This is a genomic window from Streptomyces sp. NPDC045431 (genome assembly GCF_040646655.1).
Classification (GTDB): Bacteria; Actinomycetota; Actinomycetes; order Streptomycetales; family Streptomycetaceae; genus Streptomyces.
In genome coordinates this window covers 55488-111808 of the sequence record NZ_JBEZAQ010000012.1, presented here as the reverse complement: position 1 = coordinate 111808, position 56321 = coordinate 55488, and the positions used below count along the sequence as shown (strand labels likewise).

Annotated in this window: 52 protein-coding genes and 1 pseudogene (2 of these 53 cut by a window edge); 26 read left to right on the top strand and 27 right to left on the bottom strand. The window is 73.8% G+C overall.

The window, feature by feature from the left end; all coding sequences use genetic code 11:
• On the bottom strand, positions 1–43 hold the beginning of the coding sequence (locus tag AB0A69_RS23285) for a hypothetical protein (RefSeq protein WP_361425129.1). The gene continues 1490 nt to the left of window position 1, outside the view; the window shows 43 of its 1533 coding nt (coding positions 1–43); the start codon lies at positions 41–43; the stop codon falls past the left edge of the window.
• A gap of 236 nt (positions 44–279) precedes the next feature.
• Between AB0A69_RS23285 and AB0A69_RS23280 the strand changes: the two genes are divergently transcribed.
• Positions 280–1158 (top strand): class I SAM-dependent methyltransferase, encoded by an 879-nt coding sequence (locus AB0A69_RS23280; protein ID WP_361425126.1) that lies wholly within the window; start codon positions 280–282, stop codon positions 1156–1158.
• On the opposite strand, the gene AB0A69_RS23275 is transcribed toward AB0A69_RS23280, so the two are convergent.
• From AB0A69_RS23275 to AB0A69_RS23245, 7 genes are all read right to left on the bottom strand, one after another.
• Entirely contained in the window at positions 1159–2307 is a 1149-nt protein-coding gene (locus AB0A69_RS23275; RefSeq protein WP_361425123.1) for an aldose epimerase family protein, read from the bottom strand.
• Between the two features lie 29 nt (positions 2308–2336).
• A complete protein-coding gene (gene mmsB / locus AB0A69_RS23270) occupies positions 2337–3566 on the bottom strand; it encodes a multiple monosaccharide ABC transporter permease (protein ID WP_361425120.1) in 1230 nt (409 codons plus the stop codon).
• Between the two features lie 9 nt (positions 3567–3575).
• Positions 3576–5111, bottom strand: coding sequence for a multiple monosaccharide ABC transporter ATP-binding protein (mmsA, locus tag AB0A69_RS23265; protein ID WP_361425347.1), 1536 nt, complete (start codon positions 5109–5111; stop codon positions 3576–3578).
• 20 nt (positions 5112–5131) lie between these two features.
• Positions 5132–6241 carry a multiple monosaccharide ABC transporter substrate-binding protein gene (gene chvE, locus AB0A69_RS23260; RefSeq protein ID WP_361425117.1) on the bottom strand — a complete coding sequence of 370 codons (1110 nt, stop codon included), beginning with the start codon at positions 6239–6241 and terminating at the stop codon, positions 5132–5134.
• A 3-nt stretch (positions 6242–6244) separates the two neighbouring features.
• Positions 6245–7255 carry a hypothetical protein gene (locus tag AB0A69_RS23255; RefSeq protein ID WP_361425114.1) on the bottom strand — a complete coding sequence of 337 codons (1011 nt, stop codon included), beginning with the start codon at positions 7253–7255 and terminating at the stop codon, positions 6245–6247.
• 99 nt (positions 7256–7354) lie between these two features.
• Positions 7355–8380 carry an alcohol dehydrogenase catalytic domain-containing protein gene (locus AB0A69_RS23250; protein ID WP_361425111.1) on the bottom strand — a complete coding sequence of 342 codons (1026 nt, stop codon included), beginning with the start codon at positions 8378–8380 and terminating at the stop codon, positions 7355–7357.
• Positions 8377–9531: a mandelate racemase/muconate lactonizing enzyme family protein gene (locus AB0A69_RS23245; RefSeq protein WP_361425108.1), complete on the bottom strand. Its 1155-nt coding sequence runs from the start codon at positions 9529–9531 to the stop codon at positions 8377–8379. Before AB0A69_RS23245 ends, AB0A69_RS23250 begins: the two co-directional genes overlap by 4 nt.
• A 241-nt stretch (positions 9532–9772) precedes the next feature.
• Between AB0A69_RS23245 and AB0A69_RS23240 the strand changes: the two genes are divergently transcribed.
• The 5 genes from AB0A69_RS23240 (at position 9773) to AB0A69_RS23220 (ending at position 16358) form a co-directional block, all read left to right on the top strand.
• Positions 9773–10546, top strand: a complete 774-nt coding sequence (locus AB0A69_RS23240; RefSeq protein WP_361425105.1) for an IclR family transcriptional regulator — start codon at positions 9773–9775, stop codon at positions 10544–10546.
• Positions 10543–11397, top strand: coding sequence for an SMP-30/gluconolactonase/LRE family protein (locus tag AB0A69_RS23235; protein ID WP_361425102.1), 855 nt, complete (start codon positions 10543–10545; stop codon positions 11395–11397). Before AB0A69_RS23240 ends, AB0A69_RS23235 begins: the two co-directional genes overlap by 4 nt.
• Before the next feature lie 6 nt (positions 11398–11403).
• Positions 11404–12033 carry a SigE family RNA polymerase sigma factor gene (locus tag AB0A69_RS23230; RefSeq protein WP_361425099.1) on the top strand — a complete coding sequence of 210 codons (630 nt, stop codon included), beginning with the start codon at positions 11404–11406 and terminating at the stop codon, positions 12031–12033.
• Between the two features lie 99 nt (positions 12034–12132).
• Positions 12133–12933: a pectate lyase gene (locus AB0A69_RS23225; protein ID WP_361425096.1), complete on the top strand. Its 801-nt coding sequence runs from the start codon at positions 12133–12135 to the stop codon at positions 12931–12933.
• A 98-nt stretch (positions 12934–13031) separates the two neighbouring features.
• The gene (locus AB0A69_RS23220) at positions 13032–16358 is read left to right on the top strand and encodes a BTAD domain-containing putative transcriptional regulator (RefSeq protein ID WP_361425093.1); all 3327 of its coding nucleotides are present in this window, start codon (positions 13032–13034) and stop codon (positions 16356–16358) included.
• A gap of 6 nt (positions 16359–16364) precedes the next feature.
• On the opposite strand, the gene AB0A69_RS23215 is transcribed toward AB0A69_RS23220, so the two are convergent.
• Positions 16365–18671 carry a glycoside hydrolase family 9 protein gene (locus tag AB0A69_RS23215; protein WP_361425090.1) on the bottom strand — a complete coding sequence of 769 codons (2307 nt, stop codon included), beginning with the start codon at positions 18669–18671 and terminating at the stop codon, positions 16365–16367.
• Positions 18672–18870: 199 nt separating this feature from the next.
• On the opposite strand from AB0A69_RS23215, the gene AB0A69_RS23210 reads away from it, so the two are divergent.
• Together AB0A69_RS23210 and AB0A69_RS23205 are read left to right on the top strand one after the other, a co-directional pair.
• Positions 18871–19074, top strand: coding sequence for a hypothetical protein (locus AB0A69_RS23210; protein WP_355368254.1), 204 nt, complete (start codon positions 18871–18873; stop codon positions 19072–19074).
• 168 nt (positions 19075–19242) lie between these two features.
• The gene (locus AB0A69_RS23205; protein WP_361425086.1) at positions 19243–19431 is read left to right on the top strand and encodes a tyrosine-protein phosphatase; all 189 of its coding nucleotides are present in this window, start codon (positions 19243–19245) and stop codon (positions 19429–19431) included.
• A 122-nt stretch (positions 19432–19553) separates the two neighbouring features.
• Here the strand turns inward: AB0A69_RS23205 and AB0A69_RS23200 are convergent, their stop codons facing one another.
• Together AB0A69_RS23200 and AB0A69_RS23195 are read right to left on the bottom strand one after the other, a co-directional pair.
• Positions 19554–20555, bottom strand: a complete 1002-nt coding sequence (locus AB0A69_RS23200; protein WP_361425083.1) for an iron-containing redox enzyme family protein — start codon at positions 20553–20555, stop codon at positions 19554–19556.
• Entirely contained in the window at positions 20552–22138 is a 1587-nt protein-coding gene (locus AB0A69_RS23195) for an FAD-dependent oxidoreductase (protein WP_361425080.1), read from the bottom strand. The genes AB0A69_RS23200 and AB0A69_RS23195 overlap by 4 nt, the downstream gene beginning before the upstream one ends.
• A 129-nt stretch (positions 22139–22267) precedes the next feature.
• Between AB0A69_RS23195 and AB0A69_RS23190 the strand changes: the two genes are divergently transcribed.
• The 4 genes from AB0A69_RS23190 to AB0A69_RS23175 are packed head-to-tail and all read left to right on the top strand — an operon-like array spanning position 22268 to position 23851.
• Positions 22268–22900, top strand: coding sequence for a HemK2/MTQ2 family protein methyltransferase (locus tag AB0A69_RS23190; RefSeq protein ID WP_361425077.1), 633 nt, complete (start codon positions 22268–22270; stop codon positions 22898–22900).
• Positions 22884–23114, top strand: coding sequence for a CDGSH iron-sulfur domain-containing protein (locus AB0A69_RS23185; protein ID WP_361425074.1), 231 nt, complete (start codon positions 22884–22886; stop codon positions 23112–23114). Before AB0A69_RS23190 ends, AB0A69_RS23185 begins: the two co-directional genes overlap by 17 nt.
• Positions 23115–23146: 32 nt before the next feature.
• Positions 23147–23380 carry a DUF6480 family protein gene (locus AB0A69_RS23180; RefSeq protein ID WP_361425072.1) on the top strand — a complete coding sequence of 78 codons (234 nt, stop codon included), beginning with the start codon at positions 23147–23149 and terminating at the stop codon, positions 23378–23380.
• Positions 23381–23434: 54 nt separating this feature from the next.
• A complete protein-coding gene (locus tag AB0A69_RS23175) occupies positions 23435–23851 on the top strand; it encodes a CBS domain-containing protein (RefSeq protein WP_361425069.1) in 417 nt (138 codons plus the stop codon).
• 98 nt (positions 23852–23949) lie between these two features.
• On the opposite strand, the gene AB0A69_RS23170 is transcribed toward AB0A69_RS23175, so the two are convergent.
• Positions 23950–24150, bottom strand: coding sequence for a hypothetical protein (locus AB0A69_RS23170; RefSeq protein ID WP_361425066.1), 201 nt, complete (start codon positions 24148–24150; stop codon positions 23950–23952).
• Positions 24151–24319: 169 nt separating this feature from the next.
• On the opposite strand from AB0A69_RS23170, the gene AB0A69_RS23165 reads away from it, so the two are divergent.
• Positions 24320–26344 (top strand): serine/threonine-protein kinase, encoded by a 2025-nt coding sequence (locus AB0A69_RS23165; protein ID WP_361425063.1) that lies wholly within the window; start codon positions 24320–24322, stop codon positions 26342–26344.
• Positions 26341–27458: pseudogene (locus tag AB0A69_RS23160) on the top strand (NAD(P)/FAD-dependent oxidoreductase). The gene AB0A69_RS23165 and the pseudogene AB0A69_RS23160 overlap by 4 nt, the downstream one beginning before the upstream one ends.
• Positions 27459–27526: 68 nt before the next feature.
• On the opposite strand, the gene AB0A69_RS23155 reads toward AB0A69_RS23160, so the two are convergent.
• The 4 genes from AB0A69_RS23155 to AB0A69_RS23140 all read right to left on the bottom strand — a co-directional run bounded on the left by AB0A69_RS23155 (position 27527) and on the right by AB0A69_RS23140 (position 30909).
• A complete protein-coding gene (locus tag AB0A69_RS23155) occupies positions 27527–27703 on the bottom strand; it encodes a hypothetical protein (RefSeq protein WP_355357708.1) in 177 nt (58 codons plus the stop codon).
• Between the two features lie 182 nt (positions 27704–27885).
• Positions 27886–28077: an antitoxin gene (locus tag AB0A69_RS23150; RefSeq protein ID WP_361425061.1), complete on the bottom strand. Its 192-nt coding sequence runs from the start codon at positions 28075–28077 to the stop codon at positions 27886–27888.
• Between the two features lie 90 nt (positions 28078–28167).
• Positions 28168–29019, bottom strand: coding sequence for an arylamine N-acetyltransferase (locus tag AB0A69_RS23145; RefSeq protein ID WP_361425058.1), 852 nt, complete (start codon positions 29017–29019; stop codon positions 28168–28170).
• 57 nt (positions 29020–29076) lie between these two features.
• Positions 29077–30909, bottom strand: a complete 1833-nt coding sequence (locus tag AB0A69_RS23140; RefSeq protein WP_361425055.1) for a serine hydrolase — start codon at positions 30907–30909, stop codon at positions 29077–29079.
• Positions 30910–31063: 154 nt separating this feature from the next.
• Here AB0A69_RS23140 and AB0A69_RS23135 point away from each other — a divergent pair, with 154 nt between their 5' ends.
• Entirely contained in the window at positions 31064–32167 is a 1104-nt protein-coding gene (locus AB0A69_RS23135) for an ionic transporter y4hA (RefSeq protein WP_361425053.1), read from the top strand.
• Positions 32168–32235: 68 nt separating this feature from the next.
• Here the strand turns inward: AB0A69_RS23135 and AB0A69_RS23130 are convergent, their stop codons facing one another.
• From AB0A69_RS23130 to paaK, 3 genes are all read right to left on the bottom strand, one after another.
• Positions 32236–34626, bottom strand: a complete 2391-nt coding sequence (locus AB0A69_RS23130) for a penicillin acylase family protein (RefSeq protein WP_361425050.1) — start codon at positions 34624–34626, stop codon at positions 32236–32238.
• Between the two features lie 124 nt (positions 34627–34750).
• Positions 34751–35842: a glutamate--cysteine ligase gene (locus tag AB0A69_RS23125; RefSeq protein WP_361425047.1), complete on the bottom strand. Its 1092-nt coding sequence runs from the start codon at positions 35840–35842 to the stop codon at positions 34751–34753.
• Between the two features lie 120 nt (positions 35843–35962).
• Entirely contained in the window at positions 35963–37252 is a 1290-nt protein-coding gene (gene paaK / locus AB0A69_RS23120; RefSeq protein WP_361425044.1) for a phenylacetate--CoA ligase PaaK, read from the bottom strand.
• Positions 37253–37439: 187 nt separating this feature from the next.
• Here paaK and AB0A69_RS23115 point away from each other — a divergent pair, with 187 nt between their 5' ends.
• The 5 genes from AB0A69_RS23115 to AB0A69_RS23095 all read left to right on the top strand — a co-directional run bounded on the left by AB0A69_RS23115 (position 37440) and on the right by AB0A69_RS23095 (position 40152).
• The gene (locus AB0A69_RS23115; protein ID WP_361425041.1) at positions 37440–38324 is read left to right on the top strand and encodes an alpha/beta hydrolase; all 885 of its coding nucleotides are present in this window, start codon (positions 37440–37442) and stop codon (positions 38322–38324) included.
• Positions 38325–38394: 70 nt separating this feature from the next.
• A complete protein-coding gene (locus tag AB0A69_RS23110) occupies positions 38395–38637 on the top strand; it encodes a DUF397 domain-containing protein (protein WP_361425038.1) in 243 nt (80 codons plus the stop codon).
• A 46-nt stretch (positions 38638–38683) separates the two neighbouring features.
• On the top strand, positions 38684–39130 hold the full coding sequence (locus tag AB0A69_RS23105; protein ID WP_361425035.1) for an ACT domain-containing protein: 447 nt from the start codon (positions 38684–38686) through the stop codon (positions 39128–39130).
• 121 nt (positions 39131–39251) lie between these two features.
• Positions 39252–39752, top strand: coding sequence for a hypothetical protein (locus tag AB0A69_RS23100; protein ID WP_355357744.1), 501 nt, complete (start codon positions 39252–39254; stop codon positions 39750–39752).
• 4 nt (positions 39753–39756) lie between these two features.
• Positions 39757–40152: an RNA-binding S4 domain-containing protein gene (locus tag AB0A69_RS23095; protein ID WP_361425032.1), complete on the top strand. Its 396-nt coding sequence runs from the start codon at positions 39757–39759 to the stop codon at positions 40150–40152.
• A 15-nt stretch (positions 40153–40167) separates the two neighbouring features.
• On the opposite strand, the gene AB0A69_RS23090 is transcribed toward AB0A69_RS23095, so the two are convergent.
• Entirely contained in the window at positions 40168–42408 is a 2241-nt protein-coding gene (locus AB0A69_RS23090) for a terpene synthase family protein (protein WP_361425029.1), read from the bottom strand.
• 134 nt (positions 42409–42542) lie between these two features.
• Entirely contained in the window at positions 42543–44264 is a 1722-nt protein-coding gene (locus AB0A69_RS23085) for a PP2C family protein-serine/threonine phosphatase (protein ID WP_361425026.1), read from the bottom strand.
• 269 nt (positions 44265–44533) lie between these two features.
• On the opposite strand from AB0A69_RS23085, the gene AB0A69_RS23080 reads away from it, so the two are divergent.
• Complete coding sequence (locus AB0A69_RS23080; protein WP_361425023.1) at positions 44534–44884, top strand: ANTAR domain-containing protein; 351 nt, start codon at positions 44534–44536, stop codon at positions 44882–44884.
• Between the two features lie 139 nt (positions 44885–45023).
• Here AB0A69_RS23080 and AB0A69_RS23075 read toward each other — a convergent pair whose 3' ends face one another.
• On the bottom strand, positions 45024–46142 hold the full coding sequence (locus AB0A69_RS23075) for an aminoglycoside phosphotransferase family protein (protein WP_361425020.1): 1119 nt from the start codon (positions 46140–46142) through the stop codon (positions 45024–45026).
• Positions 46143–46376: 234 nt separating this feature from the next.
• Between AB0A69_RS23075 and AB0A69_RS23070 the strand changes: the two genes are divergently transcribed.
• Entirely contained in the window at positions 46377–47867 is a 1491-nt protein-coding gene (locus AB0A69_RS23070) for a hypothetical protein (protein ID WP_361425018.1), read from the top strand.
• 144 nt (positions 47868–48011) lie between these two features.
• Here AB0A69_RS23070 and AB0A69_RS23065 read toward each other — a convergent pair whose 3' ends face one another.
• The gene (locus AB0A69_RS23065) at positions 48012–49517 is read right to left on the bottom strand and encodes a SpoIIE family protein phosphatase (protein WP_361425015.1); all 1506 of its coding nucleotides are present in this window, start codon (positions 49515–49517) and stop codon (positions 48012–48014) included.
• Between the two features lie 477 nt (positions 49518–49994).
• Between AB0A69_RS23065 and AB0A69_RS23060 the strand changes: the two genes are divergently transcribed.
• Together AB0A69_RS23060 and AB0A69_RS23055 are read left to right on the top strand one after the other, a co-directional pair.
• Complete coding sequence (locus AB0A69_RS23060; RefSeq protein WP_361425012.1) at positions 49995–51020, top strand: NAD-dependent epimerase/dehydratase family protein; 1026 nt, start codon at positions 49995–49997, stop codon at positions 51018–51020.
• 137 nt (positions 51021–51157) lie between these two features.
• A complete protein-coding gene (locus AB0A69_RS23055; protein ID WP_361425009.1) occupies positions 51158–52036 on the top strand; it encodes a hypothetical protein in 879 nt (292 codons plus the stop codon).
• A gap of 24 nt (positions 52037–52060) precedes the next feature.
• On the opposite strand, the gene AB0A69_RS23050 is transcribed toward AB0A69_RS23055, so the two are convergent.
• Positions 52061–52861, bottom strand: coding sequence for a VOC family protein (locus tag AB0A69_RS23050; RefSeq protein WP_361425006.1), 801 nt, complete (start codon positions 52859–52861; stop codon positions 52061–52063).
• Between the two features lie 211 nt (positions 52862–53072).
• On the opposite strand from AB0A69_RS23050, the gene AB0A69_RS23045 reads away from it, so the two are divergent.
• Positions 53073–53558 (top strand): hypothetical protein, encoded by a 486-nt coding sequence (locus tag AB0A69_RS23045; RefSeq protein ID WP_361425003.1) that lies wholly within the window; start codon positions 53073–53075, stop codon positions 53556–53558.
• A gap of 38 nt (positions 53559–53596) precedes the next feature.
• Here the strand turns inward: AB0A69_RS23045 and AB0A69_RS23040 are convergent, their stop codons facing one another.
• The gene (locus AB0A69_RS23040; protein WP_361425000.1) at positions 53597–54487 is read right to left on the bottom strand and encodes a YhjD/YihY/BrkB family envelope integrity protein; all 891 of its coding nucleotides are present in this window, start codon (positions 54485–54487) and stop codon (positions 53597–53599) included.
• Positions 54488–54631: 144 nt separating this feature from the next.
• Here AB0A69_RS23040 and AB0A69_RS23035 point away from each other — a divergent pair, with 144 nt between their 5' ends.
• Positions 54632–55633 carry a DUF3048 domain-containing protein gene (locus AB0A69_RS23035; RefSeq protein WP_361424997.1) on the top strand — a complete coding sequence of 334 codons (1002 nt, stop codon included), beginning with the start codon at positions 54632–54634 and terminating at the stop codon, positions 55631–55633.
• 19 nt (positions 55634–55652) lie between these two features.
• Here the strand turns inward: AB0A69_RS23035 and AB0A69_RS23030 are convergent, their stop codons facing one another.
• Together AB0A69_RS23030 and AB0A69_RS23025 are read right to left on the bottom strand one after the other, a co-directional pair.
• Positions 55653–56096 carry a DUF4383 domain-containing protein gene (locus AB0A69_RS23030; RefSeq protein ID WP_361424994.1) on the bottom strand — a complete coding sequence of 148 codons (444 nt, stop codon included), beginning with the start codon at positions 56094–56096 and terminating at the stop codon, positions 55653–55655.
• A 122-nt stretch (positions 56097–56218) separates the two neighbouring features.
• Positions 56219–56321, bottom strand: the final stretch of a protein-coding gene (locus AB0A69_RS23025) for a YihY/virulence factor BrkB family protein (protein ID WP_361424991.1). Its footprint extends 968 nt past the window's final position; only the last 103 of its 1071 coding nucleotides appear in the window; the start codon falls outside the window, past its right edge; the stop codon is at positions 56219–56221.

Here is a 56321-nt window from a genome sequence, read left to right as displayed (position 1 = left end):
GCGGCACAGGGCCGCGCACGCCGACGACGACTGATTCCTGCATGGCCCGGCCTCGCTCGGGGGTGTGCGGGGGACGCGGGGGACCGTCTCCCCGGCCTGTCCCCTCCACGCTCGGGCGGGGGCGGCCGCGCCACCACGCCGGAACGGCAGTCGGCCCAATGGACCCTCACGAACGGGTGAGACGGTGGTTTCCGGCGGCGACCGGCCGCCTCCGGCGCGCCTGCGCGCGGATGCTGAGCGGTGAAAGCCACGGTAGGCACGGATGGCACGGAGGCCGCCATGCAGCACACACCCGCGTCCACACCCACATCCGGCACCGCATCCGGCACGACACCCGGACCCGTACCCGCGCCCACGCCCGCGTCCCGGCCCCCATCGCGCCTCACGGCGAACCGGGCCCGCCTCGGCCACAAGGTGCGCTACGCCCTGCGCAACCCCGCGCGCGTGGTGCCGTACCTGCGCCGCGCCGGGCGGGACACCCTGCTGCGGCTGCGGCACGGCGGCGACCACATCGCCTACTACCGGGCGGTGATGGCGTCCGACACCGCCCGCAGCCCGGAGGCGGCGGTCGGCGGTGTCGCGTCACGCGAGCGGTGGCTGGCCCTCGGGCAGATGCAGTTCGACTACCTGATGTCCCACGGGCTGCGGCCGGACGACCGGCTGCTGGAGATCGGCTGCGGCAACCTGCGCGCCGGATGGCGGTTCATCCAGCATCTGAACCCCGGCCACTACTACGGCGTCGACATCTCGCCCGACATCCTCATCGAGGCGAAGAAGACCCTCGTCCAGTACGGGCTGCAGGACAAGCTGCCCTACCTCACCCCGGTGAACGACCTCCGCCTCGACTTCCTCCCCGACGGCGCCTTCACGGTGGTGCACGCGCACAGCGTCTTCTCCCACTCCCCGCTGCACGTCATCGACGAGTGCCTCGCCCACGTCGGCCGGATCCTCGCCCCCGGCGGCTTCTTCGACTTCACCTACGACCGCACCGAGACCACCGAGCACCAGGTCCTCGGCGAGGACTTCTACTACCGCACCGAGACCCTGACGCGGCTGGCCGCGAAGCACGGCCTCGCCGCCCGCTTCATGGACGACTGGGAGGCCCTGCCCCACGGCCAGTCGAAGCTCCGCGTCACGCACGCCACCGCACCGGCGTGATCAGCGCGCCGAGAAGCCGTGCACCGTCGTTGAGCGGTACGTCTCGCCCGGCCGCAGCACCGTCGAGGGGAACTCCGGCCGGTTCGGCGAGTCGGGGAAGTGCTGGGTCTCCAGGCACAGCCCGTCGCTCTGCCGGTAGACGCGCCCGGACGGGCCGGCGAGGGACCCGTCCAGGAAGTTCCCGGAGTAGAACTGCACTCCCGGCTCGGTCGTCGCGATCCGCATCGCCCGCCCCGAGACCGGGTCGCGCAGCGTCGCGACGGCCTCCGGCCGGGCGGTCACGCCCTTGTCGAGGACCCAGTTGTGGTCGTACCCCCTGGCCGTCACCAGCTGCTCGTGCGCCGTGCGGATGTCCTCGCCGACGGGCTTGGCGCGCCGGAAGTCGAACGGCGTGCCGGCCACCTGCGCGCGCTCGCCGGTCGGGATGAGCGTCGCGTCGGTCGGGAGGTAGCGGGAGGCGGCCAGCCGCAGCTCGTGCCCGAGGACGGAGCCGCTGCCCTCGCCCGCGAGGTTGAAGTAGGTGTGGTTGGTCAGGTTCACGACGGTCGGCCGGTCGGTGGTCGCCGCGTAGTCGATCCGCCAGTCGCCCCGGGCCGTGAGCGTGTACGTGACGGTGGCGCGCAGCGTGCCCGGGTAGCCCATCTCGCCGTCCGCGCTCACGTACCGCAGCACCAGCCCGGTCCCGCCGGGGCCGGTGAAGGGGTCGACGTCCCACACCCGCCGGTCGAAGCCACGTTCCCCGCCGTGCAGGCTGTTGGGGCCGTCGTTGACGGACAGCCGGTACGTCGTGCCGTCGAGGGTGAAGCGGCCGCCCGCGATGCGGTTGCCGTACCGGCCGATCAGCGCGCCGAAGAAGGTGGTCGAGGAGAGGTAGTCGTCGAGGCCGTCGAAACCGAGGGAGACATTGGCGTACCGGCCGTGCCGGTCGGGTATCTCCAGCGACTGGACGATGCCGCCGTAGGACAGCACCCTCAGCCGCGTGCCGCCGTTCTCCACCGTCCAGCGGTACACCTTCGTCCCGTCGGGGAGGGTGCCGAACAGTTCCTTCACGGGTGTGCCGCCTTCCGAGGCGTACGCGGGGGACCCCGCCGCCGCCATGAGTCCCGCGGCGGCCGCGGCCGCCAGTACCGTACGTCTGCTCGTGTCCATCCGTGGCCTCCAGGCTCCGGGGAGTGGGGTTACTTGCCGGCCCTGCGCTTGTTCCAGACGTCGAAGCCGACCGCCGCCAGCAGCACCAGGCCCTTGATGACCTGCTGGTAGTCCGTGCCGATGCCGACCAGCGACATGCCGTTGTTGAGCACGCCGAGCACCAGGCCGCCGATCACGGCGCCCATCACCGTGCCGACGCCGCCGCTCATCGAGGCGCCGCCGATGAAGGAGGCGGCGATGGCCTCCAGTTCGAAGTTGAGGCCCGCCTGCGGGGTGCCGGCGTTGAGCCGCGCCGCGTACACGCAGCCCGCGAGCGCCGCCAGGACGCCCATGTTGACGAAGACGAGGAAGGTGACGCGCTTGTCCTTGACGCCGGACAGCGTGGCCGCCGCCTTGTTGCCGCCGAGCGCGTACACATGGCGCCCGATGACGGCGTTGCGCATCACGTAGCCGAGACCGATCAGCAGGGCGCACATGATGAGCATCACCACCGGCACGCCGTGGAAGCTCGCCAGCGTCAGCGTGAACGCCACGACCGCCGCCGTGATGGCCGTGCACTTCGCCGCCCACAGGCCGAACGGCATCACGTCCAGCTCGTAGGCGAGCTGCCGCCGGCGGCCCCGCCACTCGCGCAGCAGCAGCAGGACCACCGCGGCCAGGCCGAGCAGCAGCGTCGGGTTGTGGTACTGCGTGTACGGGCCCATCTCCGGGATGAAGCCCTTGGCGAGGTTCTGGAAACCCTCCGGGAACGGGGCGATCGACTGGCCCTCCAGCACGATCTGGGTGAGGCCCCGGAAGAGCAGCATCCCGGCCAGCGTCACGATGAACGACGGGATGCCGAGGTAGGCGATGAAGAAGCCCTGCCACGCACCCGCCACCGCCCCGATGAGCAGCGACAGCACCAGCGCGAGCACCCACGGCAGGTCGTGCCTGACCATCATCACCGCCGCCATGGCGCCGACGAAGGCCACCAGCGAGCCGACGGACAGGTCGATGTGCCCGGCGATGATGACGATCATCATGCCCATGGCGAGGATGAGGATGTAGCCGTTCTGCTGGATCAGGTTGGAGACGTTGTTCGGCAGCAGCAGCGTGCCGTCGGTCCATATCTGGAACAGCACGATGATGAAGGCCAGCGCGATCAGCATGCCGTACTGGCGCATGTTGCCCCGCAGGCCGCGCAGGAGCAGCGCGCCCGCCGACGGCTGCGACGCGGTGTCCTGTGGCCGTCGACGCGGGGGAGTGGTCGTGGTCGTCATGGCGGTGCCTCAGCTTCTGTTCATGGTCATCTGGCGCATCAGGACTTCCTGGGTGGCGTCGGCACGGGCGACCTCACCGGTCAGCCGGCCCGAAGCCATCGTGTAGATCCGGTCGCACATCCCCAGCAGCTCCGGCAGTTCGGAGGAGATGAACAGCACCGCCTTGCCCTGCGCCGCCAGCCGGTCGATGACGGTGTAGATCTCGTACTTGGCGCCGACGTCGATGCCCCGCGTCGGCTCGTCGAGGATCAGCACCTCGGGGTCGGCGTGGATCCACTTGCTCAGCACGACCTTCTGCTGGTTGCCGCCCGACAGCCGCCCCACCTCCTCGAACACCGTCGGCGCCTTGATGTTCATCGTGGTGCGGTACCCCTCGGCGACCCGGCGCTCGTGGTGCTCGTCGACCACGCCCCGGCGCCGCATCCCGGGCAGGGACGCCAGCGAGATGTTGCGGTGGACGGTGTCGATGAGGTTCAGCCCGTACCGCTTGCGGTCCTCCGTGACGTACGCGATGCCCGCCGCGATCGCCGCCGGCACGGTGCCGGTGACCACCTCGCGCCCGTTCACCTCGACCGTCCCGGCGACATAGCCGCCGTACGACCGGCCGAAGACGGACATCGCGAGCTCGGTGCGGCCCGCGCCCATCAGGCCCGCGATGCCGACGATCTCGCCGCGCCGCACGGTCAGCGACACGTCGTCCACGACCAGGCGCTGGGGGTCGGCCGGATGCCGGACCGTCCACCCCCGGACGCTCAGCGCGACCCGGCCCGCGTCCTCGCCCTCGTACCGCGTGCGCTCCGGGAAGCGCTGGTCCAGGTCGCGGCCGACCATGCCCCGGATGATCCGGTCCTCCGACAGCTCCGGTGCGGCGTCCGGCGTCCGGCGGACCGTCAGCGTCTCGATGGTGCGGCCGTCGCGCAGGATCGTCACCGCGTCCGTGACGCGCCGGATCTCGTTCAGCTTGTGCGAGATGACGATGCTCGCGACGCCCTGCGCGCGCAGCTCCAGGATGAGGTCGAGGAGCTTCGCGCTGTCCTCGTCGTTGAGCGCGGCCGTCGGCTCGTCGAGGATGAGCAGCTTCACCTCCTTCGCCAGCGCCTTGGCGATCTCCACCAGCTGCTGCTTGCCCACGCCGAGGTCGGCGACCGGGGTCTGCGGCGCCTCGCGCAGCCCGACCCGCTTCATCAGCCGGCTCGCCTCGCGCAGCGTCGCGGTCCAGTCGACGAGTCCGCGCCTGGCCCGCTCGTTGCCGAGGAAGATGTTCTCGGCGATCGACAGGTACGGCACGAGGGCCAGCTCCTGGTGGATGATCACGATGCCGCGCCGCTCGCTGGCCCGGATGTCCTTGAACGCCACCGGCTCGCCCTCGAAGCGGATCTCACCCTCGTACGAGCCGTGCGGGTGGACGCCGCTGAGGACCTTCATCAGCGTCGACTTCCCGGCGCCGTTCTCGCCGCAGACGGCGTGGACCTCCCCGGCGCGCACGGTGAGGTTCACGTCCGAGAGCGCGGTGACGCCCGGGAAGGTCTTGGTGATCCCCCGCATCTCCAGGACCGGTCGCCCGCTCACCGCAGCTGCCCGGCGGTGAAGTAGCCCTCGCGGACGAGGAGATCGGTGTTCGACCTGTCGATGCTCACCGGGTCGAGGAGGTACGCCGGCACGGCCTTCTTGCCGTTGTGGTAGTCGCGGGTGTTGTTGACCTCCGGCGTGCGGCCGTTCAGCACCGCGTCACCCATCTTCACCGCCTGCGCCGCCAGTTTGCGCGTGTCCTTGAAGACGGTCTGCGTCTGCTCGCCCCGGAGGATCGACTTCACCGACGCCAGCTCCGCGTCCTGTCCGGTGACGATCGGCAGCGGCCGCCCCTTCGATCCGTAACCCGCGCTCTTCAGCGCCGAGATGACGCCGATCGAGATCCCGTCGTACGGCGAGAGGACCGCGTCCACCCGCTCCTCGCCGTAGTTCTTGCTGATCAGGTCGTCCATCCGCTTCTGCGCGGTGCCGCCGTCCCAGCGCAGCGTGGTCGCCTGGTTCATCCGGGTCTGCTTGCTGCGCACCACCAGCCGGCCGGAGTCCAGATACGGCTTCAGCACCTTCATGGCGCCGTTCCAGAAGTAGGTGGTGTTGTTGTCGTCCGGCGACCCGGCGAACAGCTCGATGTTGTACGAGGCGCCCTTGGCGGCGGGCTCGCCCAACTTCAGCCGGTCGACGATGTAGCGGGCCTCCAGCTCGCCGACCCGCTCGTTGTCGAACGACGCGTAGTAGTCGACGTGTTCGCTGCCCATGATGAGGCGGTCGTACGAGATCACGGGGATGCCCGCGTCCTCGGCGCGCTGGAGCACCTCGGTGAGCGCGGAGCCGTCGATCGCGGCGACCACCAGCAGCCTGCGCCCCTTGGTGATCATGTTCTCGATCTGGGCGATCTGGTTCTCGACCTTGTCGTCGCCGTACTGGAGGTCGGTCTCGTAACCGGCCTTCTCGAACTGCTCCGCCATGTTCTCGCCGTCGGCGATCCACCGCTCCGACGCCTTGGTCGGCATGGCCAGGCCGATGACGCCGCCCTTGCCCCCGGCGGGCTTGTAGCGGCTGCCGCCGCGGGCCTCCTGGCCGCAGGCGGTGACGGAGACGGCGAGCAGCGCGGCGAGCGCCGCCGCGGCGGTGATACGGGGTACGCGCATGGATCAGTCGCCTTCCGGGACCGGGGCGGGGGCGGGGGCGGGGGCGGGGAAGCGGCGGAGCTCACCCGGCAGCCGCGCGCCGAGCGGGGACATCCCGCCGTCGGCGCCGTGCCGGGCCAGCAGGTCCAGCACGAGCCGGCCCCGCCGCACCCGCTCGCGGGCGGTGGCCAGCGCGGTGTCGCGCAGCTGGGCGCCGTAGGGGTAGATGCCGGGGGAGCGGCTCAGGCCGAACTTCAGGTACAGCGGGGCGCCGCGCCGGATCAGCTCGGCCACCTCGTACATGCGGATGTAGCCGCCGAGGTCGTCGGGCGCCTCGACGTACATGTCCATCGGGGCGCGGCTGACCCGGCGGATCTCGGTGAGGTGATCCAGGGTCAGGTCGGACGGCACGTTGAGGGAGTCCGCGCCCAGGTGCTCGTAGACGGCGTACGAGGCCGGGTTGACGGGGCCGGTCAGCGCGGACAGCTTGAAGGTCGTGTCGGCGGGCAGCTCCCCGGCCTCGCGCAGCCGGTGCAGCGTCCACAGCACGCCCTCGTCGGCGACGAGCAGGCACCGCACGCCCAGCGACGCGGCGCGCAGGGCGTCCTCCACGCACCCGGCGAGCGCATCGTGGCCGCGGGCGCGCAGCCCGGCGCCGCCGGAGTCGGTACGGGTGCCCGCGCCGATGTCCCAGGTGCCCCGCGGGCCGGTGAACAGGCACAGCTCGATGTCGCGTTCGGCGCAGGACTCCACCATGTCGGTGATCTCGGCGTCGGTGAGCATCCACACGCCGCTGCCCTGGCTGACGCGGTGCACCGGCACGTGCAGCCGGGAGCTCTCCTTGAGGACGGCGGCCAGGGCCTCCGGGCCCTCGACCGACGGGATCTCGGTGCGCCACAGCCCCCCGTCGGGGAAGGCGTGCGGCGAGGCGTCGGCCGGTTCCACGGCCGGGGCCGGATGGCCGATCGAGGCGAGGGCGTCGGCGCCGGGGCGCCGGGGGAGGGACGGGGCGGTCACGGGACTCCTCGGTTCCATGCGTTCGGGATTCCGAACGCCATTCGGTACGTGGGGTGTACGGCGGTACGGGGGCCGTCAGGCGCACCCCGTACCGCCGTACGGCACAGCGGGACCGGGCTACGGGCGCAGCAGCACCTTCCCGGTCTTGGCGTCGCCGCCGCCGACCAGCGCGACGGCGTCCGCGAACCGCTCCAGCGGGAACTCGTGCGTGATCAGCGGCGCGGGGTCGAGCAGCCCGAGCCCGAAGGCCCGCACCGCCTCGCACCACGCCGACGACGGGGCGCCGAAGACGCTGCGGATCTCCAGCTGGCTCAGCGACAGGTGCACCGGGTCGATGCCGACCGCGCCGGGCGTGAACATCCCGGTCAGCACCACGCGCCCGCCCCGGCGCGCCAGCAGGCACGACGCGGCGGCCGTCGACGGCGCGCCCGCCGTCTCCACCACCAGGTCGAACCGCCCGCGCAGCGCCTCGGCCTCCTCCGGGGAGAGCGCCTCGCCCGCCCCGAACCGCAGCGCCTGCTCGCCGCGCGCCGCCCGCGGGTCGATCACCGTCAGCTCGGCCGGCGACGAGGCGGCCAGCAGCTGCACCGCGAGCAGCCCGAGGGTGCCCGCACCCACCACCGCGACGCGCTCACCGGGGTGCGGCCGCCCGGTCCGGACCGCCGCCGCGATCACCGCGGACGGCTCCAGCAGGGCCGCCGCGCGCAGGTCGGCGTCGTCGTGCAGCGGGTGCAGCAGTCGCGCCGGTACGACGACGTGGTCGGCGAACGCACCCGGCTCGGTGAAGCCGGTCTCGGCGTAGCCACCGGTGCACAGGCTGGTCTCGCCGCACCGGCACCGCTCACACCGGCCGCAGGCGCGGAACCCCTCGGCGACCGCCTTGCGGCCGGTCAGCCCCGGGTCCACGCCCGCGCCGACGGCCTCCACGGTGCCGGACCACTCGTGGCCCGGGATCACCGGGTAGCGCACGTACGCGGCGTCGCGGTGGCCGTCGTACACCTCGCGGTCGCTCATGCAGATCCCGGCGGCGGCGACCCGGACGAGGACCTCGCCGGGTCCGGGCTCCGGGACGTCGCGCTCGACCAGCCGGTGCGTGCCCGGCCGGTCGACGACCAGCGCGCGGCTGCGCGGCGGCCCGCTCACTTCGGGGCCCTCTTCTCCCAGCCCTCGGCCCACAGGTCGAACCGCGCCTTCTGCTGCGGGAACTCCGCCGCCGCGTCCACGTCCAGCTCCACGCCCAGGCCCGGCGCGTGCGACACCTCGAAGCAGCCGGTGGCCGGGTCCACCTGCGGGGCGCCCTTCACCACCTTCTTGATCTCCGCGTCCGCGAAGTCGTTGAAGTGCTCCAGGATCTTGAAGTTCGGGGTGCAGGCCGCCAGCTGGAGGGAGGCCGCGGTGAGCACCGAGCCACCGACGTTGTGCGGGGCGACGAGCATGTAGTGCGTCTCGGCGGTCGCCGCCAGCTTCCGCGTCTCCAGGATGCCGCCGATGTGCCCGAGGTCCGGCTGGATGATGTCGGCCGCCTGCGACTCGAACAGCTCGCGGAACTCGATCCGGTCGTGGATCCGCTCGCCCGTCGCCACCGGCAGGTCCACCTTCTCGGCGACCTTCTTCAGCGCCTTGAGGTTCTCCGGCGGCACCGGCTCCTCCAGCCAGGCCGGCGCGAACGGCGCCATCTCCTTCGCCAGCCGCACCGCCGTCGCCGGGCTGAACCGCCCGTGCATCTCCAGCATCAGCTCCGCGTCCGGGCCGATCGCGTCCCGCACCGCCTCGATCAGCGACACCGCGTACCGCGTCTGCTCCGCGTCCAGCTCCAAGTGCCCGGTGCCGAACGGGTCGATCTTCAGCGCCCGGTAGCCGCGCGCCACGACCTCCTGCGCCGCCTTGTGGTACGCCTCCGGGGTGCGCTCGGTGGTGTACCAGCCGTTCGCGTACGCCTTGACGCGGTCCGTCACCTTGCCGCCGAGCAGCTGCCAGACCGGCACGCCCAGCGCCTTGCCCTTGATGTCCCAGCACGCCATCTCGACGACCGCGATGCCCGACATGACGATCTCGCCGGCGCGGCCGTAGTCGCCGTACTTCATCCGCCGCACGAGGTCCTCCACCGCGAACGGGTCGGAGCCGGCGATGTGGTTGGCCTCGGCCTCCCTCAGGTAGCCGAGCAGCGCGTCGGTGTGGCCGAGCATGCGGGTCTCGCCGACGCCGGTGAGTCCTTCGTCGGTGTGCACGAGCACATAGGTGAGGTTGCGCCAGGGGGTCCCGACGACATGCGTACTGATGCCGGTGATGCGCACGGCAGTGGCCGCCCTTCTGCCCTTCCGGGTCGTTCGGTGCGTTCGGTGCGTTGGCTCCGCGTCATGCGACGCGTTCGAGATTTCGTCACACGTTCGAAATCTTGGCGTGACCGTATGCAGTCCCTCCGGAGGTGTCAATGGGTGACGCACGGCCGTTGCCCCTCGAAGTGGCCTGTGGTTAGCCTGTGTTCGTCATACCGGCCACATGCCGGAGTTTCGAACGAAGAGAGGGGTGGCCGGAATGGGCCGTCTCGTCCCCGCGGTGACCAGAGCGCTCGACATCCTGGAGCTGTTCCTGGAGGGCGACGGCACCCTCTCCGCCCCCGAGGTCACCCGCAGGCTCCAGCTGCCCCGCACCACCGTGCACGAGCTGCTCACCACCCTCGCCGCCCGCGCCTACCTGGTGCCCGTCGCCGACCAGCCGGGCCGCTACCGCCTCGGCGTGCGCACCTACCAGCTCGGCAGCAGGTACGCCGAACAGCTCGACCTCGCCGCCGAGGGCCAGCGCGTCGCCCGCGAGGTCGCCGAGACCTGCGACGAGACCGTGCACGTCGCCATCCTCGAGGACCTCGACGTCATCTACATCGCCAAGGTGGACTCCACGCACGCCGTGCGCATGGTCTCCGCCGCCGGGCGCAGGCTCCCGGCCCACTGCACCTCCGTCGGCAAGATGCTCCTCGCCGCCCTCCCCGAGGACGAGCTCGACCGCCGCATCGCCGGCCGTGAGCTGGTGGCCATGACCCCCAACAGCCTCACCGACCCCGACGAGCTGCGCGCCGCGCTCGCCGCGATCCGCGCGCGCGGCATCGCCACCGAGCACCGGGAGTCCAACCCCGACGTCGCCTGCGTCGCCGCGCCCGTACGCGACAGCGCCGGCCGGGTCGTCGCCGCGCTGTCCGTCTCCGTCCCGATGATCCGCTGGAGCGACCAGCGCGAGGCCGAGCTCGCCGAACTCGCCGCCAAGGGCGCCGACGACCTCTCCGTCAGCCTCGGCCACCGCGGCGGCACCCGGTGACCCGCGCGCCCGGGCTCGAGGTCGCCGTACGGGAGCGGGCCGAGCTCGGCGAGGGCCCCACCTGGGACCCGGCGGCCGGACGGCTCGTCTGGGTCGACATCCTCGGCTCCCGTGTCCACACCTACGCCCCCGGCAGCGGCCGCCGCACCATCCTGACCACCGGTCAGCACGTCGGCGCCGCCAAGCCGCGCACCGGCGGCGGACTCGTGGTCAACCTGCGGGACGGCATCGGCCTGTACGACGCGGGCGGCGCGTTCCGCTGGCTCCTCCACGCCCCCGTCGCCGGGCGCCGCGGCAACGACGCCGCCGTGGCACCCGACGGCGCCCTGTGGGCGGGCACCATGCGCTACGACGAGGCGCCCGGCGGCGGCAGCCTGACCCGGATCGCGCCCGACGGGACCGCGGCCGTCGTCTTCCCGGACGTGTCGGTCGGCAACGGCACCGGGTGGAGCCCGGACGGCACGCGCATGTACTACATCGACACCCCCACGCGCCGGATCGACGTCTGCCGCGTCGACGGCGAGGGCGTCGTGGACCGCCGTCCCCTGGCCACGGTCGAGCCCGGCGCCGGCTTCCCGGACGGCCTGACCGTCGACGCCGACGGCTGCGTCTGGGTCGCCCTCTGGGACGGCGGCGCGCTGCGCCGCTACACCCCCGACGGCCGCCTCGACCGCACCGTCGAACTGCCCGTGCGCCGCCCCACCGCCTGCGCCTTCGGCGGCCCCGGCCTGCGCGACCTCTACATCACCACCGCCCGCACCGGCCTGTCCCGCCCGCACCCCCTGGCCGGATCGCTCCTCGTCCTGCCGGACGCGGGCGCGGGCCTGCCCGGCACCGCCTTCGGGGGGTGAGGCGGCATGGGTCCCTCACCGGAGGCGCACACCGGGCGACGCACGCCGGCGGAGCGCCCCGCGGCCGACGGCGGACCTCCGGCCGCGCGGCCCCGCGGCGGGGACGACGGCCTGGCCGCGGCCGAGTTCCACGCGTTCTTCGAGCGCCACTACGCCGAACTCGCCCGCCTCGCCCACCTGCTGACCGGTGAGGCCGACGCCGCCGACGACCTCGCCGCCGACGCGCTGCTCGCCCTCTGGCACCGCTGGGACCGCGTCCGGGCCGCCGAGCACCCGGGCGCGTACGCCAGGGGGGTCGTCGCCAACCTCGCCCGCAGCCGCATCCGCAGCGCCGTACGCGAACGCCGCCGCGTCGCGCTGTTCTGGTCGCAGCGCGGCGACCACACCGACGGGCCGGACGTTCCGGCGGTCGTCGACGTCCAGGGCGCCCTGCGCCGGCTGCCGTTCCGCAAGCGCGCCTGCGTCGTCCTGCGGCACTCCTTCGACCTCTCCGAACGGGACACCGCGCTCAGCCTCGGCATCTCGGTCGGTACGGTGAAGAGCCAGACCTCCCGGGCGATGGCCCAGCTGGAACAGCTGCTCGGCAGCAGGGCCGCGGCGCGGCTCGCGGAGGGCCTGCGCGACGTCACCGCGTAACGGCGTGGAAATCCGCCGGTCCCGAGCGGCAACCCTTCCTCCCCCGGCGGCGACCAGCAGGCGAAAGGTCTCACCCCCCCACCGAAGGAACGGGACCCCATGAGCCGACACGACACCCGCCGCCGCGGCCGTACGGCGTTCGCCGGCGCGGCCGTACTGACCGCCGCCGCCCTCGCGGCCGTCCTCACACCGACCCCCGCCGGTGCCGCCGCCGCGTGGCCGACGCCCAACGGCAGCAAGCCCGTCCCGGCGACCATCGAGTTCTCCGGTACCTACGACGGCGGCATGGCCCGCCACTACGGCACCGGCGACCTCGGCGACGGCGGACAGGACGAGGGCCAGGCCCCGCTGTTCCGGCTGAAGGACGGCGCCGTCCTCAAGAACGTCGTCCTCGGCTCCCCGGCCGCCGACGGCGTCCACTGCCTGGGCAGCTGCACACTGCAGAACGTGTGGTGGGAGGACGTCGGCGAGGACGCCGCCACCTTCAGGTCCTCCTCGTCGAGCGCCGTGTACACCGTCACCGGCGGCGGCGCGAAGAAGGCCTCCGACAAGGTCTTCCAGTTCAACGGCGCGGGCAAGCTGACCATCACCGGCTTCCAGGTCGCCGAGTTCGGCAAGCTGGTGCGCTCCTGCGGCAACTGCTCCACCCAGTACAAGCGCACGATCGTCATCGACAACGTCGACGTCACGGCGCCCGGCTCCACCATCGCGGGCATCAACACCAACTACGGTGACACCGCCACCCTGCGCAACATCCGCATCCACGGCGACAGCAGCAGGAAGATCAAGCCGTGCGTGCGCTACACCGGCAACAACACGGGCGCCGAACCCGTCCAGACCGGCAGCGGCCCCGACGGCACCTACTGCCGCTACACGGCCTCGGACATCACCTACCGGTAACGCCGCGGGCCGCGCGGCCACCGCTCCGTCCCCCGGTCCCGGTCCGGTCCAGGCCCTGGCCCCGGTCCCGGCCGTGGTCCGGGGGAGACAATGATCCGGTGACACACGGCCACGGCTACCGCTACCGCGTCCTCGGCACCACCCAGGCGCTCCGCCCCGACGGCACCGAGGCCCCGCTCGCGGGGCCCCGGCTGCGGGCGCTGCTCACCGCGCTCGCGGCCGCCGCCGGGCGGACCGTCCCGGTCACCGGGCTCGCCGCCCAGGTCTGGCCGGACGACGACCCCGCCGACGCGCTCCCCGCCGACGAGACGGCCGCGCTCCAGGCCCTGGTCGGGCGGCTGCGGCGGGCGCTGGGCCGCGACGCCGTACGCTCCGAGCCGGGCGGTTACCGGCTCGTCGCCCAGCCCGACGACATCGACCTGTTCCGCTTCGAGCGGCTCGCCGCCGACGGCGCCGCCGCCCTCGCCGCCGGCGACCCGGCCGCCGCGACCCGCCTGCTCGACGAGGCGCTCGGCCTGTGGCGGGGCCCCGCGCTGGCCGACCTGCCCGGCCGGGACCGCGACCCCCTCGCCGTACGGGCGCGGCTGCGGCACACCGAGGCACGCCGGGACCGCCTCGCCGCCGAGGTGGCGCTCGGCCGCCCGCAGGACGCCCTGCCGGGCCTCGCCGAGATCGTCGCGGACCGGCCGCTGGACGAGCCCCTGGCCGCGCTGCGGATCCGGGCGCTGCGCGCGGCCGGACGCCCGGCCGAGGCGCTCCAGGCGTACGACGAGGTCCGCGCCGTGCTCGCCGCGCGCCTCGGCACCGCGCCCGGCCCGGAACTTCGGGCCCTGCACGCGGAGCTGCTGGCCGCGGACGACGAGCCACGGCGGGAGCCGGAGCGCGAGCCGGCACCGGACCGCGAGCCGGATCCGAAGCGGGACCCCCGGCGCGGGTCACATCCGCCCGCGCCGCCCGGGAACCTGCGCGCCCGTCTGACCTCCTTCATCGGCCGCGACACCGAACTGGCCGCCCTCGTCGAGGAGATCCGCCACCACCGCCTGGTCACCCTCCTGGGCCCCGGCGGCGTCGGCAAGACCCGGCTGGCCCTCGAAACCGCGGACTCCACCGCCTGGCCCGACGGCGTCTGGGTCGCCGAACTCGCCCCCGTACGCGACCAGGACGCCGTCGTCGAGACCGTCCTGACCGCCCTCGGCGCGCGCGAGCCGCTCCGCTGGAGCGCCGACGGCCGCGGCCGCGACCCGCTCGCCCACCTCCTGGAACACTGCGGACGGCGGCGCCTGCTGCTGGTGCTCGACAACTGCGAGCACGTCATCGGCGCCGCCGCCCGCCTCGCCGACACCCTGCTGGCCGCGTGCCCCGGGGTCACCGTGCTCGCCACCAGCCGCGAGCCCCTCGGCGTCCCCGGCGAAACCGTACGGCCGGTCGAGCCGCTTCCCGAGGACGCGGCGCTGCGGCTGCTCGCCGAGCGGGGCGCGGCGGCCCGTCCCGGGTTCGACGTGGCGGACGACCCGGACGCCTGCGCCGAGATCTGCCGGCGCCTCGACGGCCTGCCCCTCGCCATCGAACTGGCCGCCGCCCGCCTGCGCGCCCTGACGCCCCGCCAGATCGCCGACCGCCTCGACGACCGGTTCCGCCTCCTGACCGGCGGCAGCCGCACCGCGCTGCCCCGCCAGCAGACCCTGCGCGCGGTCGTCGACTGGTCCTGGGACCTGCTCGACGCGGCCGAACGGGCGGTGCTGCGCCGCCTGGCCGTCTTCTCCGGCGGCTGTTCCCTGCCCCTCGCCGAGGAGGTCTGCGCCGAGCCCGACACCCTCGAACGCCTCACCTCCCTCGTCGACAAGTCCCTCGTCGTCGCCGTCCCGGCGAACGACGGCACCATGCGCTACCGGCTCCTGGAGACCGTCGCCGACTACGCCGCCGCCCGCCTCGACGAGGCGGGGGAGAGGGAGACCACCGCCCGCCGCCACCTCAGAGCCCTGCGCGAACTCGCCCGCACCGGCGACCGCGAGCTGCGCGGCCCTCACCAGACGGAGTGGCTGAACGTCTTCGAGACGGAGCACGACAACCTCCGCGCCGCCCTGCGCACCGCCGTCGAGCTCGGCGAGGAGCAGGAGGGCCTCTGCCTGGCCCTCTCCCTCAACTGGTTCTGGCAGCTGCGCGGCCACCAGAGCGACGCCCGCGTCTGGTCGGCGGCCGTCGCGGCCCTCGGCCCCGACCCCTTCCTGCCGCCCGTCCGCCCGGCCGTGCCGATGCCCGCCCGCTGCACCGAGGTGCCGCCCCCGTGGGACGAGGAGACGCTGTGGGAGGCGCGGCGCGGCGTGCGCCTGCTGGTCTTCGCCTCCGACGGCAGCCAGGGCACCGCCGCCCTGGAGAAACCCGAGAACCGCGCCTACATGCGGGCCATCGCCGACGCGTACCGCCCCGGCCTGCCGCAGAACAGCCGCCAGCCCGGCGCCATGTGGTTCTTCGTCCGCATGCTCCTCGGCGAGTTCCGGGGCATCCCCGACACCATGGCGGCCGTCGTGGAGTGCTGCCGCGTGCACGGCGACGACGTGGACCTCGGCTTCGCCCTCCTGATGCGCGCCAAGATCCTCCCGGACGGGTACGCCGACGCCGACGAGGCCCTCGCCCGGTTCGAGGCGGCCGGCGACCTGTGGGGCGCCTCCGAATCGCTCTCCGCGCGCGGCGAGGCCCACGAGCGCGCCGGCCGGTACGCCGAGGCCGCCCGCGACTTCGAGCGGGCCCTGGCCCGCGCCGAGCGGGTCGGCGCACACAGCCAGGCCGTCTTCCAGGCCCGCCTCGCGTCGGTACGGCTCCGCCTCGCCACCACGCCCGCCGAGCGCGAGGGCGCCGAACGCCTGCTGCTCGACGCCGCCGAGACGGCCCGCACGTACAGCGTCGAGACCGTCTCCACCGCGCGGCTCCTGCTCGCCCAGCACTACGGCCGCACCGGCCGCGTCCCGCTCGCGCGCCACCAGCTGCGGCTCATCGAGGAGGAGTTCACCCCCGCCACGGCCGAGATGTTCACCGGGATGCTCCTCGGCCTGCACGCCTGGCTGGACTGCCTCGACGGCGACCACGCGGCCGCCCGCCGCCGCCTCGCCCGCGCCGTACGCCTGCTGGAGACCCTGGCCTATGTGGTCGCCCCGCACATGGTCCTCGCCCAGCTCGCGACCGCCGCCTGGGCGATGGCCCACCACGGCGACCCCCGCGACGGCGCCCGGCTGCTGGGCGCGTACGACCGGCACGTCACGGTGGCCTCCGGTACGGGCTTCCGCCACCTCCCGGTCGACGCCGAGAGGGAGGTGCGGGACCGCGCCGAGACCGAGCTGCGCGCGGTCCTCGACGAGGCGGCGTACGCCCGCGCCCACGCCGAGGGCGGCGACCTCACCCTGCGGGAGGCCGCCGCCCTCGTACGCTGACCGGGCCTACGGTGTGCGCGCCGCCGCACCGCCGCCGAGGCCGTCGACGTACGCGGCGACCCACGCCAGCGGGGCGTTCCAGTTGATGGTGATCTCGTTGGTGGACCAGGATTCGATGTCGTCGAGGTAGCACATCGCCGGGGCGCAGCCCTTCAGCTTGGCCTGCGCGACCGGGTCCTGGATGGCGTCGTTCGGGCCGCCCGCCAGCGAGCCCGGTGCCGGGTTCGGCAGGGACGGGTCGAGCTGGTGGGCCCAGAAGCGGTGGTGCTGGTTGTGTGAGTCCCGCTCGCCGTACCCGGTCACGTACGACTGGTTGAGCGGGTTGCGCCCCAGCAGGTAGTCCATGCCGCGCAGCACGGCGTCCCGGTAGACGCTCCGGCCCGTCAGGTCGTGGGCCGTGGCGAGGACCACCATGTTGTTGGCCACCTGGCTGTTGGAGCCCCACACGTAGTGGCCGTCCGGCGGCGCGTAGGGCAGGCCGTACGCGGTGCTCGCGGAGTCGGCCGCGTACCCGTCCGCCGCCTTCGTCACCATGGCCCGTACGGCCTGCCGCTGCTTGGCGGTCAGCTTGCTCGGGACGGTGGCCAGGTCGAGCGCGCCCAGTCCCGCCACCGCGCCCCAGGACATGCCGCCGCGCGGGAAGACCGCGTCGGCCTTGCCGTGCAGCGGGGAGGTCAGCACCTCCTGGCGGTAGACGTCCTTGCCGGTGGTCAGGAAGAGCTCGGCGGCCGCCCAGTAGAACTCGTCGCGGACGTCGTCGTCGGGGTAGGCGCCGCCGCCCGTGCCGTCGTCCGGGTCGGCCAGCACGTCCGGGTGGGCCTTGGCGGCGTGCCAGGCGGTCAGGGCCGCCGTGCGGCAGCGGGCGGCGAAGGCCGCGTCGTACGGGGCGAAGAGGCGGGCGCACTGGGCGGCCGTGGCGGCCAGGTTGAGGGTGGCCGCGGTGGTCGGCGGGTGCAGCTCGCGCGGCTGCGGGTCGGTGTGCGGGGGAGTGGGAAGCCCGGTCCACGCCTTGTCGTGCAGCTTGTGGTGGACCATGCCGGCCAGCGGCTCGCCCGCCGGGACCTGCATCCGCATCAGGAAGTCCATCTCCCAGCGGACCTCGTCGAGGATGTCCGGGACGCGGTTGCCGTGCTCGGGCAGCCTCAGCTTGCCGTCCGCGAACGGCGCCCCGTCCGCGCTCTGTTCGGTCAGCGTCCGCTCGTACGCCGACATCAGCTGGGCCACGGAGATGCCGCCGTTGACGACGTACTTGCCGTGGTCACCGGCGTCGTACCAGCCGCCCGCCGCGTCCAGGCGGTAGTCGCACACGCCCGGCTGGCACGGCACGTCGTTGTCGCCCTGGTTGGGGCTCACATTGAGGTGCCCGGCGGGGCGGGCGTACGCGGCGCCGACGATGTCCGCGTCGATCTCGATGCCGCTGCGGTTGTGGTAGAAGTACGCGAGCGCGTCGGTGACCAGCGAGGAGTACAGGCCGTCACCGATCGCGAACGGCTCGCTCCGCTCGCCCGCGACGGTGACCGTGTAGCCCTCACCGGCGGTGGTCACCGCGCTGAAGTCGAAGGTGTGGACGTGCTGCCGGGAGGTGGGGTCCACCCCGGCCGGGGTGGTCGTGCCGCTCGCCCGGACCGTCCCGCCGGCGTCGGTGAGCGTCCACGGCAGCGGTCCGGCGGCGTCGCTGACGACGGTGCCGCCCTTGGGGCCGTGGGGGAGGTAGCCGACCTGGTTGACGCGCACCGGGGAGCCGGTGTCCGGCTCGTACGGAGGCGGCTGCGTGCCGCCGCGGAGCGAGACGTCGTCGACGCAGAAGGTGTACGCCGCCGGGCTGCCCCCGACCTGGAAGGCGAGCTGGGCGGCCGTGTGGTCGGCGCCCGCCGTGAAGGTGTGCGTGACGCGGGCGGCGGTGGGGCCGACGGGCTGTGCGGCGCCGAGCTCCGTGGTCCACGGCTCGGTGGCCATCTGGACGTTGGCGCGGATGGTGACGGGGGTCGTCGCCGTGGCCGTATAGCTGAGCGTGTACCCCTCGCCGGCGGTCAGGGGCAGGGCGTTCTGCCCGATGATCGCGTCCCAGGGGTTGGCCGTGCCCGCCGGGACCTCGGCGCACAGGCGCCCGTCCACGACGGCGGCCGGGCTGCCCGCGGTCCACCACCAGGAGGTGGTGCCGTTCGAGAAGTCCCCGTTGGCGATGAGCTCGGGTTCGTCCTCGGCGGGTTCGGCCGCCGAGGCGGGGACCACCAGGGCCCCGGCCAGCAGCCCGGCGAGGGCGGCGGCGAGGCGGGCGGTACGACGTCTGCGGTAGGGGTGCTGATGCGGCACGCTGCGTTCCTCGGGGGAGTGGGGACGGTCGGGTACGGTTCGTGGGAGCGCTCCCAATCTCGGGGTCGGACCGGCTGGCGTCAAGATGTCGCACACGGCGGGTTCGACTTGTTCGACACAGCGGCGGTGCCCCGGGTGTAGGGGATGCGTTCGGGGTACCCGGCGACGACAATGACTGCAGGACGAACAAGGAGGCGGCATGAACGCTGAGCCCGATTCGACCTCCCAGCGAGAGCGCGTCACGCCGGACAAGCTGCTGCACAGCGGCGCCGAGAGCGGCGAATTCACCGCGGAGGACCTGGTCCTCGCCTCGGGGCGTGACGTGAACCCGAAGAACATGGCCTGGGCCGAACGCCGGCTGGCCGAGAAGGGCAAGGCCGCCCTCGACGAACTGCTCCCCTGACCCTCCGGCACCCTCGCCCCAGCGCGCGGGCCACGCGGCCGCGCCCCCGACCGGGTGGCGCGGCCGCGGCCCCGCGCGCGTGGGTAGGCTGCCGCGGTGGACAGGCACCCGGCTTTCGAGCGGCTGCACAACTTCCGTGACCGGGGGGGCATGCGACCGGGGAGACCCGTGCGGTGGGGGAGGCTCTACCGCTCGGACTCGCTGAGCGAGCCGAGCGGCGGCCACGGGGCGCGATACCTCGCCCTGGGCGTGCGCACGGTCATCGACCTGCGTCACCCCTGGAAGATCGACGCCAAGGGCTTCGTACCGCTCCACGCCTGTTCCGCGCCCACCGGCCCGGCGTCACGGCCTCGGTGAGCGCGTACGTGAGCGCGTACGCACGTGACCTGCCGGTGCCGGCCACGAACTGCTGACGGCGGGCGGGCCGCCGGAAAGCCCCGGCGGCCCGCCCCCTTCTCACATCGCCCGCAGGGAGCTCCTCACGCCGCCCGCAGGGAGGCCGGCGAGTGGCGCAGCGACGTGCGGCCCGCGTCCCACGCCCCCAGCACATGGGCGTCCCAGCGGTCGTCCAGCCACACCGTCGCCCGGATGCCGAAGGCGACGTCCGCCGCCAGCTCCGGTTCGCGGGCCAGCAGGTCGCCGAGGACGTCGCGGCGCATCACCTGCTCGTGGACCGCGTCCGCCTCGATGTGCTCGGTGAAGAACCGGACGCACCGCTCCTCCGCGCCCAGCCGCTCCAGCGCCTTCGCCATCCGCCGGGCCCCCGGCGGTGAGGTGATCTCCAGGACCGCGAAGTTCCCGGCGGCCGCGCCCCGCAGCGAGCGGCGCAGCCCGAACAGCGACATCGCGTTCACCACGGCCAGCGTCGCCGCCGGGGCCAGGTCCAGGTAAAGCCCGTACGACGGGTCCAGGCCGGCGCCCTCCATGAGGTCCGCGTACAGCCGCGCGTGCACCCGCTCGCCGCGCCCGCCGCCGAACTCGTCGAACGCCACCGCCACCAGCGAGGCCTTGGCCTGCCCTTCCAGGCGCGGAATCAGCCACGCCTGCGGATCGGACTCCTTGAGCTGGTACAGCGAGCGGTGCACCAGGTACTCCCGCATCAGCTCCCAGGTGCCCGCCTCCATCAGCCGGTGCGAGACCCCGTGCCCGTCGACGGGCTCCACCAGCAGCGGCGCCAGGGCGCCCTCCACGTCGCCGTCCCCGGGCACCGCCTCGCGCAGCGCCGCCAGGAACGCCTCCTCCATCGGCCGGCGCAACCCCAGCAGCGCCGGGTCCCACTCCCGCTCGCCGGAGACGCCCTCGAGGTCCCGGTAGTGCGGTTCGTACGCCAGGTACAGCGCCAGCTGCAGGTCCTCGCCCAACGGGTCGGCCTCCAGGACGCCGGCGTCCGGCGGTGGCGCCGCCTCGCCCAGCAGCACCCGCCGCACGGCCGCCGACAGCGGGCCGCGCGGTTCGGGCAGGGGAGCGGGCCTCCGGCTCATGCGTCGTCCTCCTTCACGTTCTGCTCCGCCTCGCCTTCCGCGCCCTCGGGGCCTTCCTCGACCTCGTACTGCTCCAGCGGCCGCAGCGCGGGCCCCTGCACCACCTTGCCGTCGACGTCGAAGCGCGAGCCGTGGCACGGGCACTCCCACGCGCACTCCTCGTCGTTGAAGTGCACGATGCACCCCAGGTGCGTACACCGCGCCGACACCGCGTGCAGGGCCCCCGACGCGTCCCGGTGCACCGCGAGCCGCTGGCCCCCGACGCGTACCACCGCACCGGCGCCCGGCGCGATGTCGGCGGTCGAGTCGGCGTGCGCGCCCGGCAGCCGGTCGCCGATGAAGTGCTTGCCCACCTGCGCCTGGAGCCGCAGCATCGCGGGCGCCTCGCGCACCGGGTGCAGCCGCACCGGGTCGTACAGGCTCGTCCAGGCGGGTTCGCGGCCCCGGATGCGACTGGCCAGCAGATCGCCGGCCATCACCCCGTTGCTCATGCCCCAGCCGGCGAAACCGGTCGCCACGTACGCGTGCCGGGCACCGGCGTGCAGGCGCCCGACGTACGGCACCCGGTCGGTGGTGAAGTTGTCCTGCGTCGCCCAGCGGTGCGTGAGCTCCACGTCCGGGAACCGCTCGCGGGCCCAGGCCTCCAGCTTCTCGTACCGCTCGCCGACCTCGCCCGGCTCCTCCGTCCCGGGCGTGAACTTCTCGCCGGTGACGATCAGCATGCGCCGCCCTTCGCCGTACGGCGCCGTCCGCACCGAGCGCGTCCCGCCCTCCGGCGTCAGGAAGACGCCGCCCGGGTCCTGCTCCGCCGGGATCGGCCCGGCCACCACCAGCTCGCGCTTCGGCTCCAGCCGGGTGAACAGCAGCCCCCGGTCGAAGACCGGGTAGTGCGTCGCGACCACGACGTCCCGGGCCCTGACCGTGTGCCCGCTGCTCGTGGTCAGCTCCCACGGCGAGCCCTCCTGCAGCCGCGTCACCCGGGTCCGCTCGAAGATCCGCCCGCCCAGCACCTCCAGGTCGGCGGCGAGCGCCAGCAGGTACTTGCGCGGATGGAACTGCGCCTGGTTCTCGACCTTGACCGCGCCCGCCACCGGGAAGGGCAGCGGCACCTCCGTCTCGTACGAGGCGGCCAGACCCGCCGCGCGGGCCGCCTCCGCCTCCTCGCGCAGCTTGTCGGCCATGGCCGGGTCCTCGGTGTACGTGTACGCGGGCAGCGCCTCCAGGTCGCAGTCGATGCCCAGCTCCTCGGACACCTGCGCCACCCGCTCGACCGCGATCTGCTGCGAGTGCGCGTACAGCCGCGCCCCGCGCGCACCGTGGACCGACTGGATCTCGGCGTACGCCAGGCCGTGCAGGGACGACAGCTTCGCCGTGGTGTGGCCGGTCACCCCGGACGCGATCCGGTCGGCCTCCAGCAGCACCACCGGATGCCCGGCACGGGCCACCTCCCACGCCGTGCACAGCCCGGCGATACCGCCACCGACGACCGCGACCTCGGTCTCGATCGAGCCGTCCAGGGGCGGACGGACGGGGCCGGGGGCGTACTCCATCCACAGCGAGCCGGAGGCGGGGTCGTTCGTCATCGCTCACTCCTCACAGCGGCCGTCCACATCGTCGTCTTGACAGTCACGTTCCGATACACACCGTTCCGATCGTTTCGCGAGAGATCTTTGAGGTACCCGCTACACATGCGGCTACTCAAACCACGTGGTGTGTACGAACCCCAGGAGGACACGGAGCTGCTTGCGAAGGCCGCCCGCAGCGAACTGCGTACCCTGCATCTCCCCGCCCACGCCGAGATCCTCGACGTGGGCACCGGAACGGGTGCGCTGGCGCTGCTGGCGGCCGAGTGGACAGCGGCGCGGGTGACCGCCGTGGACATCTCCTGGCGCGCCGTGCTCGCCGCGCGCTACAACGCCCGCCGGCGCGGCCTCCCCGTCGAGGTGCGCCACGGCGACCTGACCGGACCGGTCGAGGGCCGGACCTTCGACCTCATCCTGGCGAACCCGCCGTACGTGGCCTCGCCACGTCCGGCACACGGCCCCGCGCGCTCCTGGAACGCCGGGACCGACGGGCGCGCCGTCCTGGACCGGCTGTGCGAGCGGGTGCCCGGGCTGCTGCGCGAGGGGGGCGTCCTGCTCCTGGTGCAGTCGGCGCTCAGCGGCGTGGGCACCACGCTCGAACAGCTCGGCGACCGGGGACTGAGCACCCGGGTGACCCTGCGCACCCGGATCCCCTTCGGGCCGGTGATGGACGACCACGCCGAATGGCTGGAGGAGCGCGGCCTCATCCCGCCCGGTGAGCGCAAGGAAGAGCTGGTGGTGATCCGTGCCCAGCGGACGTGACCCCCGACGCGTCGTCGTCGACCCCGAAGGACCGCTGCTGCTCGACGGGCCGGTGGAGGTACGCCTGTCCGACGGCACCACGGCGTGCTCCGACCGGTTCATGGTGGCGGTGTGCACCTGCCGGCGCAGCCGCCGCTACCCGTGGTGCGACACGAGCCACCGGCGCAGGACCCGTACGGAGGCGGAACCGGCCGGGGAAGCGGGAGGAGGATGAATGAAACGCCCGCGACTGCGCACTCGTACCCCATGAGCCACCCGAACCCGGACCCAGATCCGGACCGCACCCCCGGCCTGGAAGCCGGCGGCGGCGTTCCGCCCGGCGAGACACCGCCCGCGGAGTCGAGCATGTCCGAGGCCGGGCCGCGGGAGACGCACAACCCGACGACCGGCTGGGCGAAGGCCCCGCTGGTCCTGATCCTGCTCATCGTGGTGCTCGTCGCGGCGCTGTTCGCCGCGATGGCCGTGATGATCGCACTGTGAACCCGCTCAACCTGTGAACCCGCTCAACCTGTGAAGCGAAGGAGCTCGAAACACATGACAACCGCACGTCAGCTGATGACCGAGGGCGTCGAGTGCATCGGCGAGAACGACACGCTCCTGAAGGCCGCCGAGGAGATGAAGCGCCTCGGGGTCGGGGCGATGCCGATCTGCGGCGAGGACGACAAGCTCAAGGGCATGCTGACCGACCGTGACATCGTGGTGAAGTGTCTCGGCGCGGGCAAGGACCCGGCGAAGACCACCGCGGGTGAACTCGCCCAGGGCGAGGTCGTGTACGTGGACGCCGGCGACAACGCGCAACTGGTGCTGCGCAAGATGTCCGAGCACAAGGTGCGCCGGCTCCCGGTGATCGACGACCACCGGCTGGTCGGCATGGTCGCCCAGGCCGACGTGGCCCGCGGTCTCCCGGACCCCCAGGTCGGCGACCTGCTGCAGGCGCTCTCCACGGACTAGCGGAAGCGTGACCGAAGGGGCGGGGTGGGGCCTGATGGCCCCACCCCGCCCCTTTGCGACCCCGCCCCTTCGCGTCGTCCGCCCGTGCACGCGCCGGACTACTTCGGCCGCTCCCCCTTCTCGCCCTTCGGCCCCCGCCCCCGCTCCGTCTTGGCCCCGCGCGAGCGCATCCCCTCGTCCCGCTGCAGCCGGGCGTTCGCCTCCTCGTTGGCCTGCTGGTCGGACACGCCCTCGTTCTCCGCGTCCTTGCGCGTCCGCGCGCGCCGTACGTCGTACTTCTTGCTGCCTGGCTCCGGCATGTACGTCCACCTCCCGCTGCGAGCAGTGTCCGACCGGTTTCCCCGACCGGCCTTCCGACCGGCTCCGGGTACCCGGCCCGCCCCGTACACACTCCGGGCACAGGCCGCCATACTGGACGCTGGACGGGCGGGGGAGGGCGTGACGAACCGACGGGGGCGAGAGCACGCTATGGGGGACACCAGGCTGATCCACGGCCGCTACCGGCTGCACGAGGTCATCGGGCGCGGCGGCATGGGGGAGGTGTGGCGCGCCACGGACGAGGCGCTCGGCCGCCGCGTCGCGGTCAAGTGCCTCAAACCGCTCGGACTCGGGCCGCAGCGCGACGAGAACCTCGTACGCGCGCTGCGCGAGCGCTTCCGCCGCGAGGCGCGCGTCGCGGCCGCGCTCCAGCACCGCGGCGTGACCGTGGTGCACGACTTCGGCGACTGGGACGGCGTCCTCTACCTCGTCATGGAGCTCCTCGACGGCCGCGACCTCAGCAGGCTCATGGAGGACGACGCGCACCGGCCGCTGCCGGTCCACGACGTCGTCGACATCGCCGAACAGGTCGCCGACGCCCTCGCGTACACCCACCGCCAGGGCGTCGTCCACCGCGACCTCAAGCCGGCCAACATCGTGCGCCTCGCCGACGGCACGGTGAAGATCTGCGACTTCGGCATCGCCCGCCTCGGCGCCGACATCGGCTTCACCGCCCGCCTCACGGGCACCGGCATCGCCATGGGCACCCCGCACTACATGTCACCCGAACAGATCGGCGGCGGGCCCGTCGACCACCGCAGCGACCTGTACTCGCTGGGGTGCGTGCTGTACGAGATCGCCACCGGGGCCCCGCCGTTCGACCTCGGTGACGCCTGGGCCATCCTCGTCGGCCACCGCGACACCCCGCCGGAGCCGCCGCGCGCCCACCGGCCCGAACTGCCCGCACCCTTCGAGCGGATCGTCCTGGACCTGCTCGCCAAGGCCCCGGAGGACCGCCCGGACGACGCCGCCGACCTGAGCCGCCGCCTCACCGCCGCCCGTGCGGCGGGGCCGGGCGGCGGAACCCCGTCGAACGCGGCGCCCCGGCCGTACACGGGGACCTGGCCGGCCCCACGGGCCCTGCCGGACCGGGAGCCGCGCCTGCCCTCGTGGACGCGGTCCATGACCACCGGCCCCAAGGCCGTCGGCGCCGGCGCCCTGCGCACCACCCCGCCCGACCCCTCCGCCGGCCTCACCGGCCACTGGACCACCCCCACCCCGCCCGACCCCGAGCCGCACGCCGCCCTCGGCGCCCTCGCCGCCCGGCGCCACGCGGCCCTCGGCCCGGACCACCCCGACACACTCGCGGCGCAGCAGGAGATGGCGTACGTCCTCGGCGGGCAGGGCCGCCACTTCGAGGCGCACCAGCTGTACCGGCGCGTGCTCGCGGCCCGCGAACGCACCCTCGGCCCCGACCACCCCGACACCCTCCGCTGCCGCCACAACCTGGCGTACAGTCTCGGCAGGCTGGGGCGCCTGGAGGAGGCGTACCGCATGGCGGCCGACGTCGCCGCGGCCCGTGCCGGGCTGCTCGGCCCCGAGCACCCGGACACCCTGGCCACCCGGTACGAGGTGGCGCACACCCTCGGCCGGCTGGGCCGCTGGCCCGAGGCCCTGCACGCCTACCGCGAGGTCGCCGACGCCCGCGCCCGCACCCTCGGCCCGGACCACCCCGACACGCTCGCCGCCCGCTACGAGACCGGCATCAGCCTCGGCCGCCTCGGCCGCAGCCACGAGGCCCTGGCGCTCTACCGCGACCTCGTCGAGGCGCGCACCCGGACCCTGGGCCCCGAGGCCCCCGAGACCCTGCGCGCCCGCCACGGCGTCGGCGTCAACCTCGGCCGCCTCGGCCGCTGGGAGGAGGCGCTCGCCGAGGCCCGTGAGGTGTCCGCGCTCCGCGAGCGGGTGCTGGGACCCGACCACCCCGACACGCTCGCCAGCTGCCGCGAGGCCGCCAACGCGCTGGGCTGGCTGGGCCGCTGGCACGAGGCCCTGCGCGGCTACCAGCGGGTCGCCGCCGCCCGCGAGCGGGTCCTCGGCCCCGCCCACCCGGACGCCCTCGCCGGCCGCGACGACGAGGCACACTGCCTGGAGCAGCTCGGCCGCCACGCCGAGGCCGTCGAGCTCCACCGCCGCGTCGCCGCCCAGACCAGACGCCGAGGAGAGGAACCATGACGCCCTCCCGCCCGTACGACGCCGTCATCGTCGGCGGCGGCCACAACGGCCTGGTCGCCGCCGCCTACCTGGCCCGCGCGGGCCGCACCGTCCTCGTCCTCGAACGGCTCGCCACCACCGGCGGAGCGGCGGTCTCCACCCGGCCCTTCTCCGGGGTCGACGCCCGCCTGTCGCGCTACTCCTACCTGGTGTCCCTGCTGCCGCCGAAGATCGTCCGCGAGCTCGGCCTGCGCTTCACCGTCCGCCGCCGCCCCGTCTCCTCGTACACCCCCACCCTGCGCGGCGGCCGCGCAGGCGGCCTGCTGGTCGGCGCGGAGCGCACCACCCGGGAGTCGTTCGCCGCGCTCACCGGCTCGGACGCCGAGTACGCGGCCTGGCGGCGCTTCCACGCCCGCACCCGGCACGTCGCCGCACGCGTCTTCCCCACCCTCACCGAGCCGCTGCCCACGCGGGACGCCCTGCGTGCCCGCGTCGCGGACGACGAGGCGTGGCGGACCCTCTTCGAGGAGCCCCTCGGCGTCACGATCGAGGAGCACTTCCAGGACGACCTGGTCCGGGGCGTGGTCCTCACCGACGCGCTGATCGGAACCTTCGCCGACGCCCACGACCCGTCCCTCGCGCAGAACCGGTGCTTCCTCTACCACGTGATCGGCGGCGGCACCGGCGACTGGAGCGTGCCCGTCGGCGGCATGGGCGCGCTCACCGACGCCCTCGCGGACGCGGCGCGCACGGCGGGCGCCGAGATCGCCACCGGCCACGAGGCGACGCGGATCGCCACCGACGGCCGCACCGCGGAGGTCACCTACCGCACCGGGAACACCGAGGGCACGGTGGCAGCCCGCCACGTCCTGGCCGGCACCTCCCCGCACGCCCTCGCGGCCCTCCTCGGCGAACCCGCCCCGCCGCCCGCCGAGGGCGCCCAGCTGAAGGTCAACATGCTGCTGACCCGGCTGCCCCGCCCCCGTACGCCACGGGCGACGTGGAGGGGCCCGGCCGCTGGGGCGTGGAGACCGCGCACCCCAACGTGCTGCTGTGCGGGGCGGGCGCGGTCCGCGGCGGCGGCGTCAGCGGCATCCCCGGCCACAACGCGGCGATGGCGGTCCTGGGTCGCTGACCAGCCGCCGGACGCACGTGGGGACGGGAGCCGCGCGGCTCCCGTCCCCACGTGCGTGGCGCTGGGCGTCAGCCGAGGTGGAAGTACCCGCCGTGGATATGACCCACGTGGACCTTGCCCGCCTTGACCTTGTAGCCGTCGAGCCAGCCGAGCTTGTAGTCGTCGCCGCCCGCGGCCGCCGGGGAGGCGGAGAGGAAGCAGGCGGCCGTCAGGCCGGCGAGGATCACCGAGATACGCCGAAGCATGGGTTTCTCCTTCGAGTTGAGGGGGACTCGACTCGACTGTTCACCAGCTGTCGGCGGCCCGCACGCCGAGGCGCCCGCCCGGGTGGCGCCACGCCGCACGATCCCGCTATCCGGCCGTCGACACGGCACCGCGCCCGGGCGGGAGCCCGGGCGCGGGAGGGGAAGGGTGGGCGCGACCCCGCTCAGGTGCGGGGCGGCTCCTGGCCGGGGTCGCGGCCGTACTGCTCCTTCAGCCTGTCCTGGCCGGTGTCGACCTGGCCGCTGTACTTGCCCTGCGTCTTCCGGTCGGCGGCGTCGCCGGCCTTGTCGACGCCCTTGTCTGCCTGGCTCTCGTGGCCCTTGAGCATCTGCTTGAGCTTGTCCATCACGGACATAGGGTCATCCTCCTGGTCGTGACGTCCCCCGCCCTTCAGTCTCACCGCAGCCCCCCGGATCCGCATCCGGGCGCCCGTCCGGGTGACCGTTCACCCCGTCGGCGCCGCCGCCCGCGCCGCGAGCCACGCCTCGTGCGCGCGCGACACCCGCTCCCACAGCGTGGCCCGGTCCACGGCGTCGAGGGTGTCCAGGTTCCGCCCGAAGACGTCCGCGAGGGCGCCGTACCATTCGGCCGGCGTGTTCAGCGTCCGCTCACCGCGCCCGGCCGCGTCGACGCGCGTGAGCACCCGGCCCCGCAGGATGTCCACCCCCTCGGCGTCCCGGCGCAGCGCGGCGAAGGTCCCCAGGAAGGGGGAGTCCGGCGCCGTGGACAGCCGCAGGTGCTCGGCGGCGAAGTCGGCCATCGTGGCCGGCCGCCCCGCCATCTCCATGACCGGGAACGGACCGCCCTCGTTGAAGAAGGTCCAGCCCCCCGGCTCGGTGGCGGACGGCTCCATGCGGTACGTGAACGGCCCCTGGCGGTACGTCCCCGGACGCAGCGGCAGCGGCTCGTACGGCCCGTCACCGAGGCCCGCGTCCACGAACCAGCCCCGACCGCCGACGCGTACGGTCAGCGCCAGGTGGTTGCCGTTGGCGCCCCGGCCCGCCGGGTCCTCGTGGACGCCCGCCACATGCCGGGTCACGTCGTACCCGAGCGCCTCCAGCAGCGCGGCGAAGCCGCCGTTCAGGTGGAAGCAGTAGCCGCCCTGCCCGGCCGCGAACCGCCGCACCGAGAGCTCCGGATCGATACCGGGCGGGCGGCCGAGCTGGATGTCGATGTTCTCGTAGGGAACGCGTTCGAGATGGGCGCGCTGGAGCGCGAACAGGGCTTCGGCGGACGGCGCGCCCGGATGGGCCACGCCGAGGTGGGACAAGTAGTCCTCACATGCCTTCGAGATCATGGTAGTTCACCCTAACGGGCGAGTATTTCCGCTTCGTCCACGGGGTGTGCGGTCGGCTCAGTCCACCGAGGGGGTCCAGCCGTCCGGCCGGAGGCGCGCCGCGTCCGACGGGCGCGCGTCGTCGAAGAGGACGTCGTCGCCGTCGCGCACCCGCAGCCCGTCCACGTACACCCCGCGCCCCACGTACCGCCGGTCGGTCGCGTACCGCCAGCGCAGCCGCAGCGGCGCCGTGCCGCGCCAGTCCGACAGGTCCGCCTCCAGCCGGTGCCACACCCGCCCGGACCAGCCGGTCACCGCGCCGCTGGAATGCAGGGCCGGCCCGCCGCCTCCGCCGGGCCGTACGGTCGTGAACGGCACCGGCCGCCAGGTCGCCCCTCCGTCGCCGGAGGCCTCCAGGTAGAGGGCGTCCGCGCCCGGCTCGATGTCCCACCACAGCGCGCAGCGCAGCCGGGCCCGGCCGGACACCGGTGCCGGAAGGTCGGGCAGGGTGAGCGTCGCCGCGGCGCCCGAGGCCATGCCCGCGTACCAGGCGGTGCGGCCGTGCGCCGGGCGTACCGGGACGGCGCGTGCCAGATGGTCGGCGGCGGCGACGCGGGGCGCCGAGCCGGAACGCCACGAGCGCACCGGGTGCACCGAGTTGCCGAGGACGACCAGGAACGAGTCGGTGGTCGGGTCGATGACCAGGCTGGTGCCGGTGAAACCGGTGTGGCCCGCGGTGTGCGGCGTGGCCATGGCCCCCATGTACCAGTGCTGGTAGAGCTCGAAGCCCAGCCCGTGCTCGTCGCCCGGGAAGGCGGTGTTGAAGTCGGTGAACATCAGTTCCACGGACTTCGGCTCCAGGATGCGGGCACGGCCGTAGACGCCGCCGTTCAGCAGCGTACGGGCGAGGACGGCCAGGTCCCAGGCGCAGGAGAAGACACCGGCGTGGCCCGCGACACCGCCGAGGCTGTACGCGTTCTCGTCGTGGACCTCGCCCCACACCAGGCCGCGCTCCAGGCCGGACCAGGGGCGGCGGGCGTCCTCGGTCGCGGCGATCAGCGGCTTCCAGGAGGCGGGCGGATTGAAACGGGTGCGGTGCATCCCGAGCGGAGCGGTGATCTCGTTGCGCAGCAGCGCGTCCAGCGACCGGTCGGTGATCTCCTCCAGGACCAGCTGGAGGGTGATGAGGTTCAGGTCCGAGTAGAGGTACGTGCTCCCGGGCGGGTTCGCCGGCGCCTCCTCCCACAGCCGCCGCAGCTTCCCCTCCCGCGTCGGCTCCTCGTACAGGGGGATCCAGGCCCGCAGCCCCGACGTGTGCGTGAGCAGCTGACGCACCGTGATGTCCTGCTTGCCGCCGCCCCCGAAGTCCGGCAGGTACGCGGTGACCTTGGCCTCCAGGTCCAGCGCGCCGCGCTCGATCTGCTGCACCGCCAGCACCGCCGTGAAGAGCTTCGACACCGACGCCAGATCGAAGACCGTGTCCTCGGTCATCGCGATCCGCTGCTCGGCCGGAAGCTCCACGCCCGTGTCCGTCTTCTCGTCGTACGCCGCGTACCGGACGGCGTGCCCGATGGCCCGGTGCAGCGCCACTGTGCCCCCGCGCCCCGCGAGCAGCACCGCCCCCGCGTACCACGGGTGCTTGGGGGAGGGCTCCAGGAACCGCTCCGCGTCGGCCACCAGCCGGTCCAGGTGGCCGGGCAGCAGCCCGGCCCGCTCCGCGGACCCCAGCCGCAGCGTCGGCCGCCCACCCCGTACCCCGGACCCGGAGCCGGGGCGCGCGGCCGAACCGCCGCCCGGCCGGGACCCGCCGTCGTCCGCCGCGGCGGCACCCGGAATCGAACCGATCACCAGCGCTCCTCCCAGGGCCAGGACTCCGCCGCCGAGCCGGCGCCGACTGATCCCCTCCGCCATCCCCACCCCTCCAGCCTCCTGAAAGAATCCTTCCGGCACCCCCGCGGCAGGTGAAACTTTCTTACCGTCGCCCGGGACCCGTCAAGACACCGCACCGCACCCGTTCCGGCCCCCACAGCGCGCGGCGCACCCCCCGCTCTGGCAGCGTGGCCGCATGAGCACGGGCACGGAACAGGGCCCTCACCAGGGGCCGGAGGCCGGAACGGGCGCGGGCCACGGGCCCGCGCGCCTCGTCCGGCAGTGGACCACCTGGGCGCCGGTCGTCGCCGTGGCCGTCCTCGCCGCCGGCTGGGGGCGCCACCTGCCCGGCCCGGTCGTCGCCGTCGTCGGGCTCTGCCTCATCGCCTCCGTCCTCTCCGCCGTCCACCACGCCGAGGTCGTCGCCCACCGCGTCGGCGAACCGTACGGCTCGCTCGTCCTGGCCGTCGCCGTGACCGTCATCGAGGTCGGGCTCATCGTGATGCTGATGGCCGGGGGAGGCGGCGACGCGTCCACGTACGCCCGCGACACCGTCTTCGCCGCCTTCATGATCACCTGCAACGGCGTCGTCGGCCTCTCCGTGCTCGTCGCGGCGCTGCGGCGCCACCGGGTCGCCGTCTTCAACGCCGAGGGCTCCGGCGGCGCGCTCGCCACCGTGACCACCCTCGCCACCATGACCCTGGTCCTGCCCACCTTCACCACCGGCAGGCCGGGCCATCAGTTCACCGGCGCCCAGCTGGCCTTCGCCGCCGTCGCCTCACTCGCCCTCTACCTGCTGTTCGTCACCGTGCAGACCGTCCGGCACCGCGACTACTTCCTGCCCGTCGCCCGCGACGGCGGCCTCGCCGACAGCGAGGAGGACCACGCCCCGCCGCCCGCGGCCCGCGCCGCCTGGCAGAGCCTCGGCCTGCTGCTGGTGGCGCTCGTCGCCGTCGTCGGCAACGCCAAGCTGGTCTCACCCGCCATCGAGGACGGCGTCGAATCGGCGGGGCTGCCGCAGGCGGTCGTCGGCGTGGTCATCGCCCTGATGGTGCTGCTGCCGGAGACCCTCGCCGCCGTGCGCGCCGCGCGCCGCGGCCGCGTCCAGACCAGCCTCAACCTCGCCTACGGCTCCGCGATCGCCAGCATCGGCCTGACCGTGCCGGCGATCGCGCTCGCCTCGATCTGGCTGTCCGGGCCCCTGGTGCTCGGTCTGGGCGCCGTCCACCTGGTGCTGCTCACGCTCACCGCCGTGGTCAGCGCCCTGACCGTGGTGCCCGGACGGGCCACTCTCCTCTAGGGCGGCGTGCACCTGGTGCTCTTCGCCGCCTTCGTCTTCCTGTCGATCAGCCCCTGATCAGTTCCTGATCAGTCCCTGACGCGTACGATCCGCAGCGCGGGGTCGGACAGGATGTCCTTCTCGCAGAAACGCGCCCGCACCCACCGCTCGCCCGAGAACAGCGCCGTCTGGTCGCCGAAGTGCGGCGAGAGCGGGTTCGACGACTGCGCGTAGGTCAGCAGCGTCCGGGCCACCGGGCACCGGCCGCCGTCCCAGCCGACCGCCTGGACATGGCTCGTCCCGTGCGCCACCTCCGTGTAGCCCCCGCCCGCGGCGTTCCACACGGCCTCGGTCTTGTTCCACACGCCGAGCGACTCCGTACCGCCGTGCACGGCGATGCGCCGGTCGCCCCGTACCACGAACTGGTGCTCCCCGAGCGGCGCGTCCAGCGGTATCCCCGCCGCCCGCAGCTCCGCGACCGCGTCCTTCAGCGCCTTCGCGAAGGCCGGGGAAGCGGTGTCGAGCGTGTGCGGCGTACGGACCGGGTCGGCCGCCGAGAACGGCACCTTCCACAGCCGGGCCGCCGGGACGGCCGCCGTGAGTCTGCGCCAGAAGCGGTCGAAGAGCAGCGCGCCCCGGCTGCCGGTGTCCACCGTGCGGTCCCACCGCGCGATCACCCCGCACGCCTCCCGGTCCTCCGGCAGCACGGCCGCGCACGCCTCCGCCGCGTCGGCGGCCGCGAGGTCGCCGGCCGGCGCCCGGTTGGCGAACTGCTGCCGCTGGAGGTCCGCCACCGTCAGCCGCCCCCTGGCGGCCATCGCGGCGACGTCCTCGACACCGCCCCGGGTCCGCAGCGAACGCGGCGTCGCGACCGTCCCGAACACCCGCTCGTAGCCGGTCAGCGGCCGGTCGGCGTTGGACAGCCAGGCGCTGTCGTTGGAGTTCACGGCGTACGGCGCGTCCTGGAGCAGCGGCATCCGCGACGGCCCCATGACGCCCGGCTGCACCGCGTCCCGGTCCGAGCCGAGCGCGCACTCCGTACGCGAACCGTCCAGCACCGCCACGCCCGACGCCGGGTACGTCACCGCGCCCAGCGGCGTCGAGCACCGCGCGGCCAGCTCGTCGGTGATGCGCGGCAGCACCTGCGCCTGGGTGAACAGCGTGTGCCCGGACGCGTCCGCCGCGACGGTGTTCACCCACGGCAGGCCCTGCGTGCGGCGCAGCACCTCGGACATCTCGCGCGTCGAGCGCGCCTTGGCGAAGCCCAGCGCGGTGTCCGTGGAGCGCAGGTTGACGGCGTTCGGGTCGTTCAGCGCGTACGCCGTCGTCGCCGACCAGGGCAGCGGCAGGGAGGCGCCGAGCGAGGTGACGACCGGCCCGTACCGCGTCCACCACTGCGTACGGGTGACGGCGGCCCCGCCCTTCACCGGGACGGTGACCGTGCGCCGCGTCATCCGCTCCGGCCTGCCGTCGATGAGGTAGACCGTCGGATCGGCCGGGTCCAGCGCCAGCTGGTGGAGGTTGAGGGTGACGCCGGTGGCGACGGTGTGGCTCCACGCCACCTTGTCGGTGAAGCCGATGGAGACGGCCGTACCGCCGAGCAGCGAGCCGCCCGACACGTTCAGCTCGCCGGGAATGGTCTGCTGCGACTGCCAGAAGCGCCGGCCGCCGTGCCACGGGTAGTGCGGGTTGCCCAGCAGCAGCCCGCGGCCGTTCGCCGTGGTCGCGCCACCGAACGCCACCGCGTTGGACCCCATGTCGGCGCTCCCGGCGGCGAACAGCGCGCGGGCGCCCTCCGCCGTACGAGCCGGGTCGGCCGCCGCCACGGGTCCGGCGCCCGGAGGACGCGCCGCCGTGATGCCGTCGACGGCCCGGCCCTGCCCGCCGAGCACCGCGAGCGCGAAGCCGCGCCGGGCGACGTCCAGCGCGGTGACGGGCCGTACCCAGTCGGCGCCCGCGCACGCCGGGTCGGTGACGCGGTTCTGGCGCAGCCAGGCGTTGTACCCGGCGGCCCAGCCGCGCATCAACTCCTTCGCCTCCCGGCTCGGCCCGGCGGGCGCCGGGGTCGCGAGCAGCCGCTCCACGGTGCCCGCGTCCTGTACGCCGCGGAAGTACAGGTCGCTGGAGAGGTTGGTGGCCGCTGACGAGAGCGCCCCGTCGGCCGCCGCACCCGCGCCGAAGTGGCGCGAGCGCTCGCCCCGTACGGTCGTGAACCCATCGGCCAGCACGCACACCTGGTCGGCCGCCTGCGCCCAGCCGGTGCCGAAGCCGAGGTTCGCGTAGTCCTTCGCCAGGATGTGCGGGATGCCGTACTCGGTGTAGCGGATGACGGCCGAGAAGCCGCCGGCGGACGGCCGGTGACGCTCCGTCGGTACGGTGGAACCGGCGGGACCGGCCGCGGCGGCCACCGTCGCGAGCGCGACGACCGCCGGGACGAGCCGTCTGGAACGGCTCCGCGAAAGCCTGCTGCGGAAGAGCAACGTGCCTCCCAACAAGACCGGAAAGAAAGCCTGTCGGGCCATGCACCCACCCCCGACCGCACGGTGTCAACCGTCCGGTCGGTATGGGTGGGTGGGTGTGGGGCGGCGGAGCGGGGCCCTCGGGTCACTGGAGCGTGCGGCGCACGCACTCGGCGACCACGGACCGCAGACTCCCCTCCCGCTCCATCAGCTCGCGCTGTACGCGGGCGCCGTTCCCGGTCTTCAGCAGCATCGCCAGCGCGTCCTGGGCGGCCACCACGTCACCGCTCTCCTCCAGGGCGTCGCGCACATGGTCGAACAGCGCCCGCACGACGGCCTCGGCCGGCGCGGGCCGCATCGTCAGCGGGTGGATCAGCGTGTCCTCCAGCCCCGACCGGGCCGCCCGCCAGGACGCCAGGCGCAGCAGCGTCACCCCGTGCCGGGCGGGCGGCTCGCCGTCCCGCCACTGGCGCGCCGCGGTCTCCACCAGGCCCCGGATCAGCGTCGCCAGCAGCACCGTGGTGGACGGGTCCAGGCAGACGTCGGCCACCCGGATCTCGACGGTGGGGTACGAGTGGGAGAGCCGGGCGTCGAAGTAGACCATGCCCTCGTCGCGCAGCACCCCGCTCGCGACCATGTCGCGCACCTGCTCGTGGTAGCGGTCGGCCGAACCGAAGACCTCCACCGGGCCCGCCGACGGCCAGCGCCCCCACACGCGGCTGCGGTAGCTGCCGTACCCGCTGTCCTCGCCCTGCCAGAACGGCGAGTTCGCGCTCATGGCCAGCAGCGCCGGAAGCCAGGGCCGGATCCGGTCGAGGACCGCCACCCCCTCCTCGTCCGACTCCACCGACACGTGGACGTGGCACCCGCACGTGAGCTGCTCCTGGGCGGTGAGGCCGAAGTGCTCCTTCAGCCACTGGTGCCGCTCCCCGGTCCCGATGGTGGGGCTCACCGGCAGCGGCGACGTCGCCAGCGCCGCCACGGAGGCGTTGAGCCCCTCCGCATGGCGCGCCGCCTCCGCCCGCCAGCGCCGGATCTCGACCCCGAGGTCCGCCATGGACGTCTGCGGCCGCGTGGCGAACTCCAGCTGCTGGCGCTGCAACTCGCTCTCGAAGACCTCCTCATTGCCCTGCGGGTCCCGCTCGACGGCGGCCAGCACCGCCGCCGAAAGCGCTCTCGGCTCACCGCTCTCCGGATCGACGAGCAGGAGTTCCTCTTCGACGCCCACGCTGCGCACGACTACCGCCTTTCCACAACCGTCCGGATGTTCCAGACACACCCGGAATGCGGCTCACCTGCCCCCGATCGCGGCGTCCACTCCCCGGGGCCGGTACGCCCCCGCGGCGGGCCGGCCTCCTCACCCCCCGTCGCGCAGGTCCACGATCCGCCGGATCTTCCCCACCGACCGCTCCAGCGTCTCCGGATCCACCACCTCCACCACCACCGACACCCCGATCCCGTCCTTCACGGCCGCCTCCACCGCCCGCGCCGCCCGCTCGCGCACCTCCGCCGTCGCGCCGGGCCGCGCCTCCACCCGCACGGTCAGCGCGTCGAGCCGCCCCTCCCGGGTGAGCCGGAGCTGGAAGTGGGGCGCGAGGCCCGGCGTACGCAGGACGATCTCCTCGATCTGGGTGGGGAAGAGGTTCACGCCGCGCAGGATGACCATGTCGTCACTGCGCCCCGTGACCCTCTCCATCCGCCGGAACACCCGCGCCGTCCCCGGCAGCAGCCGCGTCAGATCGCGCGTGCGGTAGCGGATGACCGGCATCGCCTCCTTGGTGAGCGAGGTGAACACCAGTTCGCCCCGCTCCCCGTCGGGCAGCACCTCGCCCGTCAGCGGGTCGACGACCTCCGGGTAGAAGTGGTCCTCCCAGACGTGCAGTCCGTCCTTCGTCTCCACGCACTCCTGCGCGACGCCCGGTCCGATCACCTCCGACAGCCCGTAGACGTCGACCGCGTCGATCCCGCACCGCTCCTCGATCTCGCGCCGCATCTCCTCCGTCCACGGCTCCGCACCGAAGATCCCGGTGCGCAGGGACGTCGTGCGCGGATCGACGCCCTGCCGCTCGAACTCGTCCAGCAGGGTCAGCATGTACGACGGCGTCACCATGATGATCTCGGGCCGGAAGTCCTGGATCAGCCTCACCTGACGCGCCGTCATCCCGCCGGAGGCGGGCACGACCGTGCACCCGAGCCGCTCGGCGCCGTAGTGCGCGCCGAGCCCGCCCGTGAACAGCCCGTAGCCGTACGCCACATGGACGGTCTGGCCGGGCCGCCCGCCCGCCGCGCGGATCGACCGGGCCATCACGTCCGCCCACAGGTCGAGGTCGCCGTCCGTGTACCCGACGACCGTCGGCAGGCCGGTCGTCCCACTCGACGCGTGGATCCGCCGCACCCGGGACCGCTCCACCGCGAACATCCCGAAGGGGTACGTCTCCCGCAGGTCCGCCTTGGTGGTGAACGGGAAGCGGGCGAGGTCGGCGAGGTCGCGGCAGTCCTCGGGCCGTACCCCCGCCGCGTCGAAGGCCCGCCGGTGGAACTCCACGTTCTCGTACGCGTGGCGCAGCGTCGCCCGCAGCCGCTCCAGCTGCAGCGCCGCCAGCTCCGCGCGGCCGAGCCTCTCCCCGGCGTCGAGCAGGTCCGTCATCGCCGTTCTCCCGTCCTGAGCTCCGGTCGCGGACGGTCGACCGATCATTCGGTCGACGCGTTGGTGATCAGTTATCCAACCCGGCCGCGGCGAAGGCAAGAGGCCGGAGCCGCATTCCGTCCCGGACCCCTACGCGCTGGGCGGAACTCCCTTGTGGTCCCGGGGCCCCGTTGTGAGGATCACGCCCATGCCGAAGTTCAGCACGTACGACGGGACCGAGCTCGCCTACCACGTCCGGGGGGAGGGCGAGCCGCTCGTCTGCCTGGCCGGCGGGCCGATGCGCGCCTCCGCCTACCTCGGGGACCTGGGCGGGCTCACCGCCCACCGCCGGCTCGTCCTGCTCGACCCGCGCGGCGCCGGCGAGTCCGCGGAGCCCGCCGACCCCGGCACCTACCGCGCCGACCGCCAGGTCGACGACGTCGAGGCGCTGCGCACCCACCTCGGCCTGGAGCGGCTCGACCTCCTCGGCCACTCCGCCGGCGCCACCCTCGCCGTCCTGTACGCCGCCGCCCACCCCGAGCGCCTCACCTCCCTCACCCTCGTCACCGGCGGCACCCGCCCCGCCGGGATCGAGGCCACCGCCGAGGACCGGCGCGAGGCCGCCGACCTGCGCAAGGACGAACCCTGGTACGCCGAGAGCCGCCCCGCCCTCGACGAGATGCTCGCCGGGCGCGACATCGACGAGGTGTGGGACCTCGTGCTGCCGTTCATGTACGGGCGGTGGGACGCGACCGCCCGCGCCCACGCCGCGAGCGACGACGACCAGACCAACTTCGCCGCCGCCGACGCCTTCTACGCCGACGGCGCGCTCGGTGACACCGCCGCCACCCGCGCCGCGCTCACCGCCGTCACCGCGCCCGTGCTCGTCCTCGCCGGCGAGTACGACGCCGGCCCGAGGCCCGCCCGCGCCGCCGAGCTCGCCGCGCTCTTCCCCCACGGGCGGCTCGCCGTCCAGCACGGCGCCGGCCACTACCCGTGGGTGGACGACCCCGCCGCCTTCGCCCGTACGGTCGCCGCGTTCCTCACCCCGCCACCGGACTTCGGCACCGGCGCGGGCGGACGGACCCGTTGATCGCGGTCTGTCCGGGACGGGCCGCGATGACTAGGGTGTGCCGGACGGACGAACCGGGAGGAGCACGCACGTGGCCGACAGCATCACCGCCCAGCAGCAGCTCATGGACTGGAACAAGCCGGACCTCGACCTCAGCGCCGCGGAGTGGCGATCGGGCACCGAGGGCGCGGGCGATGTCCAGATCGCCTTCGTCGAGGGGTTCATCGCCATGCGGAACGCCACCCGCCCGGAGAGCCCGTCGCTGATCTTCACCCCCGCCGAGTGGCGCGCGTTCGTCCGGGGCGCCCGGGAGGGCGAGTTCGACCTCACGTGACGGCACGCCCCCGGAACCGGGCCTGGTCGCCCCTAAGCTGGTGATCATGAGTGGAACCAGCGGAGAGCGCGACCTGACCCGGCTCCTGGCCGCCCTGCGGCCCGAGCTCAACCCCGGCCGCTACGTCTTCTGCGCCGTCGACGGCCCGGCCGTCCCGCCCGGCCTGCACCCCGTGGTCACGGTCGCCGAGTCCGAAGGCCTCACCCTGGTCGTCCGCGAGGAGGAGGCGGACGCGGCATCGCTCCCGTACGACTACGTGGCCGGCTGGATCACCCTCCGTGTCCACTCCGCCCTCGACGCCGTCGGTCTGACCGCCGCCGTCGCGGGCGCCCTCGCCGACGCGGGCCTGAGCTGCAACGTCGTGGCCGGCTACCACCACGACCACCTCTTCGTGGAGCACGCCCACGCCCAGCGGGCCCTCACCGTCCTGCGCGTCCTCGCCGAGAGCGGGGGAGCGGCGGACCCGGCGGCGGGCCGTCCCCCGATGCGGTGAACCGCCCGGAGCCGCGCCCGTGCGCACGGCGGTGCGGGCCGCCCGCCTACCCGCCGTTCGGGGGCCCGTCCGGCGAGGGGGCGCCCGCCGTTCCGGGCGCCCGGGCACGTACCATGGCGGCATGTCCTTCCTCCGTCGCCGCAGCGCCGCCACACCCGCCGGCCCGGACTTCGATGTCCTGGCCATGGACCCGGGCGACTGGCCCGGCAATCTCGGCGCCGGTCTGCTCCCCGCCCCCGACGGCAGCTGCCAGGGTGTCTTCCTCCGGTACGACCTGTTCGGCGGCCGGGGCCCCGCGATGATCATCGGCAACCTCCCGGAGGGCTCCCCGGCGCGCGAGCTCGCCGAGGGCCAGGTGCCCTTCGAGGTCGCCCAGCTGCTCGCCGCGCTCGACAACGACGAGCCGGTCGAGGTCGTCGAGACCGAGGACGTGCCGGTCATGCAGGGCGACAACCTGCTGATCGTGCGCCGCCTCAAGCTCTCCGAGAGCCGCATCTCCTGCGTGCAGTTCGACCGCAGCGACAACGTCCTGGTCACCATCGCCAGCTGGGACCGCCCCATCACCGACGACCTGTACGCGCTGCTCAAGCCCCTGCCCGCGGAACTCTTCCAGCAGGGCTGAGCCCATGGCGACGGACGAGGGGACCACGCGGGCGACCGCCCGCGTCGACAGCTGGATCTGGGCCGTACGACTCACCAAGACCCGCTCGCAGGCCGCCGCGGCCTGCCGCGCCGGGCACGTCCGCGTCAACGGCGAGCGCGTCAAGCCCTCGCAGGCGGTCAAGCCGGGCGACGAGGTGCGGCTCTTCCACGCGGGCCGCGAGCGGATCGTCAAGGTCACGCGCGTACTCGCCAAGCGCGTCGGCGCACCCGTCGCGGCGGAGGCGTACATCGACGACAGCCCGCCCCCGCCGCCCCGCGAGCACGTGGCGCTGGCCGGTGTCCGCGACCGCGGCGCCGGGCGCCCCACCAAGCGCGAACGCCGCGAACTGGACCAGCTCCGCGGCGTCCGCCCCTCCTGACCGCCTCTCTCCCGCTCAGCTCCGGGACGTGAAGAGCTCCGCCACCCGGGCCGCCGAGGTGCCCAGCCCCACCGGCCCGGTCGGCAGACCACCGGTGGGCGCCGTACGGGCCGGCGCGCCCAGGCCGCGCAGCCGTGCCGTCCCCGCGCCCGAGCGGACGTCCTCGTCGCGGTAACGGCGCACGCTGCGGTGCCAGTTGAGGATGCCGGCCAGCCAGTCCTCCAGCTCCCGCACATACGCGTCGAGCGCCGCCCGCCCGGTCTCCGCCAGCCTGAACTGCTCGACCAGCACGGGCAGTTCCTTCTCCTTCACGTGCAGGAACTGCCGCAGCCGCCCCCGCATCAGGTCATCGATGATCGAGACACCGGTGGGATAGTCGCAGCCGAAGAAGGTCTGCACCACCAGCACCCCGTTGTGCACCTCGCCCTCGACCTCGATCTCCTTCTGGTACGAGAAGAGGTCGTTGAGCATCGTGGCGTAGTCCTGGGCCGCGTTCTCCAGGCTGCGCACCGGGCCGCTCCGCAGGAGCTCCGACGGCAGCCCGCCCTCGTGCCGCAGCCGCGCCAGGCTCATCGTCATGTCGGAGCCGAAGGTCTGGCGCCGCATCTCGATGTAGTCGACCGGGTCGGGCACCCGGTGCTGCGCCTGGTTGTGCAGCTCCCACATCCAGCTGTCCAGCATGCGGTCCATCGCCAGGCGCAGGGAGGCCCGGGCCTCGGAGCTCATCGGACCGGCCGTGCGGGCCCACAGGTCGGCCAGCGACCGCTCCATCGGACTGACGGCGTCGGCCGGGACGGCCGCCGGGTCGTCGACCGGCATGCACTCCTTGAGCCGCTCGGTGTACACCTTCGCACCGGCGAGGTCGCGCGGCTTGCCGAACACCAGCGGGTAGTAGTCGTCGCCGTACGTGCCCCAGGTCAGCCACAGGGAGCTGAGCTCCAGCTCCTCGGCGGTGGCGTCCGGGTCCAGACCGGCCGCGCACAGCGGGAGGTCGAAGCCGTCCATCATGGCCTCGTCCCAGATGTCGTCGAGCAGACCCATCCGCCCGGCCCACGCCAGCGCCTTCGCGCGGGCGTCGTCCAGGTGAGGGCTGAGCGACAGGGGGAAGGGCAGGTCGAAGTCGGGCAGCAGTGACGGCCCGACCTGCTGGTGCGGCACATGGGTGAGGGTGCGCAGCCGCGCGGCCGCGGGCCGTCCGAAGAGCGTGCGGATGTCGAGCGCCGACGTGCCCAGCACCCCGGGGAGCGCCGAACGCCCGCCCAGCGCGCCCTCGTTCATGTAGCGGCTGGAACGCATGTGCCACTCGTGGCCGCCGGACTGCCAGTCCTGCAGGCCCTTCGCGTACGCGGCGACGGCGGCGCACTCCTCGGGCCCGAGTCCCTTCTCCACGCACAGCGCGGGCACCTCGGTCAGCGCCGTGTTCTCGAACTGCTGCAGACGGGACGTCAGCAGGTCGTTGACGGCCTCGGCGGCCTCCTGCGTCGAGCAGCCGAGGAACTTCTCCAGCACCAGCACGCCGTTGCTGTTCTCGCCCTCGTCCTCGACCTCCCGCTGGTACGAGAAGAGGTCGTTGCGCAGGTGCACGGCGTCGGAGAACGTGTCCCGCAGCACCAGCAGCGGCCGCGCGTCCGCGACCGACACCGGGACCTCGGCCCCGGCGGCGTACTCCACCAGCCCGGCCGACCAGGGCGCGCCGCCGACCTTGCGGCGCATCTCGATGTACTCGACGGGGTTGGCGATCCGCCCCTCGTTGATGTTGGCGAGCTCCCACAGCGACTCGTTGAGCAGGTGCTCGGTCGCCTCCGCGAACCGGGCCCTCCACCCCGCCGACATGCTGGGCACGGTACGGGTCCACAGGTCGGCGAGACCCGCCTCGACCGGGTTGGTCGCCTCCGGCATCCCCTGCTCGAGGTCCATCGGCATGAAGGCGGGCATCCGGTCCAGGTACGCCTTGCCGCCGGCCAGGTCCTGGGTGCGCTTGAACACCTCCAGGAAGTGGTCGTCGAAGAAGAACACCCAGACGTACCAGTCGGTGACGAGGGACAGCGCGTCGGCGTCGCAGTCGGGATGGGTGTACGAGCACAGCAGGGCGTAGTCGTGCGAGTCGAGGTCGTGCTCCTCCCAGACGCCCGACCCCTCCAGCATCCCCATCCGTCGCGCCCACCGCTTGGTGTGGACCCGGGCGGTCTCCAGGTGGGGATTGAGGCGTGCCGGATACGGCACGTAGAAATCCGGCAGGACGAAGGGCTGAGCCATGCGCGCGGGGCCTTTCGACGAAAAAAGGGGTGGGTAGAGGGACACTTCCGGGCCGGGACTACCCACGTCACGCGCGTCCCACGCGGCTCACGAATTAGTCGTACAAGTCATATGAATGGCGGTGTGCGTACGGCTCAGTCGACGCGCACGGCGAGCAGGCAGGCGTCGTCGTCGTGGACCGTGCGTTCGTACTCGTCGGTGAGCCGGTCGATGATGCCCTGCGGCGCAAGGCCGCTGCTCGCGGTCAGCGCCCGCGCCAAGGCGTCGATGCCGTCGGTGATGTCCTGGTTGCGCCGCTCGACCACGCCGTCGGTGTACAGCAGCAGCACGTCCCCGGCCTTCAGCGGGAACTCCGCCGTCTCGTACTCGTGCCCCGGCAGCACGCCCAGCATCGGCCCCCGGTGATCGGTCGGCAGCGCGAAGACATGGCCGTCGCGCAGCAGCAGCGGCGCCGGATGCCCCGCACAGGTCCAGCGGAACACCCGGTCGTCCCCGACGTGCCCCACGCACATGGTGGCCGTGGCGGGGGTGGGCTCACTGCACACCAGCTCGTTCAGCCAGGTGGTGACGTCACCGGCGCAGGCGCCCGAGTGGGCGAGACCCGCCATCGCGTACCGCTGCTGGGCCATCCGCGCCACCGCGTCCAGCCCGTGGCCGCTCGCGTCCCCGATGGCGATCAGTGCCCGGCCGTTCGGCAGCGGGCGGCACTTGTACCAGTCGCCGCCGACGGCCGCGTCCGGCTCGGCCGGCAGATACGCCGCCGCCGCCGTCAGCCCCAGCTCCGCCAGCCCCTCGGAGTACGTCGGCAGCAGTGCCTCGCGCAGGGCCGAGGCGACGTGCCGCTCCGCCGCGGCCTGCTGCCGCAGCTGGTCCGTCTCGACCTGCTTCTCCACCAGGCGCCGGCGACTGCGCATCTGCGGCGTGAGGTCGCGGGCCACGATCTGCACCGCCCACGGCCGCCCGTCCGTCCCGGCCACCGGCCGCCCCAGCAGGTCCACCGTGCGGACCTCGCCCAGCACCAGGAACCGGATACGCGTCCAGGCGGGCTCCTCACCGGCGAGGACGGACGCGATGAACTCGCCGAACGGCCCCACGTCCGCCGCCACCAGGTGGTCGCACAGCTCCAGCAGCGTCCACGGCAGCGCCGGATCCGTACGGAAGATCCGCTGCAGCCCCTCCGACCACGACACCCCGCCCGACAGCAGGTCCCACCACCCCCACCCCATGGAGGCCAGGTGCTGGGCGTCGATGGTGAGCAGCTCCGCCTGGCTGCGCACCGGCCGCCAGGTCGTGAGCACCTGGTCGCCGCAGGCCGCCGCGTAGTGCACCAGCTGGACGCGCCGGAGCCTGCCGTACCGCTCCTCGGTGTAGTCCACCACCAGACCGCCCAGCGCCCGCCCCGTCTCCAGGACCTCACTCAGCGCGGCCAGCAGCCCGCTGGCGGCGGCGCCGGTACGCGCCACCTCGAAGAACCGCTGCCCGACCTGCTGGTCCGGCGGCACCAGCCACTCCACCGAGCGGATGTGGTTGCCGGCCCGGATGACGAAGTCCGTGATGGCCCCGGAGCCGTCCCGGACCGGCGCGAGCACCGCGGCGGACACCGGGATACCCGGCAGGGTGGCGCGCAGACAGTGCCACGGGTCGTGGTCCTCGCCCGCGTCCACGCAGCTGTGGCGGGCGCCGTGGCCCTGGCCGCACGGGCACTGCTCGGCCTTGCCGGCCCCCTCGCCGGGGGCCGGCGCGTCAGGGCGGCCGGGGGCGGGCGCGACGGCATCCGTCGTCCTGCGCACCTCGGCGCGGAGCGTCGCGATCTCGCGCTCGATGAAGGCCTTCAGCGACGCCACGTCGGACGGCATGGGCGCGGCCTCCCGGATCCTCGACACCTGCAAAGGGACATCTGCCGCGTATCCGACACGGAGGGCGGTAAACGCCCCGCCACACCTCCGGCCCACACCGGGACCGGGCCGACCCGGAAGAAGGACCGTTCACGGCGGGACGAAAGTCCCCGCCCGGACGGGCCGAACGGCGTGCTTGCGCCTGTCCGGGCCCGGACACAACGCGGGCAGGCACACACCGCACCAGGCACACACCGCACACGAGACAGCGGAGGAGACGACCTCATGACGTGGAAGCCGACCGAAGGCCGGACCCGATCGTGACGACCGCGCACCCCGTGGAGCGCACGGACCTCGCACACCTCGCCACCGAGGTGGACCAGCTGCGCCGGGCCCTGGACAGCCGCGGCGTCATCGACCGGGCCCAGGGCATGATCATGGCGCTGACCCCCTGCCCGGCGGACCGGGCCTGGCAGGTGCTCGTGGAGATCTCCCAGCGCGGCAACACCAAACTCCGCGACGTCGCCGCCGCCCTGGTCGCCACCGCCGACGGCAGCGCCCTGCCGCCGGACCTGCACGCCCCCTTCCACCGGGCCGTCAGCGCGGCCCGTGCCTCCCGAGCCGCAGCACCGGGCCCGTGAAACCAGCAGTGCGCTGTGTGCCGGTGTGTCGGCACCGGTCACACAGCGCACACCCCCTCTCCCCGGGCTCGGTTCACTCCCCCTGGCCTCCGGCGGGGGGACCCCCACTTCGGCTCACTCGCCGCCCCTCACGAGGCGGTCAGCGTGTGCCGACCGCGGCGCGCACGGCCCGCCGCGCCATGGCGCAGTCGTCGTGCAGTCGCCTCAGCAGCAGGCGCTGCTCCTCCCCCGCGGACAGCCCCCCGGGCTGGACCGGTACAGAGCCGGCCGGCGGCGCCTCTCGTATCGTGCGCTGCACGGCCGTCTCGTACGTCCGGATCTCCCGCGTCAGCACGAGCATCAGATTCACCAGGAACGCGTCGCGCGCCGCGGGCCCCGCCGCCTGCGCGAGCTGCGCGATCTGCCGCCGGGCCACCGGGGCATCGCCCAGGACCGCCCACAGCGTCGCCAGGTCGTACCCGGGCAGGTACCACCCCGCGTGCTCCCAGTCGACCAGCACCGGGCCGGCCGGCGACAGCAGGATGTTCGACAGCAGCGCGTCACCGTGACAGAACTGGCCCACACCGCCGAGCCCGCCCGCGTGCGCCAGTCCGTGCAGCAGCTTCTGCAGGTCGTCCCGGTCGCGGTCGGTGAAGAGCCCCAGCTCGTGGTAGCGGGAGATCCGCGAGGCGTAGTCCAGCGGAGCGTCGAACATCCCGGCCGGCGGCCGCCACGCGTTGAGCCGCGCGATCGCCCCCAGCGCGGCCCGTACGTCCGCGCGCGGCGGCGCCTCGAACGGGTGCCGGCTGAGCGCCGCTGCCCGCCCGGGCATCCGCTCGATCACCAGCGTGCAGTTGTCGGGGTCCGCGGCGATCAGCCGCGGGGCCCGCACCGGCGGGCGGTGCCGTACGAAGGTGCGGTAGGCCGCGATCTCATGACGGATCCGCTCGGTCCAGGCGGTGGAGTGGTCCAGTAAAACCTTGGCGACCGCGGTGGCCCGTCCCGTCGTCCCGACGAGCAGGACGGAGCGGCTGCTGCGCCGCATCAGCTGGACGGGGTTGAACTCCGGGCAGATCCGGTGCACCGACGCGATCGCCTTGCGCAACTGCGCGCCCTGCGGACCGGACAGGTCGAGCCTTCCACTGAGCGGCCCCGCCGCCGGTCCCGCCCAGCGCCGGGCCCGTACGGCCTGCGGTGGATCCGGATACGGCCCGCTGCCGGCCGGGAGGGTACGCGCAGGCCGGGGCGGGGCGGACACGGAGGACGATGCTGTGTACATGGGCGAGACAGATCCCTTCGTGTGCCGACGAGTTACGTACGCTGCCCCGTCCCGGCAACCGGCCCGCACCCTGGGGAATGAGGGGCGGTTACCGGAGCGGGGTGGCGCTTTCCTACCTGACACCCGCGCGCGGGTGGCACACCATCTGGCGGACCCTGGCGAAGCCTGGCGAATAGTCGCCAGCCCTATGACACCGGGCTACTGTCAACTCAGCCGAGAACCTGGGGGCTTGACGTGACCGGAGAACCCAACACCCGCCTTGCAGACCTGTTCGGCCTCGCCGGCTGGTCCAAAGGGGAGCTCGCACGGCTCGTGAACCGGCAGGCGGCGGCCATGGGCCACCCGCAGCTGGCGACCGACACGTCGCGGGTCCGGCGGTGGATCGACATGGGGGAGACCCCGCGCGATCCCGTGCCCCGGGTGCTGGCAGCCCTGTTCACCGAGCGACTCGGCCGTGTCGTGACCATCGAGGACCTCGGGTTCGTACGACACGGGCGCGCCGGGAAACGGCGGGACGTCAGGAACACCGACAACCCTGACGGGCTGCCCTGGGCGCCCGAGCGTACGGCTGCGGTCCTCACCGAATTCACGGGAATGGACCTCATGCTCAACCGACGCGGCTTGGTGGGCGCGGGTGCCGCGCTCACCGCAGGCTCCGTACTGACCAGCGCCATGCACGACTGGTTCCGCACCGATCCCGCACGCGGCGCGGACGCCCCGCACCTCGACGACCCCCTGCACGCCGACCCGGCCGGGTTCGACCGCTACGAGGCCGCGCCCATCGGGTCCCAGGAGATCGAGGCGCTGGAGCGCTCCGTCGAGGTGTTCCGCGCCTGGGACGCCGCCCGTGGCGGCGGGCTTCAGCGCAAGGCGGTCGTCGGCCAGCTCAACGAGGTGGGCGGCATGCTCGCCTACCACCACCCCCCGCACATCCAGCGGCGGCTGTGGGCCGTCGCCGCCAACCTCGCCGTCCTGGCCGGCTGGATGTCCCACGACGTGGGCCTCGAACCCACCGCGCAGAAGTACTTCGTCATCGCCGCGCACGCGGCCCGCGAGGGCGGCGACCTGCCGCGCGCCGGCGAGGCGCTCTCCCGCGCCGCCCGCCAGATGGTCCACCTCGGCCGTCCCGACGAGGCCCTGGACCTGATGAAGCTCGCCCGCGCCGGCTCGGGCCCCGAGATGCTGCCCCGCACGCACGCCATGTTGCACACCATCGAGGCGTGGGCGCAGGCGGCGATGGGCCACGGCCAGGCGATGCGCCGCACCCTCGGCGAGGCGGAGGAGCTCTTCGTCTCCGACCGCAGCGACGTGCCGCCGCCGAGCTGGATGCAGACCTTCAAGAAGGAGGACCTGTACGGGATGCAGGCCCTCGCCTACCGCACCCTCGCCGAGCACGAACCGGGGGCCGCGAAGCAGGCCCAGCACTTCGCGCAGAAGGCGCTCGCCCTGCGCGTCGACGGACGGCAGCGCTCGAAGATCTTCGACTACCTGTCGATGGCGTCGGCGTGCTTCATCGCCGACGACCCCGAACAGGCCGACCGCTACGCGCGCCTCGCCCTGATGTCGATGGGGGAGACCTCCTCGCAGCGCACCTGGGACCGGCTCCGGGAGATGTACCGGCTCACCGGGAAGTACGCGGACTACTCGAAGATCGAGGACCTGCGCGAGGAGATCCAGGTGGCGATGCCCAAGACCGCGCAGAAGCAGCGGAACACCGAGATCTAGCGCATCCGCCGGCCACGTCCGTCGGCGGACAGCCGACGCCCTACGGCCTGGTCCGTGAACTCCGTCCCGGCCCGCTTCCGTTCAGTTCCGTAACCGACTCTTCCGACAGCTCCGTACCGGCGTCGTCCGTCGTCCTCCGACGCCCTATGACGGGTCGCCGACCCTGGCGACCATGACACACGCGTCGTCCTCACGCGGGCAGGCGCCGAACTCGTCCACCACCATCCGCACGCACTCCTGCGCATCGCGCGCCCGGGCGAACCGCGGTGCCAGCCGCAGCAGCCGGTCCGTCCCCTCCGTACCGAAGGGGTCCGCACCCGTGCCGCGCGTGAGCCCGTCCGTGTGCAGGACCAGCAGGTCGCCGGGGAGCAGCCGCACCTCGGTCTGCTCGTACGCCGTCTGCGGCGTGGCCCCGAGGAGCACGCCGTCCGGGCGCGTCAGCGCACGCCCCGTCCCACCGCGGAACAGCAGCGGGGCGGGGTGTCCCGCCTGCGCCCAGGTCAGCGTCCCGGTCGCCGGGCTGTAGCGGCAGCACACGGCGCTGCCCAGCGCCGTGTGCGCCGACGTGTCCAGCAGCTGGTTGAGGTGGCCCATCAGCGGCCCGGGCCGAATCCCGGCGACCGCCATGCCGCGCAGCGCGCCCAGCAGCATCGCCATCGAGGACGTCGCCGACACGCCGTGCCCGGTGAGGTCGCCGACGGACAGCAGGGTGTCCCCGTCCGGCAGCTCCAGCGCGTCGTACCAGTCGCCGCCGATCAGCGCGCTGGACCCGGACGGCAGGTAGTGCCCGGCCAGGTCGAGGGCCGCGGGCCCGCCGTGGGGGAGGCGCAGCGGGCCGCGCCACGGCGGCAGGACCGCCTCCTGGAGCTCCACCGCCACCCGGTGCTCGGTCTGTTCGATGTCCTGGCGGCGGCGGAGCGACTCGCGTGATTCGCGGACCACCCGCTCACTGCGGCGCAGTTCGCTGACGTCCCGTAAAACGGCCCACATCGACGCCGTGCAGCCGTCCGCGTCCAGGACCGGCTCGCCCATCATGTGGAGCGTGCGCACCCGGCCGTCGGTGCGGACGATCCGGAACTCGCCGTCGATCGGCTTGCCGTCGATCAGGCAGCCCGTCACCATCGCGGTCAGCGCCGCCTGGTCCTCGGCGAACACCATGGACGGCAGCTCGTCCAGCGACATCGGGCCCGCCTCGGGCGAGCGGCCGAAGATCTGGAACAGCTCGTCGGACCAGGTCACTTCGTCGGTGAGGAGGTTCCACTGGGCGCTGCCGACCCGGCTGAGCAGCGCGCCGGTGCGCGGCGGCGCGTCCGCGAGGGCCTCCTCGGCGGATTCGCCCTCCTCGGTGCCTTCGTCGAGGGACTCCGCGGCGGACCCGGTGCCGGCGGACCGGGAGCCGAGGGTGCGGTCTTCGCCCAGCCCTTCCTTCAGCTGTCCCAACTGGGCGCCGAGGTCGTCGAGTTGATGGACGGCGAGGTCGCACAGCGCGCGCTGCCAGCGGCCCTGCGGATCGTCCTCGTCCGCGACGGCGTCCCGGCGTACGGCGTCGACGTCTCCCCGCAGTCGGCGGGTCTGCGAGATCAGCGCGTCCACCGTGCCGCGCTCGGGCGGCTGCCCGGCGGCACGGTCCGCGAACAGATGGGACGGCATGTCGTACTCCGATACGGGCGCGGTGTGGCCAGGGTCTGAAATATAAGGACCGGTTACGACTGTTGCACAGGGCGCGATGGCCTGTAAGGGGTTTGGCAACACTCGATATGGTGGTGCTTCTGGCATATGCCAAAGGCTCGGCTATTACCGGCCAACTCCGGCCGGAACATGCCGTATCGGAGCCGTTCCGCCCTGTTACGGCAGGGGCCGCGCCCCATGCGCCGGCGACCGCGGCCAGGGGAGTCGCGTGAATTTCCGCGCCGCCCCGACCCGCGGCGGGCCGCCCTGGATCCGCTCGCGGACGGAATTTTCCACCTCGCCCGTACGAGTGGGCGCCACGATCATGGGATTGACGAGGACGCCCTCCGTGCACCCCCGGGCACGTGGACGGCCGCCCAGCGGGTACCCGAAGCGTCCCGGCGCGGTGCCGGGGAACGTCGATCCGTACGTCCGTACGATCCGTCGGAGGGCAGGACCGTGAGCATGGAAGCCGGCAAGAGGGTCGTCGTCACCGGAGCCACCGGCAACGTCGGCACCAGCGTGGTGGCGGCGCTGGCCGACGACCCGCAGATCGCATCCGTACTGGGGCTGGCGCGCAGGCTGCCCGGCTGGTCGCCGCCGAAGACCGACTGGGCCGCCGTGGACCTGGCCGAGGACACCGACCTCGTCAGGCACTTCGAGGGCGCCGACGCCGTGATCCACCTGGCCTGGGCGTTCCAGCCGACCCACGATCCCGTCCGGACCTGGCGCACCAACGTCCTCGGCAGTCTCCAGGTCTTCCGGGACGTCGCCTCCGCCGGCGTGCCCGTCCTGGTCCACGCCTCCTCCGTCGGCGCCTACTCTCCGGGCCCGAAGGACCGGGCCGTCGGCGAGGCGTGGCCGACACACGGCTGGCCGGAGGCCGCGTACTGCCGTGAGAAGGCGTACCTGGAGCGGGTGCTGGACTCCTTCGAGGTCCGCAACCCCGGCGTCAGGGTGGTGCGGATGCGCCCGGCGTTCCTGTTCAAGGAGGAGTCGGCGAGCGAGCAGCGCCGGATCTTCGCCGGGCGCTTCGTGCCGGGGACACTGGCCCGCCCGGGAGCGGTCCCCTTCGTGCCGGACATCCCCGGCCTGCGGTTCCAGGCCCTGCACACCGACGACGCGGCGCAGGCGTACCGCCTCGCGCTCAGCCACGAGGTGGGCGGCGCCTTCAACATCGCCGCCGAGCCCCCCGTCGGTGCCGAGGAGCTCGCCGACCTGCTCGGCGCCCGGCTGGTCCGGGTGCCCCGCCCGGCCGTCCGCGCCGCGCTGGCCGCCGCCTGGAACCTGCGGCTGGTGCCCGCCTCGCCGCAGCTCTTCGACGCGGTGCTGCGCCTGCCGCTGATGGACTGCACCCGGGCCCGGGTCGAGCTCGGGTGGCACCCGCAGCGCACCGCGCTCGACGCGCTGGATGAGCTGCTGCGCGGCATGCGGAGCGGCGCCGGCCAGGACACCGCGCCGCTCGCGGGCCGCAAGGTCGGCTGACGTACGCGCCCCCGCGCGGCCGGCCCGGTGCGCCGCGTCGCCGGATGTGACCCGATCCGCACCCTCCGCACGGGTGACGGCGCCTCTCTCCGTGGGCAAGCCCTAAGGAGACAGGTGTCGGGTCGAAAGGGGCCACCGTGCCGGACAGACGCCCTCGCGGCTACCAGCCCGGCTGGCAACCGCGCCCGGCGACGGAGCAGTTGCTCGCCGAGGTGGAGATGATCCTCGGCCGCTACGCCGCACAGCTGCCGCTGACCATGCGGCAGATCTGGTACGCGACGGTCGCCGACGGCGCGCTCGCCAAGCAGGAGCGCACGTACAGAAGACTGGCCGACATGCTGGGCATGGCCCGCCGCGCCGGCCGCATCTCCTGGCTCGCGATCCGCGACGACGCCGACCCGGCCACCGAACCGCGGACGTTCGACGGCCCCGCCGGCTTCCGGCGCGCCGTCACCGACGCCGCCCGCGCCTACCGGCTCGACCGGCAGGCCGGTCAGGAGGCCCGCCTCGAAGTGTGGTGCGAGCCGACGGGCCTGGCGCCGCAGCTGGCGGCCGTCACCGATCCGTGGGGCGTGCCCGTGTACGCGGGCGGGGCGCTCACCTCCCTGTCCGGCAGGCGCGCCGCGGCACGCCGGGCCGCGACCGGCGGGCACGGCGCCGTGTGCGTCATGGTGGTCGGCGACTGGGACCCCGGGCGGCAGCACCTCTTCACCGCCCTCGCCGAGGACGTCAAGGCCTTCGCCGAGCTCGACGCCCCCGACGTACGCGTGGAGTTCGAACGCCTGGCCGTCACCGAGGCGCAGATCGCCGAGCTGCGCCTGCCGCCCGCCCCTCTGCGCGCCGGAGCCACCCCCACCCAGGTGGAGGCCATTCCGCCGGACGCCCTCGCCGGACTCGTACGGGAGGCCATCACCCGCCGCCGCGACGACGAGGTCCTGGCCGCCGTCCTCGCCCGGGAGGAGGCGGAACGCGGCATGCTGCTGGAGCAGCTCCGCAGGATGCCCGCGGGCGCGTAGAACGGCGCCCGCGGGCGGCCGGGCTCACTCCGCCAGCGTCTGGGTGGTGACGACGAACAGGCCCCCGTCCGGGTCGCGCAGGGTGGCCTCCACGCCGGGCTCGTGGTGGATGACGGAGCCGCCGTGCTCCTGTGTCGCCCGCACGCAGGCGTCGACGTCCGGCACGGGGAAGTAGACCTGCCAGCGCGGGCGGATCGACGGGTCCGGCGCGGCCTCCAGCGCTCCGGAGCTGAGCCGGGCGACGACGCGGCCGCCGCTGCGCAGCACGACCTCGTCCTGCTCGTACTCGACGTCGCAGCAGCCGGGGCGCCCGCTCGCCCAGTCGAGGATCTCCCCGTAGAAGATCGCCGCCTCGAAGGCGTCGCGGGTCTGCAGCTTCACCCAGGCGGGGGCCGCGTCCCGCCAGTTCTCCCAGCCGGACAGGAGCCGGCCCTCCCAGATGCCGAACACCGCACCGTCCCGGTCGGCCGCGAGGGCGCCGCGCCCCATCGCGAAGGACACCGGCCCGACGGCGACGGTGGCGCTGCGCTCCCTGATGCGGGACGCCGTCTCGTCGGCGTTCTGGACGGCGAAGTACGGGGTCCAGGCGACGGCCATCTGCAGAGCGCTGGCCAGGGCACCCATTCCGGCCACCGGTTTGCCGTTGGCGAGCGCGACGCTGAACTCCTCGCCGAGCCGTGCGGGGCGGTACGTCCACCCGAGCACGGCACTGTAGAACTTCTGCGCGGCGCTCAGGTCGTGAGTCATCAGGCTGACCCAGCACGGGGCGCCGTACACGGCCTCGCTCGAGGTCACGCCCTTGGTAGCTGTCGGTTTCGTATTCATGTGCAAACCGCCCTGTGTCACCATGCCGCTCTGCCCGGAAGTCCATCCTTGCACTGTTTACAAGGGCGGTCCTGTTTCGCCCGGCTGTTTGCCTGCCCGCCCACCCGCGCTCCACGCGTCCGACTCCGCCGCGGGCCCCGAGGAGCCACTTGGTGTGTACCTGACGCTAAAGTGCGGTGGTTCGATCAGACGTTCGGTGAAGGGGTGGGGTATGAGCACGCAGCTGAGGGAGAGAGCCGGGGAGTTGGCCGCGGTGCTGTGGCGCGAGCACACCGTGTACCGGGACCGCGCCGGGGGAGTGGTCATCCGCGGCGAGCACGTCGAGCGCTGGATCAGCCTCGCCCCGGCCGGCGGCCGCGACGAGGTCCTGCTGCGGGCCGGCCGCCTCCTGGACGGCGGCACCACCGCCCCGGCGCGCTCCGAAGTGATCATGCCGCTCTCCGCCTCCACGGCGGAGCTCGCCGCGGCCTGCCGCCGCCTGCTCGCCGACACCGCCGCCGACGCCGCACCCCGGACCGCCGGCCCCGGCCGCGACCGCAAACCGGGCAGGCGGGAGCGTGCACACGAGCGCCGGCAGACACGCATGCGCCGACACACGCAGCGGCGGCAGCGGCACACGAGCCTGCGCTCCTGGGTCGTCCTGGCCTGTGTGGCGGCCCTGGTCGCGTACTACCTCTCCAGCACCGGGCTGATCTGACCGCCGGCTGAGCGATACCCCGGGTCCGCGGCGGCGGGCTACGGCCGCCGCCGCGCCCGGAGACGGTCCCGCCACCGTCGCGCGGTCCGCTCCAGGTGCCAGCGCTCCTCGTACAGCAGGCGCCCCACCAGCGAGCCGCCGAAGACCACGAAGCCGACCCCCACGAGCCAGGACTGGACGACCAGCATGGTGCCGACGGGGCCGTACGCCACCGTGTTCGAGGCGATCAGCGGGGAGAACACCAGCCGCGAGAAGCCCCGCAGCCCCGCCAGTCCGATCACGGTCGCCACCGCACCCGGCAGCAGCGCCCGCCAGGGCAGCCGCCCGCCCAGCAGCAGCCGCTGCGACCACCAGAAGAACAGCACCGCGCTCACCACGGCCACCGCGGCCCGCCAGGCCAGATCCCCGGCGTCCGCCGTGCGCGTGGCCACGTGCGCCGAGAGCAGCAGGTACCCGATGAGGACGGCGAGCCACACGCCGTGCCGCCACATGGTGTGCCAGCGCGCCGCGGGCAGCCCCCACACCTTCTCGTACCCCGTCTGGACGACACCGCCGAAGGTCATCCCGAAGACCGCCAGCGCCGCGATACCGAACCCGGTCGTCGACTCCAGCGCCCTCCCCGGCGTCGCGAACAGCCGCCGCACCTCCATGTCCGCCGGGGTCGACACGCCCAGCCCGTCCGAGATCCAGTCCGCGAAGCCCTGCCCGTTCGCCGGATCGGCCGCCGCGACCACGATGAGCAGCGGCACCAGGGTCAGCAGCCCGATCGCCGCGAACCCCATGGCCCGGTGCATCAGCTCCAGCTCGCTGCCCCGCCGCCACCCGCGCCCGGCGGCCGAGCCGTGGAAGGCGCCGTACAGCCGGCCGAGCCGGTCCAGCCGGCCGGCCCACCACCGCCGGCCCTCGGCACCGGAAGACTTCTCGGGCATGGAAGTCGCATACCCCGACGACGCCCGCCGCTACGGCAGGTCGCGGAGGAGGCCCCGAATGGACGCTCGCGCGGATACCCCCGCCCGCCTCTGTCCCAGCGGCCTTTTTCGTGGTGCACTGAGGGTGGGCAGGGAGCTGGGCCGATGGGTACGAAGCGCAAGCCGGGACCAGCAGCGGCAGGGATCGCCGTGGCGGTGTGCGCCGCCGTGTCCGCCGGGCTCTACGGCTGCTCCTCCTCCGAGCCCCGGCAGGAACCCCCGAAGCCGTCCACACCGCCCGCCTCCGCCCCGGCCGGCGTCTCACCCTTCACCGGGCTTCCCGCCCGCTCCGGTACGCCGGTGCTCGCCGTCAAGATCGACAACGTGCTTCCGGCGCGCCCGCACACCGGACTCGGCGCCGCGGACATCGTCTACGTCGAACAGGTCGAGGCCGGGCAGAGCCGCATCCTCGCCGTCTTCTCCTCCAGGCAGCCCCCGACGGTCGGGCCGGTGCGCAGCGCGCGCGAGTCGGACCTGGAACTGCTGCGGCAGTTCGGCCGCCCCGCGCTGGCGTACTCCGGCGCACAGTCGAAGCTCCGGCCCCTCATCGACGCCGCGCCCCTCTTCCCGCTCACCCCGTCGGACGCGCCGGGCACCTACTTCCGTGGCGGCGACCGCCCGGCGCCGTACAACCTCTACCTGCGCCCCGACCGTGCCCTGGCCGCCGCGCCGCAGGCCGACAAGGCGCGCGACATCGGGTTCCGCTTCGGCGCCGCCCCGGCGGGCGGCCGGCAGGTCAACGAGCACACGGTCCGCTACCCGGCGGCGCGCTACACCTTCACCTGGTCGGAGAGCGGCAAGCGCTGGCAGGTGGCGATGGACGGCACGCCCGCCCGGACCACGGACGGCGGCCGGATGGGCGCCCCCACCGTCGTGGTGCAGCACGTGGAGGTGCGGCCCTCGAAGTTCCGCGACCGGTCCGGCAGCGTCTCGCCGTACACCGAGACCGTCGGCTCCGGCAGCGCGCTGGTCCTGCGCGACGGCCGGGCCCACGACGCCCGGTGGAGCAGGCCCGCGGCCGAGAGCGGCACCACCTTCACCACGCCCGCCGGGCAGCGGCTGAACTTCGCGCCCGGTCAGGTGTGGGTTCTGCTCACCGCCCGCTAGGGCCTGTTTAAGCCAGGCCCTAGGCGCGGCGACGCCGGGTCAGTACCACGCCCAGGAGGACCATCAGGGCTCCCAGGGCGAAGTGCAGCCAGTTGTCGGCCGTGTTGACGGGGATGAAGTTGGCGCCGCTGTCGTGGTCGATGAACAGCCCGTACAGCCACAGCGCCAGGTAGACGACCCCGCCGCCGATGAGGAACGACCGGGCGCCGGACACGGACCGCGCCATGACGAGGCCCGCGATGCCGAACAGCAGGTGCACGAGGTTGTGCAGGATCGACACCTGGAAGACGCCCAGCAGCTTGGCCTCGGAGTGGTGCTCCGCGAACTCCATCGAGCCGTAGTCGGTGGTGATGCCCGGGATGAAGCCCAGTACCGCCACCAGCAGGAAGACCACCCCCACCAGGAGCGCTGCCTGCTGCACGGGACTGCGGGGCGTGGAGGTCATACGGGGTGCGCTGGTCATGACGGAAGCCTCCCTTTCCGGGGCGGTGCCTCGGGGCCCGCCGTACGGGCCCGCAGCGCCCGGGTACCCCCGGATCGGCACCATGTGCTCAGGGACCCCGCCCCGTCTCGTCCGGGCGGGGGTCACTCCATGCGGCGGCGGTCCTCGTCGGTCCACTTGCTGGTGTCGCGCGGCTCCACGTACGGCTCCTCGTTCTCCGGATGGCCGCCGTCGATGGCGCGCTGC

What these genes read in the sequence shown, in the direction of transcription:
- AB0A69_RS23280 (WP_361425126.1), top strand. Translation starts at nt 280, where the DNA reads ATGCAGCACACACCCGCGTCCACACCCACATCCGGCACCGCATCCGGC.
- AB0A69_RS23275 (WP_361425123.1), bottom strand. Translation starts at nt 2,307, where the DNA reads ATGGACACGAGCAGACGTACGGTACTGGCGGCCGCGGCCGCCGCGGGA.
- mmsB (WP_361425120.1), bottom strand. Translation starts at nt 3,566, where the DNA reads ATGACGACCACGACCACTCCCCCGCGTCGACGGCCACAGGACACCGCG.
- mmsA (WP_361425347.1), bottom strand. Translation starts at nt 5,111, where the DNA reads ATGCGGGGGATCACCAAGACCTTCCCGGGCGTCACCGCGCTCTCGGAC.
- chvE (WP_361425117.1), bottom strand. Translation starts at nt 6,241, where the DNA reads ATGCGCGTACCCCGTATCACCGCCGCGGCGGCGCTCGCCGCGCTGCTC.
- AB0A69_RS23255 (WP_361425114.1), bottom strand. Translation starts at nt 7,255, where the DNA reads ATGGAACCGAGGAGTCCCGTGACCGCCCCGTCCCTCCCCCGGCGCCCC.
- AB0A69_RS23240 (WP_361425105.1), top strand. Translation starts at nt 9,773, where the DNA reads ATGGGCCGTCTCGTCCCCGCGGTGACCAGAGCGCTCGACATCCTGGAG.
- AB0A69_RS23230 (WP_361425099.1), top strand. Translation starts at nt 11,404, where the DNA reads ATGGGTCCCTCACCGGAGGCGCACACCGGGCGACGCACGCCGGCGGAG.
- AB0A69_RS23225 (WP_361425096.1), top strand. Translation starts at nt 12,133, where the DNA reads ATGAGCCGACACGACACCCGCCGCCGCGGCCGTACGGCGTTCGCCGGC.
- AB0A69_RS23210 (WP_355368254.1), top strand. Translation starts at nt 18,871, where the DNA reads ATGAACGCTGAGCCCGATTCGACCTCCCAGCGAGAGCGCGTCACGCCG.
- AB0A69_RS23200 (WP_361425083.1), bottom strand. Translation starts at nt 20,555, where the DNA reads ATGAGCCGGAGGCCCGCTCCCCTGCCCGAACCGCGCGGCCCGCTGTCG.
- AB0A69_RS23195 (WP_361425080.1), bottom strand. Translation starts at nt 22,138, where the DNA reads ATGACGAACGACCCCGCCTCCGGCTCGCTGTGGATGGAGTACGCCCCC.
- AB0A69_RS23180 (WP_361425072.1), top strand. Translation starts at nt 23,147, where the DNA reads ATGAGCCACCCGAACCCGGACCCAGATCCGGACCGCACCCCCGGCCTG.
- AB0A69_RS23175 (WP_361425069.1), top strand. Translation starts at nt 23,435, where the DNA reads ATGACAACCGCACGTCAGCTGATGACCGAGGGCGTCGAGTGCATCGGC.
- AB0A69_RS23170 (WP_361425066.1), bottom strand. Translation starts at nt 24,150, where the DNA reads ATGCCGGAGCCAGGCAGCAAGAAGTACGACGTACGGCGCGCGCGGACG.
- AB0A69_RS23165 (WP_361425063.1), top strand. Translation starts at nt 24,320, where the DNA reads ATGGGGGACACCAGGCTGATCCACGGCCGCTACCGGCTGCACGAGGTC.
- AB0A69_RS23155 (WP_355357708.1), bottom strand. Translation starts at nt 27,703, where the DNA reads ATGCTTCGGCGTATCTCGGTGATCCTCGCCGGCCTGACGGCCGCCTGC.
- AB0A69_RS23150 (WP_361425061.1), bottom strand. Translation starts at nt 28,077, where the DNA reads ATGTCCGTGATGGACAAGCTCAAGCAGATGCTCAAGGGCCACGAGAGC.
- AB0A69_RS23145 (WP_361425058.1), bottom strand. Translation starts at nt 29,019, where the DNA reads ATGATCTCGAAGGCATGTGAGGACTACTTGTCCCACCTCGGCGTGGCC.
- AB0A69_RS23140 (WP_361425055.1), bottom strand. Translation starts at nt 30,909, where the DNA reads ATGGCGGAGGGGATCAGTCGGCGCCGGCTCGGCGGCGGAGTCCTGGCC.
- AB0A69_RS23135 (WP_361425053.1), top strand. Translation starts at nt 31,064, where the DNA reads ATGAGCACGGGCACGGAACAGGGCCCTCACCAGGGGCCGGAGGCCGGA.
- paaK (WP_361425044.1), bottom strand. Translation starts at nt 37,252, where the DNA reads ATGACGGACCTGCTCGACGCCGGGGAGAGGCTCGGCCGCGCGGAGCTG.
- AB0A69_RS23115 (WP_361425041.1), top strand. Translation starts at nt 37,440, where the DNA reads ATGCCGAAGTTCAGCACGTACGACGGGACCGAGCTCGCCTACCACGTC.
- AB0A69_RS23105 (WP_361425035.1), top strand. Translation starts at nt 38,684, where the DNA reads ATGAGTGGAACCAGCGGAGAGCGCGACCTGACCCGGCTCCTGGCCGCC.
- AB0A69_RS23100 (WP_355357744.1), top strand. Translation starts at nt 39,252, where the DNA reads ATGTCCTTCCTCCGTCGCCGCAGCGCCGCCACACCCGCCGGCCCGGAC.
- AB0A69_RS23095 (WP_361425032.1), top strand. Translation starts at nt 39,757, where the DNA reads ATGGCGACGGACGAGGGGACCACGCGGGCGACCGCCCGCGTCGACAGC.
- AB0A69_RS23090 (WP_361425029.1), bottom strand. Translation starts at nt 42,408, where the DNA reads ATGGCTCAGCCCTTCGTCCTGCCGGATTTCTACGTGCCGTATCCGGCA.
- AB0A69_RS23085 (WP_361425026.1), bottom strand. Translation starts at nt 44,264, where the DNA reads ATGCCGTCCGACGTGGCGTCGCTGAAGGCCTTCATCGAGCGCGAGATC.
- AB0A69_RS23075 (WP_361425020.1), bottom strand. Translation starts at nt 46,142, where the DNA reads ATGTACACAGCATCGTCCTCCGTGTCCGCCCCGCCCCGGCCTGCGCGT.
- AB0A69_RS23065 (WP_361425015.1), bottom strand. Translation starts at nt 49,517, where the DNA reads ATGCCGTCCCATCTGTTCGCGGACCGTGCCGCCGGGCAGCCGCCCGAG.
- AB0A69_RS23050 (WP_361425006.1), bottom strand. Translation starts at nt 52,861, where the DNA reads ATGAATACGAAACCGACAGCTACCAAGGGCGTGACCTCGAGCGAGGCC.
- AB0A69_RS23045 (WP_361425003.1), top strand. Translation starts at nt 53,073, where the DNA reads ATGAGCACGCAGCTGAGGGAGAGAGCCGGGGAGTTGGCCGCGGTGCTG.
- AB0A69_RS23040 (WP_361425000.1), bottom strand. Translation starts at nt 54,487, where the DNA reads ATGCCCGAGAAGTCTTCCGGTGCCGAGGGCCGGCGGTGGTGGGCCGGC.
- AB0A69_RS23035 (WP_361424997.1), top strand. Translation starts at nt 54,632, where the DNA reads ATGGGTACGAAGCGCAAGCCGGGACCAGCAGCGGCAGGGATCGCCGTG.
- AB0A69_RS23030 (WP_361424994.1), bottom strand. Translation starts at nt 56,096, where the DNA reads ATGACCAGCGCACCCCGTATGACCTCCACGCCCCGCAGTCCCGTGCAG.